General features: G+C 65.3%; 50 protein-coding genes (2 of these 50 only partly in view). 28 read left to right on the forward strand and 22 right to left on the reverse strand.

All coding sequences use genetic code 11. The annotated features are described in order from the left end of the window. The 4 genes from IPP90_06360 to IPP90_06375 all read left to right on the forward strand — a co-directional run. Positions 1-560, forward strand: the 3' portion of a protein-coding gene (locus tag IPP90_06360) for a hypothetical protein (protein ID MBL0170346.1). The gene continues 259 nt to the left of window position 1, outside the view; 560 of the gene's 819 nt are visible here — the last part of the coding sequence; the start codon falls outside the window, past its left edge; its stop codon occupies positions 558-560. Positions 561-576: 16 nt separating this feature from the next. After that, a complete protein-coding gene (locus tag IPP90_06365) occupies positions 577-1,311 on the forward strand; it encodes a DUF4159 domain-containing protein (GenBank protein ID MBL0170347.1) in 735 nt (244 codons plus the stop codon). Positions 1,312-1,446: 135 nt separating this feature from the next. Continuing rightward, entirely contained in the window at positions 1,447-3,621 is a 2,175-nt protein-coding gene (locus tag IPP90_06370; GenBank protein MBL0170348.1) for a DUF1566 domain-containing protein, read from the forward strand. Positions 3,622-3,650: 29 nt separating this feature from the next. After that, complete coding sequence (locus IPP90_06375) at positions 3,651-4,529, forward strand: hypothetical protein (protein MBL0170349.1); 879 nt, start codon at positions 3,651-3,653, stop codon at positions 4,527-4,529. A gap of 167 nt (positions 4,530-4,696) precedes the next feature. On the opposite strand, the gene IPP90_06380 is transcribed toward IPP90_06375, so the two are convergent. Next, positions 4,697-5,902, reverse strand: coding sequence for a hypothetical protein (locus tag IPP90_06380; protein ID MBL0170350.1), 1,206 nt, complete (start codon positions 5,900-5,902; stop codon positions 4,697-4,699). A gap of 181 nt (positions 5,903-6,083) precedes the next feature. Here IPP90_06380 and IPP90_06385 point away from each other — a divergent pair, with 181 nt between their 5' ends. The 8 genes from IPP90_06385 (at position 6,084) to IPP90_06420 (ending at position 12,892) form a co-directional block, all read left to right on the forward strand. Further along, entirely contained in the window at positions 6,084-6,308 is a 225-nt protein-coding gene (locus IPP90_06385; GenBank protein ID MBL0170351.1) for a hypothetical protein, read from the forward strand. A gap of 12 nt (positions 6,309-6,320) precedes the next feature. Continuing rightward, positions 6,321-6,752, forward strand: a complete 432-nt coding sequence (locus IPP90_06390; protein ID MBL0170352.1) for an SRPBCC domain-containing protein — start codon at positions 6,321-6,323, stop codon at positions 6,750-6,752. 209 nt (positions 6,753-6,961) lie between these two features. Then, on the forward strand, positions 6,962-7,735 hold the full coding sequence (locus tag IPP90_06395; GenBank protein MBL0170353.1) for a serine hydrolase: 774 nt from the start codon (positions 6,962-6,964) through the stop codon (positions 7,733-7,735). 9 nt (positions 7,736-7,744) lie between these two features. Continuing rightward, positions 7,745-8,281, forward strand: coding sequence for an NAD(P)H-dependent oxidoreductase (locus tag IPP90_06400; GenBank protein MBL0170354.1), 537 nt, complete (start codon positions 7,745-7,747; stop codon positions 8,279-8,281). Further along, positions 8,278-8,844 (forward strand): DUF1697 domain-containing protein, encoded by a 567-nt coding sequence (locus IPP90_06405; GenBank protein MBL0170355.1) that lies wholly within the window; start codon positions 8,278-8,280, stop codon positions 8,842-8,844. Before IPP90_06400 ends, IPP90_06405 begins: the two co-directional genes overlap by 4 nt. Before the next feature lie 138 nt (positions 8,845-8,982). After that, entirely contained in the window at positions 8,983-10,203 is a 1,221-nt protein-coding gene (locus IPP90_06410; protein ID MBL0170356.1) for a PQQ-dependent sugar dehydrogenase, read from the forward strand. Between the two features lie 53 nt (positions 10,204-10,256). Next, positions 10,257-10,577, forward strand: a complete 321-nt coding sequence (locus IPP90_06415; protein ID MBL0170357.1) for a hypothetical protein — start codon at positions 10,257-10,259, stop codon at positions 10,575-10,577. Then, complete coding sequence (locus IPP90_06420; protein ID MBL0170358.1) at positions 10,493-12,892, forward strand: protein kinase; 2,400 nt, start codon at positions 10,493-10,495, stop codon at positions 12,890-12,892. The genes IPP90_06415 and IPP90_06420 overlap by 85 nt, the downstream gene beginning before the upstream one ends. 50 nt (positions 12,893-12,942) lie before the next feature. On the opposite strand, the gene IPP90_06425 is transcribed toward IPP90_06420, so the two are convergent. From IPP90_06425 to IPP90_06455, 7 genes are all read right to left on the reverse strand, one after another. Next, positions 12,943-13,557 (reverse strand): Uma2 family endonuclease, encoded by a 615-nt coding sequence (locus tag IPP90_06425; protein ID MBL0170359.1) that lies wholly within the window; start codon positions 13,555-13,557, stop codon positions 12,943-12,945. Between the two features lie 60 nt (positions 13,558-13,617). After that, complete coding sequence (locus IPP90_06430) at positions 13,618-15,165, reverse strand: SGNH/GDSL hydrolase family protein (protein ID MBL0170360.1); 1,548 nt, start codon at positions 15,163-15,165, stop codon at positions 13,618-13,620. Between the two features lie 28 nt (positions 15,166-15,193). Further along, on the reverse strand, positions 15,194-17,830 hold the full coding sequence (locus IPP90_06435) for a serine/threonine-protein kinase (protein MBL0170361.1): 2,637 nt from the start codon (positions 17,828-17,830) through the stop codon (positions 15,194-15,196). 83 nt (positions 17,831-17,913) lie between these two features. Continuing rightward, complete coding sequence (locus IPP90_06440) at positions 17,914-18,714, reverse strand: hypothetical protein (GenBank protein ID MBL0170362.1); 801 nt, start codon at positions 18,712-18,714, stop codon at positions 17,914-17,916. Between the two features lie 18 nt (positions 18,715-18,732). Next, complete coding sequence (locus IPP90_06445; protein MBL0170363.1) at positions 18,733-19,014, reverse strand: hypothetical protein; 282 nt, start codon at positions 19,012-19,014, stop codon at positions 18,733-18,735. 227 nt (positions 19,015-19,241) lie between these two features. Next, positions 19,242-19,739, reverse strand: coding sequence for a PD40 domain-containing protein (locus tag IPP90_06450; protein MBL0170364.1), 498 nt, complete (start codon positions 19,737-19,739; stop codon positions 19,242-19,244). A 339-nt stretch (positions 19,740-20,078) separates the two neighbouring features. Continuing rightward, positions 20,079-22,061, reverse strand: coding sequence for a protein kinase (locus IPP90_06455; GenBank protein MBL0170365.1), 1,983 nt, complete (start codon positions 22,059-22,061; stop codon positions 20,079-20,081). 116 nt (positions 22,062-22,177) lie between these two features. Here IPP90_06455 and IPP90_06460 point away from each other — a divergent pair, with 116 nt between their 5' ends. Then, positions 22,178-24,835 carry a serine/threonine-protein kinase gene (locus tag IPP90_06460; GenBank protein MBL0170366.1) on the forward strand — a complete coding sequence of 886 codons (2,658 nt, stop codon included), beginning with the start codon at positions 22,178-22,180 and terminating at the stop codon, positions 24,833-24,835. Positions 24,836-25,083: 248 nt separating this feature from the next. Here IPP90_06460 and IPP90_06465 read toward each other — a convergent pair whose 3' ends face one another. Continuing rightward, entirely contained in the window at positions 25,084-26,691 is a 1,608-nt protein-coding gene (locus IPP90_06465) for a phospholipase D family protein (protein ID MBL0170367.1), read from the reverse strand. A 329-nt stretch (positions 26,692-27,020) separates the two neighbouring features. Between IPP90_06465 and IPP90_06470 the strand changes: the two genes are divergently transcribed. Together IPP90_06470 and IPP90_06475 are read left to right on the forward strand one after the other, a co-directional pair. After that, positions 27,021-27,338: a hypothetical protein gene (locus tag IPP90_06470; protein MBL0170368.1), complete on the forward strand. Its 318-nt coding sequence runs from the start codon at positions 27,021-27,023 to the stop codon at positions 27,336-27,338. After that, positions 27,335-29,773, forward strand: a complete 2,439-nt coding sequence (locus IPP90_06475; GenBank protein MBL0170369.1) for a protein kinase — start codon at positions 27,335-27,337, stop codon at positions 29,771-29,773. The genes IPP90_06470 and IPP90_06475 overlap by 4 nt, the downstream gene beginning before the upstream one ends. Here the strand turns inward: IPP90_06475 and IPP90_06480 are convergent. After that, positions 29,742-31,505 (reverse strand): beta-lactamase family protein, encoded by a 1,764-nt coding sequence (locus IPP90_06480; protein MBL0170370.1) that lies wholly within the window; start codon positions 31,503-31,505, stop codon positions 29,742-29,744. The genes IPP90_06475 and IPP90_06480 overlap by 32 nt on opposite strands. Beyond that, entirely contained in the window at positions 31,502-31,909 is a 408-nt protein-coding gene (locus tag IPP90_06485; GenBank protein MBL0170371.1) for a hypothetical protein, read from the reverse strand. The genes IPP90_06480 and IPP90_06485 overlap by 4 nt, the downstream gene beginning before the upstream one ends. 165 nt (positions 31,910-32,074) lie before the next feature. Between IPP90_06485 and IPP90_06490 the strand changes: the two genes are divergently transcribed. From IPP90_06490 to IPP90_06500, 3 genes are read left to right on the forward strand one after another with little or no spacing between them, the layout of a single operon-like run. Further along, positions 32,075-33,049, forward strand: coding sequence for a hypothetical protein (locus IPP90_06490; protein ID MBL0170372.1), 975 nt, complete (start codon positions 32,075-32,077; stop codon positions 33,047-33,049). Then, positions 33,046-33,681 carry a hypothetical protein gene (locus IPP90_06495; GenBank protein ID MBL0170373.1) on the forward strand — a complete coding sequence of 212 codons (636 nt, stop codon included), beginning with the start codon at positions 33,046-33,048 and terminating at the stop codon, positions 33,679-33,681. The genes IPP90_06490 and IPP90_06495 overlap by 4 nt, the downstream gene beginning before the upstream one ends. Positions 33,682-33,719: 38 nt before the next feature. Next, positions 33,720-34,232, forward strand: coding sequence for a hypothetical protein (locus IPP90_06500; protein MBL0170374.1), 513 nt, complete (start codon positions 33,720-33,722; stop codon positions 34,230-34,232). A 145-nt stretch (positions 34,233-34,377) separates the two neighbouring features. Here the strand turns inward: IPP90_06500 and IPP90_06505 are convergent, their stop codons facing one another. Together IPP90_06505 and IPP90_06510 are read right to left on the reverse strand one after the other, a co-directional pair. Next, entirely contained in the window at positions 34,378-34,857 is a 480-nt protein-coding gene (locus IPP90_06505; protein ID MBL0170375.1) for a DUF3592 domain-containing protein, read from the reverse strand. Continuing rightward, entirely contained in the window at positions 34,857-35,951 is a 1,095-nt protein-coding gene (locus IPP90_06510; protein ID MBL0170376.1) for a hypothetical protein, read from the reverse strand. The genes IPP90_06505 and IPP90_06510 overlap by 1 nt, the downstream gene beginning before the upstream one ends. Before the next feature lie 139 nt (positions 35,952-36,090). On the opposite strand from IPP90_06510, the gene IPP90_06515 reads away from it, so the two are divergent. Then, on the forward strand, positions 36,091-36,519 hold the full coding sequence (locus tag IPP90_06515) for a cupin domain-containing protein (GenBank protein ID MBL0170377.1): 429 nt from the start codon (positions 36,091-36,093) through the stop codon (positions 36,517-36,519). Between the two features lie 34 nt (positions 36,520-36,553). Here the strand turns inward: IPP90_06515 and IPP90_06520 are convergent, their stop codons facing one another. Both IPP90_06520 and IPP90_06525 read right to left on the reverse strand, forming a co-directional pair. Further along, positions 36,554-36,877: a hypothetical protein gene (locus tag IPP90_06520; protein MBL0170378.1), complete on the reverse strand. Its 324-nt coding sequence runs from the start codon at positions 36,875-36,877 to the stop codon at positions 36,554-36,556. A 34-nt stretch (positions 36,878-36,911) separates the two neighbouring features. After that, the gene (locus tag IPP90_06525; protein ID MBL0170379.1) at positions 36,912-38,114 is read right to left on the reverse strand and encodes an alpha/beta hydrolase; all 1,203 of its coding nucleotides are present in this window, start codon (positions 38,112-38,114) and stop codon (positions 36,912-36,914) included. Positions 38,115-38,250: 136 nt separating this feature from the next. Between IPP90_06525 and IPP90_06530 the strand changes: the two genes are divergently transcribed. Next, positions 38,251-39,168 (forward strand): nuclear transport factor 2 family protein, encoded by a 918-nt coding sequence (locus IPP90_06530; protein MBL0170380.1) that lies wholly within the window; start codon positions 38,251-38,253, stop codon positions 39,166-39,168. A 144-nt stretch (positions 39,169-39,312) separates the two neighbouring features. Here IPP90_06530 and IPP90_06535 read toward each other — a convergent pair whose 3' ends face one another. After that, entirely contained in the window at positions 39,313-40,092 is a 780-nt protein-coding gene (locus tag IPP90_06535; protein ID MBL0170381.1) for a carboxypeptidase regulatory-like domain-containing protein, read from the reverse strand. A 215-nt stretch (positions 40,093-40,307) separates the two neighbouring features. Here IPP90_06535 and IPP90_06540 point away from each other — a divergent pair, with 215 nt between their 5' ends. From IPP90_06540 to IPP90_06550, 3 genes are read left to right on the forward strand one after another with little or no spacing between them, the layout of a single operon-like run. After that, on the forward strand, positions 40,308-41,447 hold the full coding sequence (locus IPP90_06540) for a ketoacyl-ACP synthase III (protein ID MBL0170382.1): 1,140 nt from the start codon (positions 40,308-40,310) through the stop codon (positions 41,445-41,447). Positions 41,448-41,487: 40 nt separating this feature from the next. Further along, positions 41,488-43,914 carry a zinc-dependent metalloprotease gene (locus tag IPP90_06545; GenBank protein MBL0170383.1) on the forward strand — a complete coding sequence of 809 codons (2,427 nt, stop codon included), beginning with the start codon at positions 41,488-41,490 and terminating at the stop codon, positions 43,912-43,914. Positions 43,915-43,924: 10 nt separating this feature from the next. Beyond that, on the forward strand, positions 43,925-45,442 hold the full coding sequence (locus tag IPP90_06550) for a hypothetical protein (protein MBL0170384.1): 1,518 nt from the start codon (positions 43,925-43,927) through the stop codon (positions 45,440-45,442). 55 nt (positions 45,443-45,497) lie between these two features. Here the strand turns inward: IPP90_06550 and IPP90_06555 are convergent, their stop codons facing one another. The 3 genes from IPP90_06555 to IPP90_06565 form a co-directional block, all read right to left on the reverse strand. Then, positions 45,498-46,058 (reverse strand): hypothetical protein, encoded by a 561-nt coding sequence (locus IPP90_06555; protein MBL0170385.1) that lies wholly within the window; start codon positions 46,056-46,058, stop codon positions 45,498-45,500. 20 nt (positions 46,059-46,078) lie between these two features. Next, a complete protein-coding gene (locus IPP90_06560; GenBank protein MBL0170386.1) occupies positions 46,079-46,669 on the reverse strand; it encodes a hypothetical protein in 591 nt (196 codons plus the stop codon). 162 nt (positions 46,670-46,831) lie between these two features. Beyond that, positions 46,832-47,008, reverse strand: coding sequence for a hypothetical protein (locus IPP90_06565; GenBank protein ID MBL0170387.1), 177 nt, complete (start codon positions 47,006-47,008; stop codon positions 46,832-46,834). Positions 47,009-47,223: 215 nt separating this feature from the next. Here IPP90_06565 and IPP90_06570 point away from each other — a divergent pair, with 215 nt between their 5' ends. Further along, positions 47,224-48,321, forward strand: coding sequence for a zinc-binding dehydrogenase (locus IPP90_06570; GenBank protein ID MBL0170388.1), 1,098 nt, complete (start codon positions 47,224-47,226; stop codon positions 48,319-48,321). A gap of 18 nt (positions 48,322-48,339) precedes the next feature. Here the strand turns inward: IPP90_06570 and IPP90_06575 are convergent, their stop codons facing one another. Together IPP90_06575 and IPP90_06580 are read right to left on the reverse strand one after the other, a co-directional pair. Continuing rightward, positions 48,340-48,855, reverse strand: a complete 516-nt coding sequence (locus IPP90_06575; protein MBL0170389.1) for a DUF4334 domain-containing protein — start codon at positions 48,853-48,855, stop codon at positions 48,340-48,342. After that, positions 48,855-50,498: an alkaline phosphatase family protein gene (locus IPP90_06580; protein ID MBL0170390.1), complete on the reverse strand. Its 1,644-nt coding sequence runs from the start codon at positions 50,496-50,498 to the stop codon at positions 48,855-48,857. The genes IPP90_06575 and IPP90_06580 overlap by 1 nt, the downstream gene beginning before the upstream one ends. A gap of 176 nt (positions 50,499-50,674) precedes the next feature. On the opposite strand from IPP90_06580, the gene IPP90_06585 reads away from it, so the two are divergent. Genes IPP90_06585 through IPP90_06595 form a run of 3 tightly spaced genes read left to right on the forward strand, consistent with a single transcriptional unit; the run spans position 50,675 to position 53,447 of the window. After that, positions 50,675-51,688 (forward strand): DUF4956 domain-containing protein, encoded by a 1,014-nt coding sequence (locus IPP90_06585; GenBank protein MBL0170391.1) that lies wholly within the window; start codon positions 50,675-50,677, stop codon positions 51,686-51,688. Next, on the forward strand, positions 51,688-52,839 hold the full coding sequence (locus tag IPP90_06590) for a hypothetical protein (protein ID MBL0170392.1): 1,152 nt from the start codon (positions 51,688-51,690) through the stop codon (positions 52,837-52,839). Before IPP90_06585 ends, IPP90_06590 begins: the two co-directional genes overlap by 1 nt. After that, a complete protein-coding gene (locus IPP90_06595; GenBank protein ID MBL0170393.1) occupies positions 52,836-53,447 on the forward strand; it encodes a DUF1707 and DUF2154 domain-containing protein in 612 nt (203 codons plus the stop codon). Before IPP90_06590 ends, IPP90_06595 begins: the two co-directional genes overlap by 4 nt. A 52-nt stretch (positions 53,448-53,499) precedes the next feature. Here the strand turns inward: IPP90_06595 and IPP90_06600 are convergent, their stop codons facing one another. Beyond that, on the reverse strand, positions 53,500-54,552 hold the full coding sequence (locus IPP90_06600) for an NAD(P)-dependent alcohol dehydrogenase (protein MBL0170394.1): 1,053 nt from the start codon (positions 54,550-54,552) through the stop codon (positions 53,500-53,502). Between the two features lie 86 nt (positions 54,553-54,638). On the opposite strand from IPP90_06600, the gene IPP90_06605 reads away from it, so the two are divergent. Continuing rightward, positions 54,639-57,671, forward strand: the 5' portion of a protein-coding gene (locus IPP90_06605; GenBank protein ID MBL0170395.1) for a hypothetical protein. Its footprint extends 225 nt past the window's final position; the window shows 3,033 of its 3,258 coding nt (coding positions 1-3,033); it begins with the start codon at positions 54,639-54,641; its stop codon lies off the right edge, out of view.

Here is a 57,671-nt window from a genome sequence, read left to right on the forward strand (position 1 = left end):
CGCCGCTGGCGCGCGCGGTGGCGGCCGCCGGCTATCCCGTCATCCTGGTGTCGTTGCCGCGTCGCGGCATGTTCGGCGGTGCCGACTCACCGGAGGTGCTGGGGACTGCCCTGGGTGCCATTCACGAGGACGAGCGCGCGGTGCAGTGGCTGATTGGCGGTCATTCGCGGGGCGCGGTGGTGGCGTCGAAAATGGTGTCGGAAGTCGCGTCGCTGGGTGGCGGCAGCGTGGCGGGGTTGCTGCTGGTGGGCACGTCGCATCCGCGCGATGTGGATCTGTCCCGCTACAAGCATCCTGTCACGAAGATCTTCGCCACGCGCGACGGACTCGCGTCGATGGACAAGATCGAAGCCAACCGCCGATTGCTGCCCGCGAGCACGCGCTGGGTGAAGATCAAGGGTGGCAACCACTCGCAGTTCGGCTGGTATGGGTTCCAGCCGGGTGACCGTTTTGCCACCATTTCGCGCGACGCGCAGCACGCGCAGATGATTGCCGCCATCATCGAGTCGCTGCGCCTGGCCAGCGATCCGCGCCGCGCGGCGCTCGCCCCGCTGTACTGAGCGGCCGAATGCGCCCATGACGCGACGCTGGCTGTTGGGTGTGGCGAGTGCCGCAGCGCTCGCGGTCACGGCGGCAATCGCCGGGTCCCAGCGTCGTGTGTATATCGAGCCCAACGCGCCTTATGACGGGCGGTTCACGTTCGTGCGGCTGCGGTACACCGTGTACAACCGCAGCGGCTGGGAGTTCGACTATCCCGCGATGGAGCGCAACTTCATGACCATCGCGAACGATCTCAGCACGCTCCATCCGCACGTGCGCGAAAGCAACATTCATCGCATGGACGATCCGCTGCTGTCGCACTATCCCATCGCGTATTTGTCGGAGCCTGGCTACTGGCTACCCGACGAACGCGAGGCGGCGGGGTTGCGCGATTGGATCGCCAAAGGCGGATTCCTGATTGTCGATGACTTCTACCTGCGCCAGTGGGAGAACTTCGAACGATCCATGCGCCTGGTGATGCCGCAGGCACGCATGATCCCGCTCGACATTTCGCACCCCATCTTCAATTCGTTCTTTCATCTCAAGACCCTGGACGGGATGACGCACCCCGACAACGCCTCGGCGAAGGCCGTGTATGTCGGGATCTTCGAGGACAACGATCCCACGAAGCGTCTGCAGGTGATCATCAACTACAACAATGACATTGGCGACTATATGGAGTGGTCGGGTGGCGGCTACTATCCGGTGAACATGTCGAATGACGCCTACAAGTTCGCCACGAACTACGTGATCTACGCGCTGACGCATTGAGCCGCCGACGTAACGGCTCGGCTTGCCGGCGTATTGGCGGTTCCGCTAGTCTTGTATGATTCCCCCCTCCGCCGTCGACGGTGTTGCGCGACGCGGCCTGCCTGCCCCGAACAAATGTCGCTACCACGAGGAGTTATGAACGCTCGTTCCGCGCGCCGTATTGCCATTGCCGTGGTCCTGCTGTCCGGCTGCTCCGGTGGCGGCACGAGCGACCCCGTGCCGACCACTCGCACGGTGACGGTCACCACCAATGGCAGCGGCAGCGGAACGATCACGTCGTCGCCGGCCGGTGTGTCGTGCGGCGCGACGTGCAGCGCATCGTTGAGCACGTCGGTGGCGGTCTCACTGTCCGCCACACCGGCCGCGAATTCTCAGTTCGTAAGCTGGTCGGGCGCCTGCACGGGGACGACAGCCAGTTGCACCGTGCCGGCGGGCACCACGGCGGTGTCTGCGGCCGCGCGCTTTGACCTTTCGGTATACGCGCTCACGGTGGCGCTGGCGGGCACCGGCACCGGTTCTGTCACCTCGGCGCCAGCAGGCGTCACCTGCGGCACCGATTGCACCGAGGGCTACAACGCCGGCACGGTGGTCACGCTCACCGCCGCGCCGGCCGGTACGTCGTCATTTACGGGCTGGTCGGGCGGCGGCTGCACGGGCACGGGAACGTGCGTGGTCACCATGAATCAGCTTACGAATGTCACGGCGACGTTCACCCTGGTGACGAATACGTTGACGGTGGCTTTGGCGGGCACGGGCAGCGGCACGGTGACGTCCACGCCAGCCGGCATCACCTGCGGCACCGACTGCAACGAAGCCTACACCGCCGGCACCGTGGTCACGCTCACCGCAGCCTCGGCCGGTTCGTCCACCTTTGCGGGTTGGTCGGGCGGTGGTTGCACCGGAACGGGGACATGTGTGGTCACGATGAATGCGGCCGCAACCGTCACGGCCACTTTCACGCTCGTGAGCTTCACGATGACGGTGAATCGAACGGGTACCGGCAGTGGCACGGTGACGTCCTCGCCGGCGGGCATCAACTGCGGCAGTGATTGCACCGAACCCTACACGTCCGGCACCGTCGTCACGCTCACCGCGGCCTCGGGCGTCGGTTCGAACTTCACGGGGTGGTCGGGTGGCGGTTGCACGGGCACCGGGACCTGTGTGGTCACGATGACGGCCGCCACGACCATCACCTCCACCTTCACGCTGCAGACGAACACCATGACGGTGTCGCTGGTTGGCGCGGGCAGCGTGACGAGCGCGCCGGCCGGCATCAGTTGCCCGGCGGACTGCACGGAACCGTACGCGTTCGGGACCGTCGTCACGCTCACCGCGGCGGCGACGGATGGGTCCGCATTCACCGGGTGGTCCGGCAGCGGGTGCAGTGGAACGGGATCCTGCGTAGTCACCATGAACTCGGCCAGCAGCGTCACCGCCACGTTCAGCGTGGTTGCGCCCGGGTGGCCGGATTCGGGTACGCGGTTCTGCACCGACCTCCTGGCCAGTGTCACCTGTCCGGCCGGCGTGGTTGGTCAGGACGGATTCTATGCGATCAATGTGCCCAACTACGTGGTCGTCGGTGGTCGAGTTCAGGATCCGATCACCGGACTGGTATGGGAGCGCAGCCCGTCGATCGCCAATTTCACCCAGGCGGCCGCCATCACGTATTGCGATGATCTCGTCCTCGACGGCGCCACCGACTGGCGTGTGCCGTCCCTGCTCGAGTTGCTCAGTATTGCCGATTTCGGCAGCACCGGCCCCGCATTCACGTCGTCGGCGTTTCCCGGTATTCCGCCCAACTCATATTTCTGGACCACGACCGACCGAGCCGGAAATCCGGCGCAAGCGTACGGCATGAACACCAACTACGCGGTCACCAACTACGTCACCAAGTCCGACCCGTCCGGGCACATTGTGCGCTGCGTTCGCGGCACACCGTTCAGCGGCGTCCTCACCGTTGCCGGTGGCAGTGTCACCGACAGTCGCACAAATCTCGTATGGCAGAGCGGCACCGCACCTACGGATTTGTCGTGGCAGGATGCCCTTACCTACTGCGAAGCGTTGAGCCTGGACGGCCGCACCGATTGGCGTTTGCCCAGCGGCAAGGAACTCACCAGCATCATCGACCCGACGCAAACGAGTCCGACCATCTCACCACTCTTTGCCTCGCGACCCGCCACGCGATTCTGGTCGTCGTCGGTGTTGGCAAACTTCCCCAACAACGCGTATGCCATCGGCTTCGCGACCGGCGTGAGCGCCGACATTGGAACGGTGTTCAGTGAGCTCCGTTCCGTGCGGTGCGTGCGTTAGCACGGCAATCACAATAGGGCACCAGACGAGTGACGACGACGTTCTCGCCGCAGCATCTGGTGCCCGACGGTCGGGCCATGCTGGCGTGCACGTGCCTGATCCCCGATGGATGGACGCGGCTCCCCGTCCCAGACGAGGAGATTGACTTCGACAATCGGGCAAGCGTCAGATCGGATTTCGATCGGCTGCTTGGCGCGTTCGCACTGGATGAGGTGCACGGCATGACCGCACCGATCCTTCGTGCGATGACATCGGAATCGGCTATTGATCTGACAGCGATATCGGAAGCGTTGGCGATGTCGGGGTCGCCCCCAGACGCTCCTGACGCCGCCGACAGTCGGCCCGCGCACGCCGCCGATGTCGCGCTGGCTGATGATGCCGCAACGCTCGACCCTGAACATGTGATCAATGCGCGACTCCGGGACAGTGGCGCTGGCCTCGTGCCGCGCGTGCTTGAGGTAGTGAATCACGAGAAGTTCGCGGTCGTCGCGGCTGCGGCTCTGGAATCGACGTTCCGGGTGCCGTTCGGGTGGCATGTCATCGACGATGGCCGACGAACGCTGATCTTCGATGTCGCCGGCGGTGTGCAGATCAATCTCAGTCAGCGCACGTCGCCCGAAAACGTGTACGCGGTGCTTCAGTCTATCGGCGACGACCTCGCCGCCGAGCATCCGCAGGCGCAGTTCCTCAAGCTGGAACTGCTTGGATGTCCCTGCCTGGCTATGCGGGATCTCCGCATCGACGGGGAGTCGTTGGATCAGGCGTATCTTGCGCGCCCGTCACACCGGGAGCAGTGCGCGCTGGTGTGCCGAGTGACCGCCACGCGCGCGGAGATGACGCGGGCCATGAATGCGGCTGAGGTGATCTGGATGTCGCTGCACGGTCCGGCGTCGGACACGGACGACTAGATCGCGCAACGGGCATCTGGCGGGAGAGGATGTAAGCGATGAGGCGCCTCTGGAATCGCGAATACGGTGCGGTTGATCGAAGTACCCGCATTCCGCGGCCACGCGCGAAAGACTGTGCGGGTCTTCGCGCCAGGCGCCACAATCGATCGGCGTCCGGCCCCTCGGCGTCACGGCCGGCTGAACACGGCCCCGTGCGGGACCCCCTTGGTGGATCCCCCGTGCGGCCACGTCTTGTTGTCCATGCGGAATCCCGGCACCGTGGCCCCTTCGTCGCGAAACCGTGTATCACGCGACAACTGTCCGGTGGTGGAGGCGAAGCGCAGCATCTGCACCGTGTGCTGCATGGACGCGTATCCGGTCACCACCACGCGTCGCCGATCCGGCGAAACGGAAATCCAATGGGGTACATCGGTGGAGTCGAACGCGACACGGCTCACTTCCTTGGGCGCCCGCGGATTGGAGAGGTCGAGACTCACCACCGCGCTCCATGCAGGAACGGTGACGAGATAGTAATGGCCCACGATGGCGGGAATCGCGCAGCTCGTGCCGTCCTTGCGCGGGAACGCGCCAACCTGCACCGCAGCTGGCGCATCGCCTTCCAATCCCTCCAACAGGAAGAGCCCACAGCTGAAGGTCGACACCAACACCGTGCGTCCGTCGGCCATCAGCCTTGGCTCGGCGCTGAGCACACCATTGGGCCCGGGAAGGGTGATGTTCTTGAGCAACGCGCGATCGGACAATCGCCACAGCTGCACGGTGCGCGACGGCTCGAAGAAATCCTTGTCCATGTCGGTCGACGTGGTGACAATGCGATCGATCGAAGGCACGATGCCGGCACTGTACACGCGCAGCCCCGAATCGGCGCCGGGTGTATCGGCCGACGCGGATCGCACGCGCACGCCGGCCGGCGTGAATTCCACCAGTCCGCCGGCGCGCAGGTGGTCGCCTGTGTGCGTCATCTGAAACGTTGCGAGCACGTTGCCACCCGGCAGGCGCAGGAACGAGTGCGGGTGCATGTACCCGTCCACATCGCCGAATTCCGCCGCGATGCGCGGTGCGTCGGGCGCGGACAGGTCGAAGACAAAGGTGCGCCCGGAGCCGAAACCGTTCGCGAAGAGCTGACGGTCGGCGGGCAGCTCGTGCTCGGTGTGGTGCGGGAAATTCTGCCGTCCCGGCACCGGGAGCGTGGTGACGAGACGACCGTAGCGCCCGGTGTCTTCGGTGACATCGACGACCGCCAGGAAGTCGGGCTGCGTGGTGTCGGCCGACGCGGTCCACAGATACAGATAGTCGCGCGCCGGAGCGACGGTATCGGGGCGCGGTGCGCAGGCGACGCACAGGGCGAGCAGGGTGACCACGCGGAAACGGTTCATGTCGAAAGACGGTGGTGAATGTCAGGGGCGGACCGATTGGCAACGCGCCACGCCCAAGTTCGCGTGTGTAGAGAGCGACGTCAACGATCCATCGTCCTTCTCTCTGCCGATTGGATGGAAGAAAGACTAGGCTTCGCGACACCCTACTTCGCGAGGAACCCGATGCGATTCATTCGCATACGTGGCCCATCCATCGGGACAGGCCGAAACGGTCTTTCCGGCGACCATTGTGCACGACACGCTGTTGGTGTTCAACAATCCGGCCCACGACTTCCCCCAGCAGATCAGCTATCGCCGCGTCGGTCGTGACTCGGTGGTGGCACGCATCGAGGGCACTCGCGGAGGGCAGGTACGGGGCGTCAATTTCCCGATGAAGCGCGTGCGCTGTGGTGGTGACGCTCTCTGACCCGAGCAAGAGATGCCGGATATCCTCCTGTCGTTCCCGATTCTGCGCGATGCACCCACGGTGTTCGACGCCATGACCGCGCCGGCCGGTCTCGACGGCTGGTGGACACTGGACTCCGAAGGCCTGCCAGTATTGGGAGCGCAGTACCGTTTTGGATTCGGGCCGTCGTGTCAGTGGACGGGCGAGGTGACACGCTGCGAGGCGCCCCGGGCCTTTGAGTGGACCATGCGTGACGCGGACGCCGACTGGACCGGGACCCGTGTCGGGTTCACGTTGAAGGACATTCGAGGCGGCACGCTGGTGGAGTTCTTTCATCGCGGGTGGCCACTGGAGAACGAACACTTTCGCGGGTCGAGTTACTGTTGGGCGTCATACCTGCGTATCCTGCGTCGCCATCTGGAGCACGGGGAGCACGTGCCCTACGAGCAGCGCGACAGCGTGTAGCACACGGGCACTTTCGCGCAGCGGACCAGCGGTGCAAACTGCACGCATCCTCTGTCTTCGAGATGTCGATGCCGAACTCGTACCGCCTGCGCTGCGCCATGGTATTCGCCTCGTTGTCGCTCACGTCCGCCATTCTCGATGCCCAGTCACCGGATGCCCTGATGCGCGCACGGCTGGTGGCGCGAATCGCCGAGGTGTCCGGTGCGCAGGTGGGCATCGCGGTGCGCGACCTGGCCAGCGGGCGACGCCTGGCCATTAACGCTGATACCGTGTTCCACGCAGCCAGCACCATGAAGGTCCCGGTGCTGTTCGCGCTGTACCAGGAATTCGAAAGCGGTCGGCTGCGGCCCAACGAAACGATGCGACTGGAGAATCGCTTCCAGTCCATCGTGGACAAGTCGGACTACGCGCTCAATCCCGGCGACGACAGCGACAGCACGGTGTACGCGCTGGTGGGAACAGACGTGCCGTTGCGCGACCTGGCCACGCGCATGATCACCCACTCCAGCAACCTGGCCACGAACGCGCTGATTGGCCGGCTGGATGCCACGCGCATCACCGCCCTCACGCGCACGTTCGGCGCGACGCGCATGCAAGTGTTGCGCGGCGTTGAGGACAACCTGGCCTTTCGCGCAGGGCTCAACAATACGACCACCGCCAACGACCTGGTGGCCTTGTTTGTCGCGCTGCACCAAGGCAAGGTGGCCAACGCGGCCAGCACGCGTGACATGCTGGCCATTCTCGAGGCGCAGGCGTTCAACGACGAAATCCCGGCGGGGTTGCCGCCGCGCACGCGCATGGCGCACAAGACGGGATCGATTACGGCCACCTGGCACGACGCGGGTTTGGTGTATCCCCAGAACCGTGCGCCGTATGCCATCGCGATCCTCACGCGCAACATCCCCGACGAAAAAGTGGCGCAGCGATTGATGGCCGATTGTTCGCGCATTATCTGGGAGTGGCTTGCCACACCGTCTCGCTAGGTTGTGGTGATGAGAATTCTGGCCGTATCGGGGAGTCTCCGGCTCGGCTCGTCAAACGGTGCGATTGTGGACGCCGCCGTCCTGGCGGCGGGTGACACGGCAGCGGTGACGGTGTTCGGGTTGCTAAGCGCGTTGCCACCGTTCAATCCCGACTTGGAGCGCGAGTCCACGCCACCGGCGGTGGCGGCGTGGCGCGACGCGCTGCGTGCCAGTTCGGCCGTGCTGATCTCCAGTCCCGAATACGCGCACGGTGTACCGGGCGTGCTGAAAAACGCGCTCGACTGGGTGGTGGGCAGCGGCGAGTTCATGAGCATGCCGGTGGCGTTGGTGAACGCGTCGGCGTATTCCGCGTTTGTCACCGAGCAGCTGCGCGAAACACTCACGGTCATGATGGCGGAGGTGGTGGTGGCCACCTCGCTGCCGCTGCGCGGTCGTCCATCCAGCGCGGCGGATATCCTGGCGCAGCCACTGGCCACCGCGGAACTCCGCGCGGCGCTGCAGTCGTTGGCCGAAGCCGCGCATCGCGTGGCCGAGCGTTCGTCGTGACGCGCGGCAAACGCACGCGGTATCTCGCGTTTCTGCGGGGCATGAACGTGGGCGGTCATCGGGTGAGCATGAGCGAGCTCCGCGACCTGTTCGTGGCGCTCAAGTTCGCCAACGTGGAAACGTTCATCGCCAGCGGCAACGTCATCTTTGATACCTCGGCGAGTGCCGCCACTGACGTGCTGGAAGCGCGCATTGAATCGCAATTGCGTGGAGCGCTTGGTTATGCGGTCGCGACGTTTTTGCGCACGCCGGACGAACTGGCATCCGTCGTAAGGCAGGTACCGTTTCCGGCCACGGAGGTCGCCGCGCCCGGCCACACGGTGCACGTCGGATTCCTCCGTCGCGCGCCCAACGCCGCGCTGGCCACGCACCTCACGGGTCTTGCCACCAGCGTGGATGCGTTCGGCGTTGGTGCGTGCGAGATGTACTGGCTGAGTCGCGGCCGGACTACCGATTCGCTGGTGAAGTGGCCGCAGGTGGAGAAGGCGCTGAAACTCGATGTGACAATGCGCAACCTTACCACCGTGCGGAAACTCACTGAAAAGTACCCGGGCCACACATGACGCGCCTTCACCAGCTTTCGGTTCGGGAAGACCCTGCCATCAGGTTGCCGTACCCCGACCTGGGCGCGGGCTGGCGTGACGGCGCTCGCGCCATATCGTTCAGTATCGCTGTCAACAACCCTTGAGGAGAGAGCCCCAATGAAGGTGTTCGCGCGTACTGCACTGCTTCTGACGTTCGCTTCCACCGCCGCCCATGCGCAGGTGAATGCGGGCGCACAGGCACCCGAAGCGACCCTGCCATTCACCATGACGCAGGTAGCCACGTTCAATCTGCCGTGGCGCATCGCGTTTCTCCCCGATGGCCGCATGCTGGTCACGGAAAAGGTGGGCCCGCTGTGGCTGGTGACGCAGCAAGGTGTCAAGACGCCGGTGGCGAACGTGCCAGCGGTGCGGGCGCAGGGCCAAGGTGGCATGCTGGGTGTCTACACGTCGCCCAACTACGCCACCGATCGCAACGTCTACCTCACGTACTCCGAGCCGGGCGACAGCGGATCGAGTTTGGCACTCGCCCGCGCCAAGCTGACCATCACCAAAGACTCGGCCAGTCTTGATGGACTGCAGGTGATTTGGCGCGACGGTGCGCGTGGCCGTGGCGGCCAGTTCGGCGCAGCGGTCGCCTTCTCCCCAGACAAGAAGTTCTTGTTCCTCACGGTTGGCGATCGTCAGCGTATGACGCCGGCGCAAGATCCGAACTCGCCATTGGGCAAAATTCTGCGCCTCACGCTTGACGGCAAACCGGCGCCAGGCAATCCGCAGGCGGGCAAGACCGGCGAGGCCACGCTTGGCATTATCAATCCGCCGCGCGACACAGAGTTGGCCAAGACTGCCGCTGTGTTGTTCAGCTACACATTCCCCGGGCCCAACCTCACGCCATCCGAAACATGGGCGACCGGTTTCCGGACGCCGTATGGCCTGGCCTTCGCGCCCGATGGTCGCCTGTGGGAGTTGGAACACGGACCGCGCGGTGGCGATGAACTCAACCTGATCGAGCCCGGCAAGAACTACGGGTGGCCGCTGGTAGCGTACGCCGTGAACTACAACGGGGTAGAGATCCCCAGCCCCGATACGCGCCCCGATCTCACGAAGCCGCTGATCTACTGGACGCCGGTCATCGCCCCTGGAAGCCTCACCTTCTACAAGGGCGCGATGTTTCCGCAGTGGAACGGCTCGGCGCTCATAGGTGGGCTGGCCACGCAGACGCTCAATCGCATCACGTTCGATGGAAAAGGCGGCGCCGCGCCGGCCGAACGCTGGGCGGTGGGCCACCAGATTCGGGATGTGGCGATCGCTCCGGATGGCGCGGTGTGGGTGATCGAGAATACGCCAACGGGCGGGTTGTTTCGGGTGACGCCCAAGTGATCACTGACGCTTGACGTGAGAATCCGCCAGGCGATTCTGCAGCGGATTCCATCGTGAGCGCGGACCTGACGATCGAGCGCCTCGGCGCCGCGCTCGCTGACCGCTATCGCATCGAGCGAGAGCTCGGCGCGGGCGGCATGGCGACGGTGTATCTCGCGCTCGACCTCAAGCACCAGCGCGATGTTGCGATCAAGGTGCTGCATCCCGATTTGGGTGCGGCGCTTGGCGGCGAACGGTTTTTGAGCGAGATCCGCACCACGGCGCGGCTGCAGCACCGCACATACTGCCGTTGCTGGATTCGGGGGATACGGGGGCGGGGAGACGGGAGACGGGAGACGGAAGACCGGAGACGTCGGGGCTGCTGTACTACGTGATGCCGTTGGTGACGGGAGAGACGTTGCGGGCGCGACTGGAGCGTGAGAGACAGTTGCCGATTGCCTATGCCGTGCGCATTGCGCGTGAAGTGGCAAGCGCACTCGATTACGCGCACCGGCAGAATGTGATTCATCGCGACATCAAGCCGGAGAACATTCTCCTGCACGATGGACAGGCCATCGTGGCGGACTTCGGTATTGCGCTGGCGGTGCAGCAGGCCGGCGGTCAGCGCATGACGCAAACGGGGCTCTCGCTGGGCACGCCGCAGTACATGTCGCCCGAACAGGCGATGGGCGAACGCGCGATCGATGCGCGCAGCGACATCTACTCGCTGGCAGCGGTGACGTACGAAATGCTCACGGGCGACCCGCCGTTCACGGGCTCGAGTGTGCAGGCCGTCGTGGCGAAAGTGATGAACGCCAACGCCGAACGTCCGTCGCTTACGCGCAAGGCTGTGACGCCGGCGCTTGAGGCAGCGGTGTTGCGTGGCCTGGAGAAGTTGCCGGCCGACCGCTTTGGCACGGCGGCGGAGTTCGCGACGGCGCTGGTACAGGAGTCGATCGGCGCCGCAACCAGCGCACGTCCAGTTGCGGCCGCGCGTAGAACGCGCACAGGGTTGATGACCCTTGGCTTGTTCACGCTGGTGGCCGGTGCGTCGGCGGGCTGGTTCGCGCACGGTCGCGCCAACTCGTCGACGCAGAGTGCCGCGCCACGCCCTGTACGGCTGACGCACGCCGGACAGGTCGGGTGCGCGGCGATCGCGCCTGGCGGACAACAGTTCGCGCTGATTGTGGGGAGTTTTTCTGACGAAACGGATTGCGGCGGCACGTTGGTGGTGCGCCCGCTGCCAACCGGACCCGATCAAGTGATCGCGCGCGTGCAGGACGTAACGGAATTGCGGTGGAGTCCGGCCGGCGACGCACTGCTGATTGCCGGCCAACCAGTCGACAAGGCGCGGGGCGTCTGGCTCTTCCCCACCAAGAGTGGCGGGGCGCGACAACTCGCGTCAGGACGCATGCGCGGTGCGGGATTCGTCGACGCGGGCCATGTCTACGTTGTGCCGCTGGCTGATGGTTACGCAAACGCACCCAACGCGCTCCTACAGGTTTTCGTGCTTGATGCGCAATCAGGCGAGATCACCGATACAACGCGACTTCCGACGCGAAGCGGGGGGGCGCTGCTTTCGCCGTCTGGCCGCTGGTGGGCGGCCGCGTCCACCAGTGGGACGCAGCAGTACATTGTATCGCGAGCGGGCGCGGCGGTCGACAGTATGGCCAGCACCCGGTACACTTACGCGTGGGTCGGTGATTCTGCGATTGTCTATCAACGGCAACCCGATTGGCGCCCCGGCGATCTCATGCTGCGACGCGTCAATCCCGAGAGTGGGCACTTTGTCGGCGATCCCATAGTGCTTCTGGCGAATCTGCCCGAGGTCCGCACCATCTCCGTTGACAATGCCACGGGGAAGTTGATGTGGGTCACTCGTGTCATCACCGACGAACTGCATTTCATGTCGTTGCCCGAATCTCCCCGTTCCCGACTGCTGACACGATCGCTCAACGCGTTTCTGGGCAACCCGAAGTTTTCGCCTGACGGACAACGGGTTGTGTACACGCGACAAGACGCGCTCGGCTCAAACGCCTACATGATGGACTTGCAGGATGGCGCGGAGATCGCGGCATCCAGCGACACGGTCGCGGCTACCACGGTGTTCTGGCCGAGTGCGCAGCAGGTGCTACGGAGCGGCGCCGATGGAACGCTCATCTCCTTTGATCTGGCCACGGGGCGCGCGCGACGCTACGTCACGCCGCCCGGGGAGGCCGTGATTGGCGTCGCCGCAAACTCGTGGATGTTAAGTCGCGAGCGCGCGGCGGCGCTTATTCAACGCGATTCGTTGCTGAACAACCCGCGCACGATTCCCGATCCTCCGGGGCTCGGTCAGCTTGATGACGGCGCCGTCTCGCCGGACGGGAACCTGGTACTCCAACTCGGAACGGCCCAGGATCGGCGCAGTGCGTTTGCCGTGTACAACACGACAACGCAGGCGTGGTCGGCGATCACCCTACTCGATACCATCACGCGTCGCGCGACGAACATCGCGACCGACGGCTCAGTGTATTTCACACGCTTCAACGGACGCACCGAGATCTGGCGCACGCGTGTTGGCGGTGTACTCACGTTGTACGCCACGCTGCCCGTGCAGTGTTATGAAGGGAGCGTGACGGTGAGCGACGACGGCACGCGTGTGGTGTGTAACGTCACCACGAGCCTGCCCGACGTGTGGATGATGGAATTGCCGAAGCGGCGTCGTTGACGCCAATTGCTACGCGCGGTGTACCTGGCAAACAGCGCATGCGGATGTTGTTACGGCCGGTCGACGAGTTCCGAAACGGACGCGCGAAAACCCGGCAGCACGTCCTCGCCGTCGAGATAGTCATCCGCACTCAACACCACATCCGAGCCGTCGGCACGATACACGCGCGCTCGGCGACGCTCGGGATCGATGGTCCACACGAGCAATGTGCCGGCGGTGAGCCAGTCGGCGACCTTCGACAGCACCTCGCCCGGGCGATCTGACGGCGAGAGGACTTCCACGGCGAGATCAGGAGCGACGTCGGCGAATCCGACATGTGCTGCCGATGGGATGCGTTCGGTGCAGATGTACGCGACGTCGGGGGCTCGCACCGTGTCGGGATTCCGCTGCAGCGTGAATCCTGTTTCGGCGGCGACCACCCGTCCGCGGGCCGCGCCCGACGTTTGGGTGCCACGGTCGGCGGTCAGGTAGTTGCTGATGGCCACCAATACGCGAGCGGCAATGTCGCCGTGCCAAAACCCGGCGGGCTCTCGAACCACGAGTCGGCCTCGAACGAGTTCCATGCGTTTGTCCGGCATGCGCAGCATGAGGAGCTCGTCTGCCGTCATCACCATCGGCGCCGGAATCATCGCCGCTTTCCTCCTCGGAGCACGTGTGCGTTTCATGCAACGATAATGGCGTCGGGCTCACCTGCGGTGAGAAGAGGGCCCGGCGGCGGCCTTCGTTCACCGTTTTGCCGGCGGCCCCGACGGATGCTTCTCGCACGTGGGTGGCTGCTCGGCGCTCCACGCCATTGAGGCGATGCGCCACGCGCCACTGCTCTTGACCAGCGTGAACACATCCACACCGCAGTGCGACCAGGCGCCGTTGACGTACAGGTCGTAGGGGTACCACACCATCGCGACGCCACCGTTCACCATCGCGGTGGGTGTGAAACCGCGCTCGACCACGCCGTTCATTGTGGCGTTGCGCTGCGCCTCGCGCGTGCGCACGCGGTACGCAGTAACGCCGTCGCGCGTGGACGTCGGAAACATCACGCCTTCCGGTACCATCAAGTCGGTGAGCGCCACGACATCACCGCGCGTGATGGCGCCGAGCGCCGAGTCCGCAACCGCGATCACGGCGGCGCGTGGGTCAGGTGATGGCGCGGTGGTATTCCCCGCCAGCGCCATCCGCAGCACGGGCTCGAATCGGTCGGCTTGCCGCACCATCCCGAGGTCGCTCGGATGCGAGCCATCGGTCGCGGCCTCGGCATCGTCGCCGAGCAGGTCGTCGCCGTCGAGATAGTAGAGACCCTTGATGCCATCTTTCGTGAGCGCATCCCGGCACGCACGCAACGCGGCGTGATTGTCGGTGTGGAACTGGGTGAGCGCTGGCAGCATCCACGAGTTGGTCTGCCGCCGATCCTCCACCAGCACGATCGGTGTGGTGGGTCGCGCCGCGCGGATCTGCTTGACCAACGGCACGCATTTGAGCGTCACGGCGGCGGCGTCCATGTTCGGCAAGCAGTCGATCACGTACACCGCCGCGTCGATCTTGACCAGCAGATCGCCGACCGCGGCGTCCATGCGGCCGTTGCCGGAGAACCCGAGATTCACGACCGGTCGATCGAAGCGACGCCCGAGGATGGCCACGTGCGTCATGCCGGGGCGAGAGGCGCTGGCGCCGTGGGTGATGGAGGTGCCGTAGAACACGATCGGCTTCTCGGTACGCGGCGCAAGCCGCTCGAACGACGCCCCGACCGGGACACCGATGGACAGACTATCGATGCCATTGTACAGCGGCAGATAGATCGCATACTCGCGCGTTCCGGGCGCCAGTCGCGCGATGATGCTTTGGCGCACCACCTTCGCTGCCGGACGGGTCACGCCAACCCAACGCCATTTTCCGGCATCATCACGGGCGTAGAGATCGAGGCCGCTCGCCCCGATCGCCGTCATGTTGGGCATGGCAAGCCGGTCGCTGAACAACGTGTAGTTCGCCCAGATGGCATCGGCATTCGTCTTGAAACGGACCAGCATACCGGCGCTGTGACGACTTAAGCCCCACACCGCGGGCGTCACCGTGGCTTCCGCTTGGGAGGGGAAGCGATCATACCACCGCTTGCGTTCGAGATCCGGCCAGGCGCGCCCCTCGACTCCCCACTGCGAAACGTCATGCCATTGCAGCGGTGGCTCGGCGGGTTGTGCCGGCGCCGTCGCGGCGACAGGCGGGGTCTGCGCCTGGAGTAGCGTCCCCATCAACGATGCAGCAGCGAGCAAGCGGGCGAGCATTGCGAAAAACCTCCTGAGGTTGATGCGGCTATTTCGCGCGTGGCTTCGTTGTCGAAGACTGCCAGTTCGTGATCACCATCAGCTGACTCGCGGCACTCGGCTGCAGCATCACGAACCCGCCAGCCGGCAGCACGTCGTAGTCGAGTGTGCCGGATCGCAGGAACGAATCCGTGAAGAGCGGCGTGCGCGCGGTCACGGCAAACGTCGGTGCGAGCTGCACGGCAGCGGCCAGCATCTTGGTGTCGTCGCGGTAGAAAATCTCGCGCCCCGAGGGACTCCACGTGGGCTGCTCCCCACCGGCCACCGAGATCTGCACTTTGGCGCCCGGGCCAGGAAATGGGCGCACATACACCTCGACGCGCCCCGACTCGTTTGACGTATACGTCATCCATTGGCCATCGGGGGACATGGCTGGCAGCCGTTCGGTGAATTCGGTGGCGAGAATGGGGCGTGGTGTGCGATCGCCAGCCAGCGGCAGCAGTAGAATATCGGTGGTGCCACCCTGGGGTCTGTCGTCAAAGATGATCCCGCTGCCATCGGGCGTGGCCGCGAGAGCGTTCTGTGGACCGGGTCGCGCCAGCAGACGCTCGGCGGAACCGCTGCCGTCGGCCAGTTGCCAATAGAGGTCGAGATCGCCCAGGCTGTCAGTCCTTGAGTACACGACGCGTGCGCCATCGGCGGTCCACACGGCGTCCTTCCCGCCGCCGAAGGTCAGTCGCTGCAGCGTGCTCGCGCGGCGATCAAACATCCAGAGCTCGGTGTCGAGTGCCGTTGCCCCCAGCAATTCGACGACAATGCGTTGCCCATCCGGTGATGGTTTCGGGCGTCGGAACGGGCGAACCGCCGGCATCAGTGGTTGGGCTTCTCCCGAACGAGTCACGGCGACCAGCTGGCGATCGGTGCGTCCTCGCAGATAGACCAGTGTGCGAGTCGCTGAAAGCGCCCAGATTGGGAAAGTTCCCTGATTGTTGAGCACGTCGTCGGCGAGCGATGGGCCCAGTGTTCCAACCGATGTGTCGTCTTGGGCCACCGTGGTGAAGGACAAGCCGTGCTCCTCGTTGAACACCACCACTGTGTCGCGCGACCACGGCGCCAACGTAAGGCCCGGCAATTGCCGACGAGTCGCCTTGCCGTCCAATGTCGTGGTGGCGAAGTCATAAGCCCCGGCGATTTTCGTGCCGATGCGGTACGCGATGGTCTCACCATCGAGGAAGGTCGGCAGAAAGTGCGCACGGTCGCCCCGCGCCGTGTCGACGGTGGTGAGCCGTTGCAGCAGCCCCCCGTTTGCATCGACGCGAGAGAGCCCACCACCGCCAGCCGCCCCCAGGCTGACGACGATGGTCCCGTTGGGGCTCCACGTGCCGGAGCTCTGCGCGCTGCGTGCGCCGAGGCTCGCGATCTTCTGCGAGGCGCCGCCGGTGCTCGGGATCTTCCGCAGTTCCTTGCCCTCGGGAGCGAAGAACGCGATCCATTCGCCGTCGGGTGAAAAGAAGGGGCGCGCACCGCCGCTCGTGCCCGGGAGCTCCCGCACCTCCACGTCGTCGATGCGGCGCGACAGCAGCGTGCGTCGTCCGTTCGCCCTCGCCCCGATAACCACCTGTTGGCCGTCGGGTGACACGGCCACGTCCTCGACGGTCACGCTGTCCGGCAGGTCGATGGCGAACTGCACCGACTGCAGCGCGGTGCCTGCTGGGCCGGAGCGTCGCCACCCCCACACGGCGAGCGCGCTGGTCACGAGCGCAACGGCAGTCATGGCGACGAACCATGGCGTGACAATGCCGCGCGTGTGTCCCGATGTGCTGGTAAGCTGCGCCGTCCCGCGCGTCGTGAACGCGGGATTCGCCAGCGCCTCCGCAAACTTCGCGGCGCTTTCAAACCGATCGGCCGGCACCTTCTGCAGCGCCATGTCCAGCGCCGCGGCCACGTTCGTCGGCACCGACTTGCGCAGCTGCGTCACGAGCTGCGCCGGCTCGGCGATGATCTTCATGATGATCGCCTGCGCCGAACCGCCCAAGTGCGGCGGTTGTCCGGCGAGCATCTCGTAGAGCACACTGGCCAGTGAGTACACGTCACTGCGTGGCGTGATCTCCTTCTCCGCCGTGGCCTGCTCGGGGCTCATGTAGTGCGGCGTGCCGAGGCTCAGGCCTGTCTCGGTCATCCGCCCCCCCGCCGCCGCGCTCACCGCGAGCGCGATGCCGAAGTCCATCACCATCGCGCGTCCATCGTGCAGGAGAATGTTCTCCGGCTTGACGTCGCGGTGAATGATGCCGCGCCGGTGGGCGTAGTCGAGCGCATCGGCGATCTCGCGCGTGATGCGCACCGCTTCCTCGATACCGAACTGCGTTTCGCGCGTAAGCTTCTCGCGAATCGTTTCGCCTTCGATGTAGGGCATCACGTAGTACAAAAAGCCATCCGCTTCGCCGGAATCCAACAACGGCAGAATATGCGGATGACTCATGGCGGCGGTGGTCTTGATCTCCACCACAAAGCGCTCGGCGCCGAGCACGGCGGCGAGTTCGGGCTTCAAGACTTTGATCGCGACCTTGCGATCGTGCTTTTCGTCGAAGGCGAGATAGACTGTGGCCATGCCGCCCTGCCCAAGTTCGCGCTCGAGACGGTAGCGGCCGGCGAGGGCGGCGGCGAGGCGGTCGGCGGGTGTCGTCACAGGCGATGGCAGTGGGGCGGCGCCGCGATGCACGCGCGCCAACGAGAACGTGGAGCAAAGCTATGCCCGAAGCTGCGGCCCAGCTAGCCGAAGGGCATGTCTGCAGGTTGGGCAACAACACCGCCCAGTGCCCCGCGATGCTCGCGCGTGTGCGCCCAGTCGTTGTCCGATTGCGGTGCGAAGAACGCCCCGGTGCGACGATCCTGCAGCAGCGCACCCGGTTCTCGGCTCGTGTTGGCCGCGATAAACGCATCCGTCTCGGCGACCATGCGGCGAAAGTGCCGGGCCGCGTCTTCCACGCGATAGGCGCCGGTGAAGCGGAGATACGCGGCGTCTTCCGGCGTGAGCGTGCGTCGCCGGAACTGCTCGAGGTACATCGCCGGATTCAGCCCTGGGTTTTTCTCGACGACGGCCCACACCAATGCCGGAAAGGGCAGGATGTGCGTATCGGCGAAGATCGCATCCACGAGATCGCGCGGTTCACGACGGTTGGCGAGCGCGACGAGCTTGTTGATCGCCAAGTCGATGGGATGGAGCACCAGTCCGCCGCCCTCCACCTCGACCAGTGGCAAGAACCGCCACGCGGATTCATGCGCCCACTCGAGCATTGTGGACTCGCCCGCACGACGCACGATGGCGCTGACAAACCCACGATGCTCGGCGATCGCTTCCACGGTGTACCCTGCCGCTCGCAGCGTCGTGGCATCGGCCACGAAGCTCTGATTCGCGGCGTCGGTTGCGGCATGAAAGAAGTCGAGGTCGTTGCTGTAGCGTTCGCCGCCCGGGCCCATGTGCAGCGCGGCACCCCCAGCGAAGTACGACTGCTCCGAGCGCTGCGGCGCCAGTAACGCCAGGATGGCGGCCTGCAGTGTGGTCAGCGGCATGGTTCCGAAGCGAGGCGCTCAGTCAACATGCGGCGCGCGCAACTGGTCGAGTCGTGCGGCGGCACGCCACCCCTCGCGCCCACCATGTTTGCGCAGGCCATCCGCAACCCACGGCACGTCGGTGAGGCGAATGGTCAGATCCGGCCGCGCCCACCAGAAGCAGGTGACGCAATGCCGACGGTACAATTTGCGCGCTTCCCGTATACACACCATGGAGCGCGCGCTCGAGGCGCTCAGCTGACGCCTACTTCGCATGCCGCCCAAGCGGCCGGCCTCGGCGGTTGTCATGGGACGGGCCATGACATATCGTAAGCGCTTATGATCATAAACACAAGGGGGACAACAACGTATACGGCGTTCTACGCGCAAAGAGAACGGTGGTTTGCAATGCAGCATCACCGCCGTTTGCACAGTGTACTCATGGCTTGGGCGGAGGTAGACGGTGGCCATGCCGCCCTGGCCCAACTCACGGTCGACGCGGTACCGGTCGGCGAGGGCGGCAGTGAGGCGCTCGGTTTGTGCCGTGCTCATTTCGGGCGAATCGGAGACGGCGTGTCGCCGAACCGCACCCCGCGCAGCGCGCGCTGCATCACGTGAATCTCGCGGATCGCCGCCCGGTTGAAGTCGGCCATCGCACTGGTGTCCGCGGGGACGATCATCACCAGCGACCCGTCGGGCATCACATCCCAGGGGCGAAGGGGCGTCGACGATACTGCCGGAAAATCGGCCAAGACCACTTGAGGACGCGCCACTCGCATCGGCGCCTCGCCGCTGAGTTCCGCGACCATCAGCGTGCGTGACGATGAACCCGATGTATCCCGCGGAACCACGAAGTACAGCTGCCGGCCAGTCGGCGACCAGGCCGGCTCCGTTCCCCCAAGCCCGGACACCGCCACCGGGCTCCCGGGCCCCGGAAAGGGGCGCACGAACACCTGACGGGCCTTCACATAGGCGATCCAGCGGAAGTCCGGAGAGAACGCTTGAAACGTGACGCCGGTGGAGTCCACCGCCGGTGAGCGACGCACCGACCCATCCGGAGACCACAGGCCCAGTCCGTCCCCGCCAGGAAACCCCGTCGTGGTGCCACGCGCCCGTCGGGCAACCAGGCCACGGTCCGCTGAGTGTTATACGGGATCTTGAGGCGCCGGGACGGGGTCATGCCATCGGTACTCACGATCGCCAGGTCGCGCCCCTCGGCACCGTCGACCTCCGTCACCAACTGACGCCCATCCCGATTCCAGACGGGACGATCATTGAACAGCTCCTTCGACGTGACGGGGGTCAGCAGCTCACGCGCCAGGTCGAACAGGATGACTTTCGTCCCGAACCCGAGTACGTCGTCATTCATGTGTATCGCAAGGCGATCACCGGTGGGCGAACTCCGCACGAAGTGGTACTGTGCCGCGGGAGCGCCAACGGACGAGCGCCCCACTCGGCGCGCGTCGCACCAGCACCCGTCGTTCCCGCGGATAGAACCCGCCCCGCGCCACCACCAGATCGCCATGGGTCGAGACGGCGTACTGCCCATCGTTCGATTCGTGCGGGGAAAACGTCATCGACGTGGCGATCGCGATGTCCGGGTCCACGGTGACCGGCTCACCGGAGACGATCCCCACTGCCACGTCAAAGCGCACCACCATGAGCACGATACCCCACATGAACAACAAAAAAATATCGCCCACCAGCGTGCCGTGCGACGCCTGCTCCAGCACCGTACTGACTTTGCCCGTCGCGCGATCGAGTAGTCGCAGCACCGCGCTTCGCGGGTCGCGGGTCCGGGGTGCGTGATACAGTACGCGCGCGCCGCCTGAAATCAGGTGGGGGGCGCGCACGAGTTGCGCCGTCGTGCTCGCGCTGTCATCGGTCCCGAGGGGTAGTCGCCGAGGTTGCCCGCCCGTCGCGGGGACCTCCCAGAGGCCTATGCCGTCGCTGTAGACGATCGTGCCGTCGGCGCCCCACGATCCGGTTCTCCCAAAATAACGATACCCACGACCCCTGAAATTCGGATCCTCCGCGATCCGACGCGCGGAGTCTCCCGTCAGCGACACGCTGCGCAGGGAACCTCCCACAAAGAAGGCAATCTCCCGCCCCGACGGGGCGAAAAAGGGCGCGGAGGCGGAGTCGGTTCCGGGAATGGGTTGCAGGCGTTCGTCGGAGAGGCGGCGGCGGTAGAGACGCGAGGGCTTCTCCCCGGACGCATCCACCATTCTGGCGGCCACGACGATCGTCTGGCCGTCGGGGGAGATCGCGATCGCCGGTACGCTCGGACGCGCGGAGCCCAGTAGGGTGCCGACAAACGGTTCGACGGCACCGAGCACCAAGGGCACCGAGTCGCGCAGCGGCACCACGAACCGCGCGGGTTCGAGGGTTTCCGCGGTGCGCGTGGAGGCCTGCCACGCGGCCACACCAATCGCGAACGCGGCGACCACGAGGGAGGTGATGGTCACCCGTTGCGCGCGAACGACGGCCGCACGGTCACTCGGCGCCATCGCGCTTGTGGCGGCGTAGGTGGCGCCGCTGTTGGTCGACAATGCCGTCGCGAACTCCGCGGCGCTCGCAAAGCGGTCGGCCGGCAGCTTGGCGAGCGCAGTGAGCACCGCGGCTTCAATGTGCGGCGGAATGGTCTTGCGCAACATCGTGAGCCGTTCGGGCTCGCTGTTGATCACCTTCGCCACAATCGCTTGCACACTGCTGCCGGTAAACGGTGCGTCGCCGGCGAGCATTTCGTAGGTCACGGCACCGAGCGCGTAGATGTCGCTGCGAGCGTCGATGGCGCGCTCGCCCATCGCTTGCTCGGGACTCATATAACTCGGCGTGCCGAGCGAGAGCCCCGTTTGCGTCATGCGCGCACCACCGGCGGTTTGCACGGCCAGGGCAATGCCGAAGTCGGCGACGAGGGCGTGGCCACCCTGGAGAAGGATGTTCTCCGGCTTGATGTCGCGATGAATGACGTTCTGGCGGTGCGCGTAGTCGAGCGCACTGGCCACTTCGCGCGCGATGCGCACGGCGTCGGCGATCGGCAGCTGCCGTTCACGTTCCAAGCGTGCGCGCAACGTCTCACCGGTAACCAGCGGCATGACGTAGTACAGCAGGCCGTCCGCGTCGCCGCTGTCGAGCAGTGGGAGAATGTGCGGATGCTGCAGGCGCGCCGTGGTGCGGATTTCGCTCAAGAACCGTTCGCCGCCGAGTGCGGCGCCCAAGTCGGGGTGCAGCACCTTGATGGCGACGTCGCGATCGTGCTTGAGATCGCGCGCGAGGTACACCGTGGCCATACCGCCGGCGCCGAGCTCACGCTCGATGCGGTAGCCAGGGGCGAGGGCGGTGGTCAGACGGACGAGGGAACTCATGCGGGGAATGTCGCACCGGAGCACCGGTGAGGGAACGACGCCTCGCGACGGTAGCCCCTTCACTGGTTGCCCCGTAGCTTCTGCAACGCTGCCGTTTACTGGTCCCTCACTCCGCCATGAACCCACTCACGCACCTCACCGCCGCCCTCGCCGGCCGCTACGACCTGGCCCGCGAGATCGGCGAAGGCGGCATGGCCACCGTGCACCTCGCACGCGACCTCAAGCACGACCGCGACGTGGCCATCAAGGTGCTCAAACCGGAACTCGGCGCCGTGCTCGGCGTGGAGCGGTTCTTGAGCGAGATCAAGGTCACCGCGAATTTGCAGCATCCGAACTTGCTGCCGCTATTCGACAGCGGCGAAGCCGGTGGGCTGCTGTTTTACGTGATGCCGTTTGTTGAAGGCGAAACGCTGCGTGCCCGCATCGATCGCGAGAAGCAGTTGCCGGTAGACGAAGCGGTGCGCCTGGCCGGTGCGATTGCGCAGGCGCTCGACTACGCGCATCGGCGCGGTGTGATTCATCGTGACTTGAAGCCGGAGAACGTGCTGCTCGCCGACGGGCAGCCGCTCGTGGCCGACTTCGGGATTGCGCTCGCGGTCAGCAGGGCCGGTGGGCAGCGGGTGACACAAACCGGATTGTCGCTGGGCACGCCGCAGTACATGAGCCCCGAGCAAGCCACCGGCGACCGCGCGGTAGACGCGCGCACCGATATCTACTCGCTTGGCGCGATGACGTACGAGATGCTCACCGGCGAGCCGCCGCACAGTGGTTCAACGGCGCAGGCGATCATCGCGAAACTCATGACCGAAGAGGTGCGCCCCGTCTCGGTGTTTCGACGGAGCGTGCCAGCGCATGTGGATGCCGCCGTAGCGCAGGCGCTCGAGAAGCTGCCCGCTGATCGTTTCGCCACGGCGCAGGAGTTTGCCAAGGCGCTCACCGACACGGTGTTTCGCGCCGCGCGGTCACCCGTCATGGCATCAGCCGGTGCACCCGCAGCGTCGCGGTGGAAGGCCATCGCTGGCGTGCTCGGGGTCACGACGCTCGCCGCCGCCGTCGTCGCGGTCTGGACGGTAGCGCGCACCGACACCGCGCCGCGCGACGTCGGGCTCCCGTACACCGCACCCATGGAGCTGCGCGGGCCCACACGTAGCTTCACCGCGTCACGCGACGGATCGTTCATCGTGTATCTCGCGCATATCGGAGCGCAGTCGCAGCTGTGGACGCGCGATCTGCGCAGCACGGTGGCCGCCCCCATTCCCGGCACCGAAGGCGCGTCCGGTACGCCGTTTCTGTCTCCCGATGGGACGCGTGTCGCGTTTCAGGTGGGGACCGATTTGCGGGTGACCGCGATCGCGGGTGGCGCGGTCACGACACTCGCGCAGGTCACGGAACCGATCGGTGGGGAATGGCGCACCGACGGCACGCTCTTTCTGGGCGACAACGACGGCCGCGTGCTCCGGTTCATCGACATTGCGACCGGGGCGATGCGCACCATTGATGTGCGCTATTGTCTGCAGCCGCAACTGATGAGCACCGATCGCGTGCTCTGTGGCGGTGGCGCCGACAAGTACGCATTCGTCATTCGCCTCGATCGGCCGCGCGAGTTCACGCCACTGCGTTTGGCCACGGGCGGGCCCGACGCCGTTTCGTCCTTTCTGCGCGGCTCCCACTTCCAGCTGATCGACGAGCGCTACCTCGTCTACATGTCCATCGATGGTTCGCTGATGGGCGCGCGATTCGAAAACATCGACTCGCTCACCGTTGCACGGCCGGTGGCGTTGCTACCGCTGGTGCGACGCAGTGCGTACTCCGGCGTGGGGCAGTACGTCGTCACCGCCGATGGTGCACTTATCGTCGTGCCGGGCATCAACGCCGATGTCAGTCGTGTTGTAGAACTCGGGCGTGACGGCCGCGTGGAGCCGCTGCTGGTCGACGACGCGCCGTTCCTGCGCTATGCGGTAAGCCCCGACGGTCGCAAACTGGCGGCGGTCGTTGAGGGAACGCAGCAGCAGGAGCTCCGGGCTGTTGACCTGGGTAGTCGGACGAACGAGACACTCGAGGCGGGTTTCTTCGTGGGCGCGCCCTCGTGGAGTCCGGACGGGAGTTCGCTGGCCTACGTGGTGCGCGACTCACCAACGAATGAGCGATTATTGCTGCGACGGCTCGATTCGCCGGAGGCGCCTCGCGTACTGCTGGCATCGCCCGCGTTGCGTGTAGCACAGGTCTCCGCGTTTCTGGCGCCGGACCTGCTGATGGTGGGAAGCTCGGAGCCTGGTGCTGGCGTGCTGGTTGTCGATCCGACGCGCACACCCGTGAAAGTCGACACCATTCACATCGCGTCGTACTTCGCGTCGCTGTCTCCCGACCGACGGTGGATCGCCTATCAGGGGCTGGGGGTGTCGGGAGTGCAGCTGCAGCCTTGGCCCGCGCTCGACAAACGTTACCTCGCGAGTGCCATCGGCACGGAACCTCGATGGACGGCCGCGGGCGAGCTGGTTTATCTGTCACAATCGCGGGACAAGGGACAGACGTACCTCTCGATTCTCCGGTCGCGCATCACATCGAATGCGAGTACTCCGGTTGGGCCGGCGGAGTTACTCGTGCGCGATCCGCGGTTTAACGACACACCCGGGTGGTCGCACGCGCAAACCAGCGACGGTCGTGTGATCTACCTTCAGTCACCGACGGACAACTACGGCTACTATCTGCGCACGATCCCGAGCTGGACTGCGCAGATGAAACGGGCGGTGGATGCGGGGGCGACGGCGCGGTGATGCGATGACGCCGTGACGCCGTGACGCGGTGACGGGTGCGGGGGGGCCCCCCCCCCCCCCCCCCCCCCCCCCCCCCCCCCCCCCCCCCCCCCCCCCCCCCCCCCCCCCCCCCCCCCCCCCCCCCCCCCCCCCCCCCCCCCCTGCGGGGGGGGCGGGGGGCGGGGGGCTGGGGCCCTGCGCCGGCGGGCTGGGTGGCAATACCTTCCGGGCCGTTGGTAGTCGTCTGAGTGCCTCTGAAAGACCACGCGTTACAACACCGCCTTCGGCACCACGCGCCGTAACCAGACCGCGAGTCGCTTTCCCAACCTCACGCCGCCGTCGGGATTGAAATCTGCGGTGGTGTGCCACGCGTTCTCGGGCTGCATGTCCACACGCATGGCACGCGCCAGCGCGCCCGCGATGGTGGTATCACGGATCACGGCCAGGCATTCCGTGTTCAGGTTGGCGCTGCGCGGGTCCAGGTTGAAGGTCCCGATGACGGCGATCTGGTCATCGACCACCATCGACTTGGCGTGCAGACCAAAGACCGGTGCGAAGTTCAGTGTGGCCTGCAGTGCGCCGGTCATCACCTGGCGACGTACGGCGGCGTCAGGCTTGAACTCGTAGAGCTCCACGCCAATCCGCAACAAGGCGTCGCGCTCGCGCTGATAGCCACTGAACGCGTCGAGGTTGTCGGTGGAGGCGAGACTGTTGGTGAGGACTCGCACACGCACACCGCGCGCGATGGCCTCGCGAAAGAGACGCTGGCTGAGCGCCGTGGTCACGAGATAGGGCGACTGGATGGTGACCGACGTGTGCGCGTTCTTGATCAGCCCGATCAGGGCGTCGGTGCTGGCGCCACCGCCGCCCAGTCCATTGCCGCCGGCGTTCTTGCCCGGCATGTCGGTGACAAACGTGACGCTGTCCGACCACACCAACGCGCCCGATTCGCGGATGCGATCGAAGGCCATCGGCACCGAGGCGATGCGTTGGCGCACCTGCGGCCAGAAGTTGCGTGGATCGCAGGCATAGTCGTGCAGGTAGCGATAGGTGGTCGCCGTATCGGCGGGCGTGACGGTGGTGCGCACCAGCTTCGCAACCGGCGTGCTGAGCGCATCCTCCCAAAACACGTTGAACGAGCGTTGCACGTCTGCCGATGCGCCACCAAGCAACAGCACGTCGCGATCGCGGAAGTTGTATTCGTGGTCGTAGTCGAAATACTCGTCGGCAATATTGCGACCGCCGGTGATCACCACCTGCCCATCCACGATAAACGTCTTGTTGTGCATCCGCTGGTTGAAGCCGCGGAAATTGGTGGTCAGGTTGAAGAGCTTGGCCGGGAGGTGCTTGCCGATGTTGGTGGTGGCGTTGTAGAGCCGGATCTCGATATTCGGATGCGCATCGAGCGCCAGCAGCGCCGTGGCGTCGGCCTCAAGCATGAAATCGTCGACCAGCAATCGCACGGTGACACCGCGGTCGGCAGCACGCAACAGGTAGTCCACCGCGATCAGCCCCACGTTGTCGGCAGAAAAAATGAAGTACTGCACGTCGATCGTGTGCTCGGCGGCCTCCGTAAGCCACGCGCGGGCGACCATCGAGACGTCGCCCTCTTCAAGTGTGTAGACACCCGTGCTGGTGCGCATGCGCGCCGCTACAGGCGCGAGATGCGCCGAGAGCGTTCCGCCGGTGGACCGGATCTGCGCGCAGAACGCGGGGTCGGCGATGACGGGGCGTGATGCATGCGCGGGCTCGCGGTCGCACGCGGCGAGGAGTGGTGCGGCGAGCAGGGCGGCGACGACGAGCGGTGCGACGCGCAGCGGGACGGCACGGCGCTGTGAGTCGACGAGGGCGGCACGGGGGTCCAACGCGCAGATCATCGGGCGAATCCAGAAGGGAGCGAATGCTGCGCGTCGATCAACACGCAGTCGACGATCAGGGCCGCTTGGCAATGTATCGAACGCCCGGCAGATCAGTGAAGTGCGCGACCGGCCACAACAGTGGTTCGATCGGTAGGAGCGGCCAAGGATCGAGGGGCGGACGCGGCGGCGCCGCCGCCAAATGTGCGGGCCATGGAGTGGCCTGCCGACCACGACGGCGAGGCACATTCACGCATGGTGTGCTACTTTGCACGGGGCCAAACACGTGGGAGCCGTGGATCGCTTGCCACGGCGACAGGAACCGAGGGCCATCAGAGGGTGTGGACCATTTGACGACCGACCTGCGCGCGCAACTGCAAGCCACTCTCGGAAACGGCTACACCCTCGAGCGCGAGCTCGGCGCCTCGCCGCGCGCGGTTTCACTTTACCGACAGGTGGCAGCGGTTCGTGTCGCTGATGGAGGAGTCACCGCGAGCGCTCTTCTGGACGCCGCACTTCGCGCGAAACGCGCGGCGCGCGCCGCTGCTGCCGCGACACCCATCGCGGAAAAGCTCCGCATCCGCGAACGACTACGCGAGCGCGATCGTGCGATCAAGCGTGCCGTTGCCGGGGCTGCGCCGCTCCCAACGCGTGATACCTCGGCGTGACCGACCTCCGCGAGCAGCTGCAATCGGCGCTTGGCGCCACCTACACCCTTGAGCGCGAGCTTGGCGGTGGTGGCATGTCGCGCGTGTTCGTGGCCGACGAAGTGGCACTTGGCCGGCAGGTGGTCATCAAGGTCATTGCCGCCGAACTGCTGGAAGGGGTCAGCACCGAGCGCTTCGCGCGCGAAGTGAAACTCGCCGCGCGTTTGCAGCACGCCAACATCGTGCCGCTGCACTCGGCGGGTGTCGCGACGGGGCTGCCGTTTTACACGATGCCCTTCGTGCGTGGGGAAACGCTGCGCGCCCGCCTGTCGCGCGGACCGTTGCCGCTGAGCGAGGCGGTTGGCATTCTGCGTGACATCGCGCGGGCCTTGGCGTATGCGCATGGCCAAGGTGTGGTGCATCGTGACATCAAACCGGAGAACGTGCTGCTGTCCGGTGGTGCGGCGATGGTGGCCGACTTCGGGATTGCCAAGGCCATGAGTGACGCGCGTACGCAGGAGGGCGGTGCGGCGGTGATGCTGACGCAGGTTGGCAACTCGCTTGGCACACCGGCCTACATGGCACCCGAGCAAGCTGCCGGCGATCCGCGCACCGATCATCGCGCCGACGTATACGCGTGGGGGGTGATCGCGTACGAACTGTTGGTGGGTGCGCATCCGTTCGCCGAGGCGACATCGGTGCACGCCATGATTGCGGCGCACATGGCGCAAGCGCCCGCGTTGTTGTCCACGCGACGGACCGACGTGTCAGCGGCGCTGAGTGATGTCGTGACGCGCAGTTTAGCCAAGGATGCCGCGCAGCGTCCGCAAGCGGCAGGTGAGTTGCTGGAAGCGCTCGATGGCGTATCAACGCCTGGCGCCACGACGGCGGCGCCCGCGCCTTCGCGTCCTTCGCGTCCTTCGTGGTTCATGCTTGCTGTTCCCGCCGTTGCGGTACTGGCACTGGCTATCTGGGCCGTGACGCGCCAACGCGCGAACACCACGAATGCGCCAGCCGCAGCGACGGCGGCGGCCGACTCGACGTCCGCGATACGGTCGCTCGTCGTCCTCCCCTTCGAAAGCGTGGGCGGCGACACCGCCAACGCGTACTTCGCCGAGGGCATGGCCGATGAACTGTCGAACGCGCTCGGCAAAGTGCCCGGCCTGCAACTCGCCGGGCGCAGTTCGGCGGCGGCGTTTCGCGGCAAGCAGAAGTCGGCGCAGGAGATCGGCGCCGCGCTGAATGTGGGCGGCGTCCTCGAAGGCACCGTGCGCCGCGCGGGCGGGAAAGTGCGCGTCTCCGCGCAGCTCACCAACGCGCGGACGGGGTTGGTACTCTGGAGTGACAGCTTTGAGCGCGATGCCAAGGACGTGTTCGCGGTGCAGGACGACATCGCGCAGGCGATCGTGCGCGCGTTGCAGGTCACGCTGGCGGGCGGTGCCGCACCGGCGGCCACGGCGGCGCGCGGCACCACCGATCTCGAGGCGTACGATCTGTACCAGCGCGGCATGTATCTCTATGAGCGGCGCGGTCCAAGCCTCCTGCGGGCCCGCGACTACTTCCAGCAGGCGATCGCCCGGGATCCGCAGTTCGCGCGCGCCCATGCGGCGCTCGGTCTGTCATGGGTACAGCTGGCACTGTACTCCATTGTGCCGACGGTCGAGGCGGTCCCACCGGCCACGGCGGCGAGCGAACGCGCAGTGGTACTCGATTCGCTGTCCGCCGACGCCTGGGCGGCATTGGGATACGCCCGGACCCTCGGGCACCAATGGCGCGCGGCGGACGAGGCTACCCTGCGGGCCGTGCGCCTCGACGCCCGCAACGCGGTCGCGCAGTTAGTCCGGTCGCGGTTCCTGGCGACAGTCGGCCGGGTGGACGAGTCCGCCGAGGCTGCGTTGGTGGCGGTCGCCCTCGATCCAGGGAGTGTGGGACACCTGTACCAGGCCGCGCAGCTGCTCGCCCTCGCTGGTCGGTATCCCGAGTCGCTCCGGTTCGTCAATCGCTTCTGGGAGACGGATTCGACGCTGCCGAACGCGGGCACGATGGTGACTGTGCTCTGGGAAGGCGGACAAGTCGCCGAGGCGCGCCGGCGTGCCGAAGGGCTGCTGCGTCTGTCGCCGTACCCTAGCACCATCAACCGCGCGCTCTACGTCATCGCCAAGACCGGCGACCGCGGGCACGCCGCGACGCTGCTCAGCCAACAGCGCGCCGGCTTTGCCGGCCGAGACGATGGAGGATCCGCCTGGGCTTCCGCGTGGCTCGGACTGGGCGACACGGCGCAGGCGTTGACGGCGCTTGAGGAAAGTGCGCGGCGGGGCAACCTCGGCGTGACCATTCCCTTGGGAAGTCAGATTTACGATCCGCTGCGCGCCAGCCCGCGCTTCGCCGCCATCGTGCGGTCGCTGGGCTTGGATGTGGCGCTGTTTACGTCGGCCAACGGGGGGCGGCCGCGGTAAGGGGCTCTGCGGTCGGTGCAGCGCCCCGATGCCCGCTCGCTGCCTTCACCCATCGCGACGCTGGCTGCCGCACGGACTTCACGAATCGCACATTCCGCACGCGCCCGCTGCTCATTAGCAGGCCATCCACCATCGCGTTGCGTCCGCGTGTGAATGCGACCTGAAATTTCCCGATGAACGTATCGCCGTACGCTGGCCTCAGCTCCACACTATCGGCCCAGCGTGTCTTGAACACCAGGGTGCTGTCGGTTGCGGTGATGACATACGTGGCGCCGAGCTCCTCGCTGTAGTACGTGCCGACCATTCGATCGAAGGCCGCGCGCGACGGCGGTGCGACTTCGCGGCGGGTCAACATGACCGGCGTACGCGTGGGCCAGGACAACGTCTGGCGCATCAACCCGGTCTCCGTCAACGAGAACTCCACGGGCTGGCCCGTTACCTGGAATCGCGTATCGCTGAGCGCGACCAGCACCGGGCCATTCGTGCGTCCGAGGATCAGCGAGTCGCCGCGGCGTGTGATGAACGTCGGCGTGCCGGTCGCGGCGTCAACCCACACGGCGGCCATGCGCGCGAGTGTGGCGGCCGACGGTGTCGCCAGCGCGCGCACTGGTGGTGCCACCGGAGCGAGTTTGTCGCGCAACATGATGTCGGCCACGCCGCGCATGAGCGCTGCTGGCACCGCCGACGCGGCGTTGCACATCACGGCGATGGAGAGATTCTGCTCGGGAAACGTGGCAACATGCGCCCGATACCCCGCGTCAGCACCACCGTGCCCGACCACGGTCGCCCCGCGATAGACCTCACGCGTGATACCCAGTCCATATCCGCTGGTGTCGCCATTCGCCAGCGTAGCGCTGGTCCACATGCGCCGGGTCATCTCCGCATCGCCGACCACCGGCTTCGCCGCATTCGCCGTCCACTTCAGTAAGTCACCCACGGTGGTGTAGAGACTTGTCGCGCCGTACGTGTCGAAGTTCGGAATGCTCACATGCCACATGCCGTCGGCGCCGCGCACGTAGGCCGCCGCGCGGCCCTTCACCAGCATGGTGTAGTCGTCGTGGAAGTGCGACTGCGTCATGCCCAGCGGACCGAAGATCCGCTCCTGCGCAAAGGCGCGCAGCGACTTGCCGCTCACGCGCCGTACAATCGTGCCGGCCAGTGTGAAGCCGGTATTGCTGTACAGATACTCCGTGCCGGGCACGAAATTGAGGGCCTTCTGCCTCGGCACAATGTCCAGCACGTCCGACTCGGTGATGCGATCTTCCTCGAAACGGCCACGTGCCATGCCCAACAGATCCCACTGATCGCGCAGTCCGCTGGTGTGCGTGAGAAGATGGCGGATCGAGATGCGGTGCCCGTAGTCGGGAAGTTCGGGGAGGTACGTTCGTACGTCGTCGTCCAGCGACAGCTTGCCGTCTTTTTCAAGCAGCAGGACGGAGGCCGCGGTGAATTGCTTGGAGATGGACGCGACATGGAAGATGGTGGCCGGTGTGATCGGCGCGCCGATCTCCAGGTTCGCCATGCCGTAGCCGTTTTGAAATATCATCTTCCCGTCGCGACTGACGCCGAGCGCGCAGCCCGGGCCATCGGCATCGGTCCAGGTCGCGAAGACGCGATTGATGCCAATGCGCAGACTGTCACTGAGCGCCGCCTGCGCCGACGTCGTGCGCGCCGATGCAGACAACAGTGTGGCCACAGCCACGGCGGTACGCGCGGTCGAAAAGGGAGTCATGGAGTCATTGCCCTCGGCGGCATCTTCGGATCCTCGAGCGGCTCGCTCCGTGCGAGACGGCGAGCGCACCAGGCCATGCCTGCCGCCACGCCGCCGACCACCGCGGCACCAAACCAGATCCCCTGCTGCGCGTCGGATGTCATCGGCTCGAACCACGGTTGCGACACGAGCAGCACCATTGCTGCGGTCCCCCAGATCCCGATCGCCCACGAGGCCCATCTCGTACGCTTCCACACACCGACAGACGCTGCGACTGCCGACGAACCGATCACCAACTGCAGCGCGCCGAACAAGAGCGAGCCCGGCTCCGTGTCGCGGAGTTCGTTCAACGCCTGGCGGAAGGCATCGCCACCGAGAAGCACCATCGCCACCGACAGGATCAAGGCGCCCACTGACTTGAACACGGATTTCCTCCATTCGCGACGGTCGATAGTGTGTCTTCGCGCGGCGGCACACTCATGGATACCCTGTATTATTGCCATGGGACCGCTGGCTGACGAATCCTGGCGAGCGGCTCCGGGGTCGGGACGTGGATGCCCCTTCGTTGCCGTCGAACGCTCACACCACACATGATCAAACTCATCTACTGGGCCTTCGTGGCCCTCGACATCGTCGGGCTGCTCTTCTTCTTCGTGCTCGGCCTGGCAGCTGCCGGCAGTTCACGCACCAGTCCGTTTCTGGTGGCGCTGTACCTGTTGCTGCTGCCGGGCATACCGCTTGCGGCGTCGATGCTGCTGTTCGTTCGCGCCAGTTCGCCGGTGTGGCGCGGGATGGCGTTTCTGCTGGCGGCGGCGCCCCTGGTCATTGTGGCCTCCATGCAGCTGTTCGCGCTGGTGCAGTTCCGCGCCAACTCCAATGCGGCCGGAGACCTGACGTTCTTCCGGGCCGGGCCGATGCGCGAGCTGGTGGAGGCGATACGCCGGAATGATGCGGCGGCCGTGACGACCCTCGCTTCGCAGGTGGATGTCAACCGGGCCGGCATGGCCGGCATGACGCCATTGATCAGCGCGCTGCGGCAACTGCAGATCACCCCGGATCAGCAAGATGTCCTGAGGGCCCTGATCAAGGCCGGCGCCGATCCGAACAAGGGAACGGACTACGAGGTGCCGCTGGAAATGGCGATGCAATCGGCCGCCAAGTCCGGGCCCGAACCGGTGCGACTTCTGCTGGAGGCCGGTGCCAATCCGAACCGCACCGACTCGTTCGGCATGCCCATCTTTTTCACGGGTTCTGGTCGTGGCTCCAGCCTTGCCGTGTTGACGTTGCTCCTTGACCATGGGGCCGACATGAAGGCAACGGGACCGAAGGGCGAAACCGCGTTGATCTTCGCTGCCAGCATTCCCAACTGGCCGGCAGCGCACCTGTTGCTGGTACGTGGTGCGGATTGGAAGCTGGGCCGATCGTTCGCCGGGTTGACCTTCAAAGAGATGGTGGAGAAGTATGCGCGCGAGAAGAAGGACGGCGTGATTTTCGACGATCACGCTGGCGCGGATGACGGCCTGTCGGCGGTGGTGCAGTTCCTCGAGCAACATCAGGGCGCATGACCGGCGCCGGCGATGCCTTGCGCGGATGGCGGGTTGGTCATCAGGGCCGCGACGGGATGTACTACGAGGAACTCCATGACGGCGCGTGGCGTCGCATCGAGGTGCAGGGCGAGATGCTGATGGGGCGCGCCCACCATGTCATCTATTTCGCATCGCTCGAAGAGTGGCAGCGCTACCCCGAATGGGCGCGGCATCGGCGCGCCGAGATCATCGCGCGCATCGTCAGCGAGTTCCGCCAGCCGGACTACGAGTATCACGGGCTGGTCGCCGCGCCCGTTCCCTCTCCGTCCACCGATGTCGGGCAGGCAAGCGTCCACGCGGAAGGGGCGCAGGCGCAGGGCGCATCGCGGACACGCACGCCGCCGCAGGGCATGCGCGCGCTCGTGGTGGCGATTGCCTTGGTCTTCACCATCAGCGGCGGCATGGCGTGGCTGGTTGGCCGCGGACTCACCACGGCCGACACGTTCTGGCCGGCCCGGATGCGATCGCAACGACGCGTCGTGTCGCGTGCCGCTGAACCGGTGATGTACTGGACGGCGCTCGCGGTCTACTCCACCATTGGGCTTGGTACGCTGAGTCTCGGTGTCTGGGGTATCCGCGAAGGCCAACGACTCCGGCAGGGGCGACGGTGAGTCGCGTGATGCCGGCGAATCTCTTCTCTTCACTGTCCATGCCATTCCGCACGCTGTTCACCTCCACCGCACTGGCGGTGCTCATGGCCGCTGGCACACCACCCGCCCAGCCCACTGCGGCGCCGTGGTATCGGCGCAGCCGGTCGATGGAACTCACCGGCGGCAATCCACGCGACTCGGTGGTGCTCACGGCCACGGGCAAGCGTCCCGACAGTCTGGCCATCGCCATGACCTTCTACGTGGCCGGCGCGGTGGCGCATCGTCAGCGCTGGACCAGTGAGGACGAACTCTACGACGTGGACTCGCTGCGCGCGTCGCCGACCAAGCTTGCCGCATTCATGCGGAGTCGTCTGGATAGCGTCCTCACATCGGTCAAACGGGAGCCGATCAACGGCGAACTGGTGGCGAACATGGGCGATGAAGCGGTGTTGCGAAAAATCGTCCCTCGGCCCACGCGGCAGATCATGTTTTCGTTTGCCTTTGAGACGTCGGTGTTCCTGGTGTGGGATCCGGCGCGTCGTCGGTTGGTGGTGTTTATGGAGTGCTGCTGAGGGCGCCGCTTAGCCAGACCGCCCAAACACACACAGCGAACCGCAGAAGGCGCCGGGGACGCAGGGAATTGAATGTGTTCCCGCGCGACCACTGCGCCCTCTGCGGTTCACTTGCGTTTTGGAACGTGCAATACGAACCACCGTGTCAGATGTACTTGCCCACAAACCAAGCCAACGGCGGCAACAGCAATCCCAGGATGATGAACACGATAGGCCCACTGCCCGCTTCCTCGACCAGGAACGCCTGCTCAGGGTGCGACGGATCGACAAACGCGCGCACCCTGGCATTCATCGGAAATGGTGCCAACACCTCGGCGGCGGCAGACATGGACGCATAGCCGCGGCCAATGATCGTAGGATACAACCGGTCGCTCTCGTACTCCTGTCCCGATACGAGATACCGGAACCGCACGTTCGGCGTATGCGTCGTGTTGTTATTGCTGCTGCCCACGCGCGTGTCGGTATCCTTTGTGGTATTGACGTCCACCTGCGAGTGCACGATCGTCGCGTCCACCCGCTCGGCGTTGGTCAGGTTCCGGCGCTGTTGCACAAATTGGGAGATGCCCACGTACAGCATCATCAACCCAAGGCCGCCAAAGATGACGAACGTGACAATGCGCGCCATCAGTCCTTCTCCGGTGTGCCAGGCGTGACCAGGGTGCCGGCGCGCCAGCGTCGCTGGACCTCTGGCACTCCATCGAGAAACCACTTGAGCGAGGTCAGCCGTCGATCGTCGGATTCTTCTTCCACGCGCACGGTGGCCACGTAGTAGAAGTAGACAAACCCGCGATCCTGCTGCTGCGCGGTCAGTGCGGCGCCAATGCCGGGGAGCGGGAGATAGTCGTTCTCAAGGTTCGAGAATCGCCAGTCTCCGTCGTCCACCTCACGCCAGCCGATGGATCCCGCCATTGGCGGGCTGGTTGCATCGCCGGCGCGCGCCGGACGCGGACGATTGACGACCGACCCGTTGGCGGCCGCGCGCACACGGCCCAATGGCACGAGCAGCTGGTAACGCGGCTCGGGATCGGACATCCACTCCAGATAGACCGCGTTGCGCAGCACGGGTTTCCCGGGCTCCACCGTTGGGTATCCCTCGCGTCGCAGCATGGCCTTGGCGGTGGCCACTTTGCCAGCGCGACCCTCCGCATCCTTGCGCGGCGCGTCCCGCATTTCGGCAAACGCTGCAACGGGATCACGGACAATGCGGAATGACGCAGCAATGCGCGCGATCTGCGCGGTGCCCGTCGCCAGATCCACTTCCTTCTTCACCGCGTGCCAGGCGAGTTGCAGCCGCCGCATCTTGTCTGTGTACACATACTCATACGCCGCCACCCTATCCACACCCAGTCCGTACAGTCCCTCGGTAATGCGCAGCGTGCCCGACCCCAGCGTGGTGGACTGCACCACTTTTCGCTGTTCGTACAGGAGGTTCAGTTGGCGAGGCGTTTCGCTGTACTCCGCATCGGTGGCATCGGGAGCCATGACCGACACGAGCAGCAACTGCTTGTACCGCGTGATACTGCCCATTGAGGCCCAGAAGTACGTCGATGCAAAGCCGAACGTGCGTCGCCCCATCTGAACATCAGTGTTCAGCTTGTCCTTGATGTTGGCGGGCAATTCAATGACGGCAATATCGTCCAACGGTCTGCTGGTCCGCCGTGGTTGGAGTGTGAAGGCCATTGCGAGCACGCCAAGGGTGAGAGACAGGCGGATGTTCATCGTCCGATCGGGGTGAACATGGAGTCGGATGGCTGTGAAAGGGGCGTCCGCAGAACATACGGTCAGGTGCCTAATGGCGTACAGTCGCCAACTGGCCGTTCGAGGCGCATGTTCCAGACAACCTCTGCCACCACCGACCATGTCTACGCTCCGGCTCCCGCTTGCTATCAGCGGCCTCGCGATAGGTGCGATGCTGCTCTACCGCACCGTCACCACCGTCTTTGCCCAGCAGCCCCCGGCGCGGAACGGACTGGCCTTTGACCAGACGTTGCCCGAGATGGACGGCAAGAAGCTGGTCATGAAAGTGGTGGACATTCACGTGCCACCCGGCGCGAAATCGACACCGCACACACACGGCTGCGCGGTGGTGGTGTACGTGGTCTCCGGCGCTATGCGCATGCAGGTGCGCGGCGGTCCCGACAGTGTGTATCGCGCGGGCGGCACGTTCTACGAACGACCCACCGACGTGCATCAACTGTCGGATAACGCGAGTGCCACCGACTCGGCGCACTTCACGGCCACGTTCGTGTGCGACCATGTCGGCCCGCTGTCGTCGCCGGTGCCGTAACGAGAACGCGGCGGCCTCAAATAGCGCGCCGTATCTACACCCTTTCGGGTTTCTCGACGCGCTGCGCCCGCTCCCACGCATCGCGCTCATTGGCGGACAGAAGCCCGGGCGGCTGTATGGAACTGTCGACGGCCACATCTGTCTTGTCGGGCTCATTCCGTCTGGCGTGTCGCGTGATGATCGCGCCGGCGGCCAGCAGCGCCAACGATGCGACGAAGGTGAGCTTGTAGGCGGCCAGGTCCAGCAACGCCGCCGGCAGTCGCGACGGCTCGAATCCCATCAGGAGGCCCATGCTTGCCGCTCCGCCGACGAAGAGGCCGAGGGCGAGAAAGGCGGTACCAAGTGCTCGAAGTCGCATGTGTTTCCCCGGTAGTTGAGACCGAATGTACTCGCTACTTCGCTGTGGCCCACGCCAGAAACCGCTCGCTGACATAGCGCGCCAATTGCCCACTCGGACCGTACGGCACCGCATCGAAGGCGTGTTCGGCCCACGGAATTTCGACATGGACCACCGTGGTCCCGTCGGCGCGCAATCGGCCGGCCAACAACGCCCCGAATCGCGGCTCAACTATGTGGTCGCGGCCCCCATAGATGAGCAGCGTTGGCGGCAGACGCCGAGTAGCTAGCGAAATCGGCGACGCGGCGTGGTAGCGATCGATCATCGCACTGGGCGGCCCGCCGAGAAACTTCTCCTCGATGTCGCGCACTGCCAGCGGATCCGGCACGGGGGGTTGGCGATAGCCTTCAACGAGATCGACCGGGCCGTAGTAGTCGATCACACCGCGGATGCGCGGCGCATCGGTGGCATAGGCGGCCATCATGGCCAGATGCGCGCCCGCGGACCGTCCGATCAGCACCATGCGTGAGGTATCAGCACTCCAGGCGTCGGCGTTGCGACCAATCCAGGCCAACGCGTTGCGCACGTCGTCTACCTGCGCCGGGAATCGGAACTGCGGGGCATGACGGTAGTCGATGGCAAACACGACGTATCCCTGCGCTGCGATGTATTCGGCGAACTCGGCGTTGTTGCCCGGCACTCCATGCTGCCACGCGCCCCCATAGATCTGCACCAGCACGGGGAAGGGGCCTTTGGCACTCGGGCGATAGATGTCCACGGTGAGCGTATCGTCGGCCACCACGGCGACACGCAACCCGTGCGAAACGCGAATGGGGGCCGCGAGTGTTTGAGGAGCCCGGAACAGGTCGCGTACCACCAGAGGGTTCGGCCGCCATATGCCACCATGTGACGCGGCGAGCTTGTCCATCTGCTCGCCACCGAGCGCCATTCGCAGGGCATGGTCCGCGGCGTTTGCGACTTCCCGGAAGCGCACGAACGGGATCGCCGACAGGCCGACGGCGACCACCGCAAGGCCGAACGCAACGCGCGACAGCCAACGCCGACGGAGGTCGACTGCGGCCACGCTCATCGAGAGAACACCCAGCACAATGAACCAGGCACTCACCTCCGGCGCACCCACGCCCAGCGGCAGCAACGTCTCGTTGGGGGCCGGTATGACAATCCACGTCGCGAGAAACGCCGCCGGAATGGCGAAGAGCAGCGCGAGCCAGGGGCGAACGGATTGACGAAGTGGCATTGTTCAAGAATTGCCGCGGGAACCGAAAGCCGCCAGCAGGACCCCAGATCGCCCCACGATCACGTCCGGACGCTTTGCCGACACGCTTCGTCCCCCGGGGCGGGCGACGCCACGACAATACCATTCGATTGACCGCATGAATCCCCTGATCCTCTGCTTCGCACTGGCGTGTCCATCGGCCGTGCTGCCCCCCGTGCTACCGGTTGGGGGGCGTACCGATACGCCCGCACAGGTCGCGCAATCGCTGCTTGACGCGGATCGCGCGTTTGCCGCCGCCGGTGCCCGCACGGATATGCTGAGCGCGCTGTCAGCGATGTTTTCCGACGGTGTGATCATGCCATCGCCGCAAGGCGGCTTGGCGATTGGCAAGTCCGCGGTGCTCGCGGCCCTTCGCGCCACGCCGGATGCCACCACGGCGCGCGCGATCTGGACGCCGATACGTGTCGGCATCAGTGCCGACGGCGAACATGGATTCACCTTCGGCTACATGACGCTGCGCAAGCCGGACAGCACGCGAGTGCCGCTCAAGTACATGGCGTATTGGGTACGTGAAGCTGGCGTGTGGCATGTGCTGGCCTACAAGCGCGGACGGTCCGCCGGTCCGGCCCCTGAGGCAGCGCTCATGGCGCCCGCGTTGCCGACGGCCCTGGTCGCGGTTCGGCGCGACGCGAAGTTGGGTGAATCGCTGCGACACGAATTGATGCATCGCGAGGATGCATTCTCACAGGACGCACAGCGCATCGGGTTGGGGAATGCATTTGTCGCGTTCGGCTCCAGCGATGCGGTCAACATGGGCGGGGCGGCGTCGGCCACGTATGTGGTGGGTGCGACAGCGATCGCCACGCTGGTGGCCGGCGGCGACATGAAAGCGAGCCCGGTGACGTGGGGCGCCGATACGGCGTTTGTGGCGTCCAGCGGCGACCTGGGCATCACCTTTGGCGTGATCCGACCGAAGAACCCGCCCGCGGGGAGTGATCCCGGTGCGGGGTCGCCGTTCTTCACGATTTGGCGACGGGCGGACAGCCGGAGTCCGTGGCGGTACGTGGCGGAGTGAGGTAGCGAGGGCGCACCACATTCTCGCGAGCGATCCAACAACGGCATTCACCGCCAAGGTCGCGAAGTACGCTAAGTAGGGCACATCATTTCTGTACCTCGCGCGCTTCGCGTCCTTTGCGGTCCAATGCCCGTCCAATCGCCATCACCGATCCCGCGTCCAGATCGCGATCACCCCGCACCAGTTGTCCGTGCGTAGCCCCGCAAACTGCACCGGGAGTCGCGCCGCGCCATAGAAAATCTCCACGCCGTACACGTCGCTCGGCACGACGGCGTCGATGTTGGACAGCGCTGGCAGGACGACGCCGTCGAGCATCACGCGCAGTACGCAGTCCACCATGCCCATCGCCCCGGCCGCGCGCGTGAACTTCGCGCCACGCGTCGACACCGCGAGGATATACCCCAGTGAATCGGCAATGCGAATGCCCGCCTTTCCACGCAGCATCTGCGACAAGGCAATCGGACGGCGATGCGCGATCTCGTCGAGCGTAATGATGCTGCTGGCGTCGCCGCGCAATCGTCGCATTTCGAAGTCATCCAGGCGCGCCGCCAGTGGCTGGTCGGCCACCACGCGCACCTCGTCCAGATAGGCGCGGGCCTGATCGAGATGCACGGTGAGGGCATTCTCGCCACCGCCAAGTCGGAGTTCGACGGTGGCTGGCGCAAATCCGATGCGACGCACCGTCGCCTTGAAGAGCCCCGATGGCAGTCCCTCAAAACGCACCGCGCCGTTGTCGTCGGTGCGCGAGGCCACGGCGCGTCCCTGTCCCGCTAATCGCACATCCGCGGCAGGGACTGGCCGCAGCGAGTCAGCCACCACCCGCAAGCGCAAGGCCGCCCGGTTCTCGGCCGACGCCTGCGCACCGGCCACCGACGCCATCGCGACCGTTGTTACAAGGGCCAAGGCGAGACCGCGACGGATCATCTTCAAAACCAATGGAGTGGTGGACCGGGTCGCAAGACGGATGAACATCAAACCGCAGGGGGCGCGGGGGGCGCGGGGGAAAGCGTTTGAACAATCAAATGCTTTCCCCCGCGCCCCCCGCGCCCCCTGCGGTTCAATCCGTACTGCGTCCCCCCTCGTCAACCGCCCTCCGGTTGGCGATACTTGGCGCGCGGTTCTCTCTTAACCTTCCCGCCATGACCTACGCAGCCATCACCGGTTGGGGCGCCTGTATGCCCCCGGCGGTCCTGAGCAACGACGACCTCTCCACGTTCCTGGAGACGTCGGACGAATGGATCACGTCGCGCACCGGCATGAAGGAGCGCCGTGTGTCGCACGTGAGCGCCATCGACCTCTCCACCGTCGCCTCGGCCCGCGCCCTCGCCTGCGCCGGTCTCGATGCTGCCGATGTGGATCTCATCATTTACGGCGGCGTGAGCAATGACGAACTCGTGCCGAACAGCGCGTCCGGCGTGCAGATCGCGCTTGGCGCCAAGCACGCGGCGGCCATCGACCTGAACACCGCCTGCACCAGCTTCTGCTACGGACTGGCCACGGCCACGGCCATGATCCGCACGGGCATGGTGCGCAACGCCATCGTCATTGGCGTGGAACTCATCAGCCGCTACATGGACTGGAGCAACCGCAATGTCGCGGTGTTGTTCGGGGACGGTGCCGCCGCGGTGGTGCTGCAGGCCAGTGACCACGAAGAAGGGATGATTGGCAGCGTGTTGGGGTGCGACGCCGAAGCGCGGCAGAGTCTGCGCGTGCGCGGGTTTGGCTGCACGTATTCCGGTCGCGAGGTGACCTTCGGCGATACGCTGTGGGACTTTGACGGCCAGGTGATCTTCAAGCGCGCCGTGCATGCCATGGCTGACGCCTCGAAGCGCGTCATGGAGCAATGCCACGTGACGGCCGACCAGATCGACTTGGTGGTGCCGCATCAGGCGAATCTGCGCATCATCGAATCGGTGGCCAAGTACGCGGGCGTGCCGATGGACAAGGTGATGGTGACTGTCCAGAAGTACGGTAACATGAGTGCCGCCACGGTCCCCGTCGCGCTGGTGGAAGCGCTCGAAGCGGGCCGCATCAAACCAGGTGGATTGGTGATGATGCCGGCGTTTGGCGGTGGTCTCACGTACTGCTCGCTGCTGGTGCGATGGGGACAGCGTGTGACGCCTCTGGGTACCTCGGATCGGGAGTTGCCACCGAACACGCAGACTGCGCTGGAAATGGTGAACGAGATTCGCAAACATCAGGACCCGCACGGACGATCGCGGGTGGGGCTGATGGCGCCGGCGTTCGTGGAAACGATGCTGGCAACGGTGTCGGGTTGATTCCTTCAAACTTCAAGTACTTCCCTTTTCGAGACGCTCCATGCCTTTGAATCGCCCGCGACACTCGTTCGTCACCGTGCGCCCGTTGCTGGCCCGCGTCGCGTTTGCCACTGCGGTCGCCGCGTCCACGGCCTTGGCGCAACCGGCCGCGGCGCCGTTCCTGCGCGTCCGCGTGGACGAGGCGCGCAACCGTGCGATGCTGGATATCCCGGTCGGGCAACTCGACAAGGACTTCCTGCACCAGGTCACGCTGGCCACCGGATTCCCGGCCGGCGGTCTCGATCGTGCGCAGTCCGGCCAGAGCGTGGTGGTGCGACTCGAGAAGCGTGGCAATCGCATTTTGATGGTGCGCGACAACTGGAGTGTGCGCGCGCCGGCCGGCGACGCGGCCAACCAGCGGGCGGCCGCCGAGGCATTTCCGCGGTCGGTGGTGGCGTCGTTCGTGGCGGACAGCGCTCGCGACGGCGTGTACACGGTGGATGCGAGTTCGCTGTTCCTTTCGGACGCCTACGGTGTGACCGAGTCGTTGCGTGGTTCGCAAGCGGGCGCATATCGGGTTGACGTGAGCCGAAGCTGGCTGGACACCGCGCGCACGAAGTCGTTCGCGCGCAACGCCGAAGTGCATGCGGTGCTCACCTTTGTGAGCGATGCGCCCGGTGGATCGGTGCGCCGCGCCGCCCCCGATGCCAAGGCGATGACGTTTGAGGAACACCATTCGTTCGTCGTGTTACCGGAGCCCCAAGGCTATCGGCCGCGCGACTACGATCCACGCTACGGTTTTGGCGGCACGCAATTCGCCGATCTGTCCAAGGGGTTTGACGGCGACTATCGCGGAGGCTTCATCAACCGGTGGCGGTTGATTCCGCGTGACCCCGCGGCATACGCCCGCGGCGAGTTGGTGGAACCGGTCACGCCTATCACGTACTACCTCGATCCCGGCATCCCCGCGCCGTATCGCGAAGCGCTGCGCGAGGGCGGCAACTGGTGGGCCAAGGTGTTCGAGGCGGCCGGTTTCCGAAATGCATTCCACGTGCTGGACTTGCCCGCTGGCGCCGATCCCATGGATGCGCGCTACAACATGCTGATGTGGATTCATCGCAACGGACCGGGACCGTCGGTAGGCCCCAGCTACAGCGATCCCCGCACCGGTGAAATTGTGCGTGCGGTGGTGCGCATGGACGCATGGCGCTCGCTGATTGATTACAACATCTGGGCGGGTACGGTGCCGGCCTTCGGGGCGGCGGGTCCAAACGTCGACGCGGAGACGTTCGCGCTGATGCGCCGCCGACAGCACGCGGCGCACGAGATCGGGCACACCATTGGCTTGCAGCACAACTACATCGCGTCGTCGCAGGGACGGGCGTCGGTGATGGACTATCCGTTCCCGCTCATCACCGCCAACGCGGACGGTGCGCTGGACCTGCGCGACGCCTGGCGCAAGGGACCCGGCGCGTGGGACTCGCTGACCATTCGCCTGGGCTACACGTGGTATCCCACGGCGGCCGCCGAGAAGGCGGGATTGGCCACCATCATGAAGGATGGTCTGGCGCGCAACGTGCGATTCATCAACGACACGTATGCCGGTTCCAACGGGTCCATTCCGCAAGTCACGCGCTGGGATGAAGGCACCACGATGTTCGATGCCGTCACGCGTTCGTCGCAGGTGCGACGCATCCTGATTGACAAGTTCGACGAGCGGGCCATCCAGCCGGGCGAGCCGATGGCGATGCTCAACATGCGCTTCACGCATGTCTACCTGCATCACCGGTATTCGCTGGAAGCGCTGTGCAAGTATGTGGGTGGAATGGACTTCACGTTCACGCTGCGCGGCGACGGACAAGTACCCACGCGGGTGCTGCCCGCGGCCGATCAGCGCAAGGCGTTGAATATGGCGCTGGATGCGCTCAAGCCGTCGGAACTCACGGTACCGGAACGCGTGATTGCGATGATCCCGCCGCCGCCGCCGGGGTTCAATACCGACATGACGTGGATTGACGGCAGTGGCGGAACCGCCTTCGATCAGGTGACGCTGGCCGGCGGCCTGGCCAACGAAGTCGTCGGCTATCTGCTGGATCGGGAGCGCGCCGCACGCCTGGTGCTGTTTCAGGCGCGCGATGCGAACGCGTTGGGACTCGACGAAGTGCTGGGGACGATCGTGCGTCGCACGTGGGGAGCTGCGACACCCGCGTCGTCGGCGGAACGCGCGGTGCTGCGCGCGTCGCAGCGGGCGGCGCTCGATGTGATGCTCGACCTGGCGGGTGACAAGCGTGCCATGCCCGATGTGCGTGCGCAGGCCACCCTGCATGTGCGTGCGCTCGATCAGCGGTTGGCGGCAGCGCCCGGTGCCGATGCGGCCGCGCGTGCACATGTGGCGGCGGCACGTCGTGACATCGCGCGATTCGTCGCGGGCGAGGATACCCCGGAATCGCGTCCGCGCTACCCGGTTATCACGCTTCCGTGGCCATGAGGTAGTGGTCATGCAACGGCCGATTCGGCATCTCGTGCCGGCGTGGTTGCTGGCGGGCGCGCTGGCGCTGAGTCCCTGTGCCGTCTTGGCACAGGGGAGCGCGCCACAGATCGAACGGCCGATTGCCTTTGACGCCGCGGGTCATGTGACGGTGGTGACACCCACATTGGCGGCGCGTTGGAAACTTTCGGCGCCGGAGTGGCCGCTGGGTGTCGATTGGAAGGACGCGCGACTGTATGCAACCGACGGCGGAGCGGCCGTGCTGGTCGCGCAACGTGTGGACGGCACGGTGGCGCGCTATGCGTACGTGGCGGGTGATTTGGCGGCATTGCGCCGGGTGATTGATGCGGCGGTGCTGGCGCAGGGCTCGGCGGGCGCTGGCACGCGCGGCAGCACCGGATTCGAGTTGTCAGAACCGGCCGGGAATGTGTTTGTGCGCAATCAGACGGTATTGGGGCTCTTTGCCTATGGACCGGCCACCGCCGCGATTCTCAGTGACAACGGTGCGGCAGCCGGTGGCGGGTACCTGCTGGCCGCCGGCACGTCGTTTTTCGTGGCGGCGCGCATGGTGCGCAACCGATCGGTGTCGCGGGCCCAGACCATTCTGGCCTTTCACGGTGGTACACGGGGCAGCCTCGCGGGCGCGGCCATTGCCGCCATTGCCCGAGCCGACGGTGGTGCCGGCTATGGCGCGCCGATTCTTGCCGGAGCGCTCGGCGGCACCATCGCCGGATTTCACGGCGCGAAGGGCATGAGCGACGGGGAGGCCGCCTCGTCGGGATTTGGTGCCGACCTGAGCGCGGCCACGACAATCGGATTGGTCGGCGCGCTCGGTGCGTTTGACGAAGACACATCGTACCACGGCGACGGGCCACCGCCGCGTGCCCGACCGGCGCTTGGTGCCGCGATTGCAGCGGGAGTTGCGGGCTATTGGGTGGGACCCCGCTACGCGCGACGGTCCGCATACAATGTCACGGCGGGCGACATCGACATGGTGTTCACCAGTGCCGCACTGGGGGCGTTGGCGACGAATGCCGTGTTCTCCAACAGCACGGCTCGGCGCACAGGATTTGCCGTGAGCACCGCCGGTATGCTGGCCGGCGCGGCGATTGCCGATCGACTCATGGTACGTCGGGCCGATCGCACCTCGGCCGACGGAACACTGGCGCAGTTGGGTGCGGTGGCCGGCATGCTGATGGGTGGGGGCGTGGCCATCATGGCCGACGTCAATCGCCAACCGGGTGTCGCTCTTGTTGCCGCAGGCGGCGCGCTGGGATTGGTGGCAGCAGACCGTATCCTGGCGCCGTCGCCCGATGCGGGTCCCAAGCGCGGCGTCCTGCCCAGCGAAAGCTCCAGTGGATTGTACGGTGGATCGTCCGCGTCCTCGCGTGTCTCCCTGTCCATCATCCCCGCGGCCACCTCGATCGCTTTGGGGATGAGTGGAACGCGAACGGCTCGCCCCACCCGGCAGTCGCTGATGGCGCGCCCGACGATCACCAATGTCCCGGTGATGCGCATCGCATTCTGATCGGTTCGGACGTCGACCACAGCCTCCCAACGAGGGAGCAAACGGTCGCCGTCGACTACATGGCGATCGCTCGGTCAGCCCGTTTCTTGACGGCGTCAATGAACCGACGCGCGTCCTCTTCCTTGAACACCGCATTCCGGTTCGAGTCGCTGTTCAGCTTCACCTTGGCGTCGCTGTTCTTGAGGTCGAATCGAATGTGTCCGCTTTCGTAGCGCAGATTCTGCACGTCGGTGGCCGGCACGCGCACCATGAAACCCATGGCGCCGGTCACGACTTTGGAGACCGACTTTGCGATGAGTCCGCCAATGCCGCTCTGATCGCCGCTGCTGTCGATGTCCTTGGTGATTTCCGCGCCCACCGAGTTGCGCAGGCTGTCGGAGAGGTGCATCCGAACCGTGTCGCCAATGAGTGACAACACCAGGACGCCATCGGTGCTCACGATCCGCACGTCATTCGGCCCCAATTGCGGATTGCGTTCCGCTTCGTTGCCAAACTCGACCTTCAGGGTTCCAGTGCTGTCGACCGGTGGTGCCTTGTCCTTGATCGTGCATCCAGGAAGCAGCGATATGGCGACGAGGGTGAGGAGCACACGAGACTGGCGCAACAGCGGGTGCATGACAGTCGGGGTTGGAGTGATCAGAACGCGAGTCCGAAGGAGACCGGAATGAACTGTGCCTTGGAGTATCCGAAGGTGCCGGCGTTGTAGGACGCCGTGCCGAGTCGCGCTTCCACGAATCCTTCCGCGCGACCGAGATGGAAACGAAAACCGGCGCCGGCGTTCATGGTCAACTGCGTTTCGTTTTCGCTGGACGCGTCGAGGTTGAGCACGCCGACCCCGCCCAGGATGTACAGTCCCGCCGCCAACGGCACTTCGATATTGCCGATGGCGCCCAGGAACTGTGTGGTTTGCGTGGAGTCGGAGCCCGTGTAACCGATGGGTCGTAACAACGTGTTCACTGGCGGCAGTTTCTGTTTCAGCCGTGTGAGCGAAAGTTCGGGACGCACGGTGACGGGCAATCCGGCAAATGTGAGCAGCAGTGATGCATCGGCGTGCAATCCCGTGTCGTGGAAGTCCTTGAGGTCGCCTTGTGGCAAGGTCATCCCGCCGCTGACCACGACGCGAATGGGCTTCGTCGAACCGGACCGCTGCGCGAGGAGGGCAGGGGAGATTGTCAGCGTTGCGATCAACAGGGTCGCGAACGTGACCAAGGGCGTGAGACGGCGCATAAGTCGTCCTGGGAAGGAGGGGACTGCTCCACGACGATGCGACATCCCGGGCAATTGGGCAAGGTGAAATGTGGCGTCGCGAACTTCGTCCGCGCGGCCTCGGGCCCTCGGCCAGGCCTCCAAACAAAAAACGCCCGCCAAGTCAGGCGGGCGGACCGTGCATCAACGGCTGAACGACGCGGGCGACGAACTGGCCGACGGCGCCGAGGGGGGGCGGCCCCCGTCATGCGCCAGTGCCTCTCGCACCATCAAGACGGTGATGGCGGCAAGCATCATGGGAATGGTGGCGAGCACCACCATCGAAAATGGCGCGCGCGTCGGTCGGCGTGGTGCGTGCACAGCGGCCCCTCCGCTCGGGTGGTCGGATCTGCGTGTACGGACTTCACACAATATGATCACGGACCGGCAAGGAAAGTTGCAAATTCGGTACAGGAATGTGTCCGAGCGCACATTCGTTACTACAGTCGAGGTCGGCTTGTGACTGAGTACTCAGTACTCAGTACTCAGCTCAGTACTCTTGTGCTCATCCCCCTACAGTCCTTACGGACAGGCTCATGACCCAAGTCGTACACGCAGCCGTCATGACGGCCCCGCATCAGCCCATCGAATTGCGCGAACTGCCATGGCCGACGTTGACGCCCGGCAGCGCGATGCTGCGCACCAAGTTCTCGGAAGTGTGCGGCACCGACGTGCACCTGCATCACGGTCGGTTGTCCGGCGTGCCGTATCCCATCGTGCCCGGACACGTGTCGGTGGGTCACCTGGCGGAAATCCGCGGCACGATGACCGATATCGAAGGCGTCGCCTTTCGCGAAGGTGATCTGGTCACGTTCCTCGATGTGCACGAAACCTGCGGGTCGTGCTATGAGTGTCTGGTGACGAAGCAGACCACGCGATGTCCGCATCGCAAGGTGTATGGGATCACCTATGGCATCGCCGATGGGCCGCTGGGCGGATGGGCCGATCATATCTGGATGAAGCCCGGCGTCAAGCTGTTGCGACTCCCGCCGTCGGTCGACCCGGCGCAGTTCATCGCGGGCGGTTGCGGGCTGGTGACGGCGATGCATGCGGTGGAGCGCGGTGGTGTGCGACTGGGTTCGTCGGTGGCGGTGCTGGGGGCCGGACCCGTGGGACAGGCTGCTATTGCGCTGTCGGCACTCTCAGGCGCGCAGTCGGTGATTGCGATTGGCGCACCGGCCGCCCGACTGGCATTCGCCACGCGCATGGGGGCCACAGCCACGGTTGGGTTGGATGTGCCGCACGCCGATCGGGTTGTCGCCGTGCGAGCCGCCAACGACGGGCGCGGGGTGGACATCGTCATCGAGGCGTCGGGAGATCCCTCGGCGGTGGGACAGGCGCTTGATCTCGTGCGCGACGGCGGTGTGGTGGTCGTGGCCGGACAGTACACGGACGCTGGACCGGTCACCATCAATCCCCACACGCAACTCAATCGCAAGCACGCCGAGGTGCGTGGTTGCTGGGGGTGTGACTACTCGCACTTTCATAGAGCGGTGCAGTTGCTGGCCCATCAGGGCGGGCAGTTGCCATGGCTTGATGCGCTGTCTCAGCGCTTCACGTTGGAACAGGCCAACGAGGCCTTGGCGGCCGTGGCGGAGCGCACGGTGGTCAAGGCGTTGATCGTGCCCGGGTAAGAGGGGCGCTGACGCCCTTCACACGGCGCGTCGCAACACGAAGAAGAAGGGCCGCGCCGCGCCACGCTGATCCATCAGTCCGAGCAGCGTCGATGCATCCACGCGTCGAAACACGTCGTGAATCGGCAGGTGATCGTAGATCATGGTGGCGGTCATCACGCCGCGATATTCCATGAGTCTCAGGCGCGCCGCCGCCTTGGTGGTGCGCAGGCAGGGCAGCGCCAGCGTGAAGAGCGCGCGCGCTGCGGCGGACTGCGCCAATGCGCGATATCGCACGAGTCCCAGTGGCATCAGTCGTGGTGACACGGCAAACGGGGGGCGATTGCCCGAGGCAAACAGCAGTGGATCGACGTGATCGACGTCATGAAAATCCTTGCCGAACCATCCGTAGTGCTCAAGTAATCCGTCCATCGGATGACCGGTTGGCACGCCGCCGCCCCGCCACCGACCGATCATGGCGTCCAGCGACACCGGCGCGCCCGCATCGAAACACGCGAGCGCGTCCTCCGTGCTCGCGATTGATTCAAGCGTCATCAGGGTGAGGCGGGGCGTTCGCGCAGCGCCTTGCGAAGCGGGACCCCATCGAGCGGCTCCATCGGCTTCACCCCGGCAATCGCGGCAAGGGTCGGCGCGATATCGACGGTGCGCACGAAACCGGGATACGTGCCGTTCTGCACGCCAAAACCGGAGAAAATGAGCGGTACGTGCGAGTCGTAGTCGTACGGCGAACCGTGGGAGGCCACGTTGCCGCCCCACGTGCTCATTGGCGTGAGGGTGATAAGCATCTCGATGTTGACCGTCGACGGAAACTGGTGCGTCCAGCGCCGCGCGATGACGTCGTTGGCGGAATCCGCCAACAGGTCGCGGAACCGGTCAACGCGAGCCACGCCGATTTCCCTGCGGGCCGCCGTGGCGAAAAATGCCAGCAGCGAGTCGGGGTCCAAGGCCTTCTTGCGAAAGGCCGCGCGCTCCAGCTGGACGATGTTCTGTTCCTGAATGAACGCGAGGGTATCGATGCCGGCCGCGCGCAGCTTAGCGCGCACCACTGTCCGCAACGATTCCAACGAGGCGCGAACCGGCATCGGCGTGACGGTCTTCGCCGCCAGCTCCGGAATGCGCCCCATGCCGTGATCGGACGTGAGGATGACGGTCACGGTGGACGAGTCGCGGATGGCGTACAGGGAATCCAGGAACCGCCCAATCACGCGATCGACGCGCAGTACCTGATCGTGGATCTCGCGCGAATCCGGGCCATACCGATGTCCCACCAAATCCGTCGTCGATAGCGAGATCGTGAGCAGATCGGTGCGCGCCGTCGCGCCCAGCTCCAGGCTGCGCACCCCGGCCAGGGCAAACGTCGCGACGACATCGTCCATGTAGGGCGAGGCACGAATGAGATTCACCGCATCGAACGGGTCCTCCGGCATCAGATGCGGAAACAGGAACTGCTTGCCCGCGCCCTCCACGTCGACACTGTCCGGCTCATGATACGCGCTATCGGGCAGCAGCAGCGTCCAGTGCTTGCCCGCATACGTGGCCGGGACCTGACGGTCGTTGAACGCCTTGACCCAATCGGGCAGCGCCTTGCGATAGTAGGTGCTGGTCACGAACCGACCATCCGGCGAATACCAGTACACGTCGCTGGGCGCCTTGCCGTTGGGCAGGATGGCCGCGCGATCCTTCATGGACACGGAGAGGGTGCGCGTCTTGCTGTCGGCCGCGCGCATCCAATCCGCCAGGGTGGTTCCGAGGAATCGTTTCGGAGATGCTCCGGATCCATATCCGTTTGCCAGGAGCGGCGCGGACTCGTCCTCGACGCCGATGCTGTTCATCATGATGCCGGTTGACCGCGGAAAGCGGCCGGACAGCATCGTCGCGTGCCCTGGTGCCGTTTCCGTAATCGCATGATCGTGGTGCGCGTCCGTGAACCAGGCGCCACCACGCATGAGACGGGCCAGCCCGCCGTTCATTTGCGGCCCGAAGCGCTGCAGATAGTCGGCGCGGAACTGATCGATGGCGATGAGGACGATCAGCGAGGGGCGTGTGGCGGCCTGCGCGGAAGGCGCCGATGTGATGACGTTCGCGTACGCTGCCGACGCCGAGCACTGGACGCCACCAGCGGCCGCCATGGCCAAAACCGCCGACAGACCGGCGAAACGCAGGGTTGGACGAGTCATGAAGCGAAATTGGGGGACGGGTCAGTCGGCAGCAAGCGCCGCCCCGATGGTACCCCGATTCGGACGCCACGTGCGACGCCGGCTGATATGGCGGTATCCGCGAGTCGGCACGATACTTGTCGGGCCCGGTGCGGACGCCGCAGTGCGGGACCCTGGACTCATTCCGGAGATGGTGCGTGTCTGACTCGTCGTTCCAGAGCAATGCTGCCACGCGGTTGATCGTGCGGGCCATCGTGTACTACGTGGTCCTGGTTGGTGGTGTGGCGGCATTGTGGAAGTGGGTGCCGCGCAACAACGCGGCGATTCCCGCGTCGCTGGAAGCGTTGATGGGGAACGCTGAAGCCGTCACGGCAAAGGGGATGCCGGTGGTGCAGCTGGATGAGGGCAGCCTGGCGATCAGCGTGGGGGTGGCGATCCTGGCCGCGGTGTTGCTGTCGCTGCCGGTGGCCTGGGTCTACCAACTCACGCGGGCCAAGCGCGGCTATCAGCAGTCCATCGTGCAATTGCTGGTGGTGCTTCCGTCAATTGTGGCGGGCATCGTGCTGCTGGTGAAATACAGCGTGGCCCTGGCGTTCAGTCTGGCCGGCATCGTGGCGGCGGTCCGCTTTCGCAATACGCTCGATGACAGCAAGGACGCGGTGTACGTGTTTCTGGCAACGGCGATAGGCCTGGCATCCGCCGTGAACCTGCCAGTCGCGACGGTGATGTCGATCGGGTTCAACATGGTCTCGTTGGCGTTGTGGTTCACCGATTTCGGCAGCGCACCGGTGGAGCTGGACGGCCGGATCGCGGAGAAGCGACTCAAGCGCGCCAAGCAACTGGCGCGCACCGGCACGTTCGTGGCGCGCATCGACGACGAAGTGTTCCGCAACATGTCGCGCGAGCAACTGGAAGGGGTGGCCGAACGCGCGTGGAAACGGGCGAACGCCACCAATGAGGAGCCGGCGGCCATGCCGGAGGAGCTGCGACTTCGTATCACGACCGCTGATCAGGGCAACATGCGTCGCGCGGTCGAGGTGCGGCTGCAGGAATACACGAAGCAGTGGCGCGTGGGCGTCATCGAGCAGACCGACGGCATCACCGTCGTGGAGTATCACGTGCAGTTGCGGAAGAAGACCACCCCGGAGGAGTTGCTGACGCTTGTGCGCACCGCCGGTTCGACCTTTGTCACCAACGTGGAGTTGTCCTGATGCGCCGTCTTCCGGGTGTCTTCGTGCGATTCGTGGCGGGGGTTTCCGTCGTCGCGGCATTCATGGCACCGCCGACCGCCGGGGCGCAGGATGCGCCGCCGAAAATGAAGCTGTCCAAGGCCGACACGGCGAAGAAGAAACCCAAGGCGGCCACGGACACGACGCCCAAGGTGGAGAAGCTGCCCGACTCGCCGCTGTTCAGGAGTCAATCGCTGATGGAGGTCACCTTCACGGTGAACATCAAGGCGATCAGGAAGGACAAGGGTGACAAGGCACCGTGGCACGCCGCAACGCTCAGCTACGCCGACACCAGTTCGCAGTCCGGCAAGCGAACCGTGCCGGTGCGCGCCCGCACGCGCGGCATCTGGCGCCTGAAAAATTGCGACTTCCCGCCGGTGCGATTCAACTTCGTCAACAAGGAAGCCAAGGGGAGCGTCTTCCACGACCTCGATGAGCCGAAGCTGGTGGGCTACTGCAAGGGGATGTCCAACTACGAACAGTACATCCTGCAGGAGTTCCAGCTGTATCGCATCTATCGGCTGCTCACCCCCATCAGCCATCAGGTGCGATTGCTGCGCATGACCTATGTCGACAGCGCCACGTCCAAAGTGGAGGCCACGAAGTACGCCTTCATCGTGGAAGATCCGGCGCACGTGGCGGCGGCGGCTGGTGGCAAGATCATGAAGGTGCTGGGCGCCACATCGGAAGATCTGGACGGCGATCAGGCCACACTGGCCTATCTGTTCCAGTACATGATTGGCAATACCGACTTCTCCTTCGGCGGCTTGCACAACGCGGAACTGGTGGCGCTTCCCACCGGCACCAACGTGCCGATCGCGTACGACTTCGACTTTGCCGGGGCGATCGACGCCTCGTATGCCACTCCGGATACGTCGCTCCGCATCACGCGGGTGCGCGATCGACAGTATCGCGGGTTCTGCCAGCAGAATCCGCTGGTGCCCAAAGTGCTGCAACTGTTTCGCGACAAGAAGGCGGCCATCTACGCGCTGTATAGCGATCAGATCGGGGCGCTGATGGCGCCCAAGACGGTGAAGGAAACGTTGGAGTATTTCGACGCATTCTACGCCACCATCGCTGATCAGAAGGAAATTGAAAGGCGCATTCTCCGCGACTGTCGCAACCCACGGTGAACGAACAGCGGGATGCGGTGGCGCAACGCCTGTCGGAGCAGTTCGCGGCCGATCGGCTGAGTCTTGAAGAGCTCGAACGGCGATTGGACCTGGTGTATCAGGCGCAGTCGCCCGCCGAGTTGTCGGCACTGACGGCCGATCTGCCGGCACCCGTGGCGATGGCGTCGCCCGTGGTGCGCGGTTCGCATGGCGCAATGACGCGGAGCATTCGCACCGTGCTGGGCAATGTCGAGCGCAGCGGAGCGATGGAACTACCTCCGCTGCTGGAGGTGCGTGCCGTACTCGGCAACATCGAGCTCGATCTGCGCGAAGCGTCGTTCGGCCCCTTCACCGAAATCGCGATTCGCTCGGTGCTGGGCAACGTGGAGATCACCTTGCCGGCGGGCGTGCGGATCGAGAATGACGGCGACGGATTTCTGGGATCGTTCGAATGCCATGTGGCGCCGGGTGCCATGCCGATGGTCGGGACTGCACCCGTCGTGCGTCTCACTGGTCGGGTCGTCCTGGGCAATGTCGAAGTCCACGCCATGCCGGGGCTTGAGCCGCCGGGCGTGCATCGGGCACTGGGGCGGGGGGGCAAAGACGGGAGAATGAAGACGGGAGAATGAAGACGGCGCGTCGGCGTCTCCCGTCTGCATTCTCCCGTCTCCCGTCTGCCGTTCAACCCAGCGTCGCCATGTCAATCACAAACCGATACCGCACATCGCTGCGCAGCATCCGCTCGTAGGCCTCGTTGATCTGATCCGCCCGGATCAGCTCGATATCCGAGGCGATGCCATGCTCGGCGCAGAAATCCAGCATCTCCTGCGTTTCCGCGAGGCCGCCGATGCTGGAGCCGGCGATGGAGCGCCTCTTGGCAACGAGCAGCCCGGCCCGCATGGCCGGATTGGGTTCAGGCGACAGTCCGACGATCACCAACGCGCCATCCAGGCGTAACAGGCGCAGTTCGGCTTCCAGGTCGTGTGACGTCCCAACCGTATCGATGATCAGGTCGAGCGAACTACGAATTGCCTTCATGGCGACGCGGTCGGTGGACACCACGACCTCGTGCGCACCGAGTCGAGCGGCATCGGTCGCCTTGGCCGGTGTGGTGGTGAGCGCTACGACATGCGCACCCATGGCCCGGGCAATCTTCACGGCCATGTGGCCGAGGCCGCCAATTCCCACTACGCCGACCCGTTTACCCGGGCCCGCCTTCCAGTGGCGAAGCGGCGAGTAGGTGGTAATACCGGCGCAAAGTAGTGGCGCTGCCGCTGCGAGGTCCATTCCCGTGGGAATTCGCAGCACAAAGCGTTCGTCGACGACAATCGAACTGGAGTAACCGCCTTGCGTTGGTTTACCGGTTTCCTTTTCGACGCCGTCGTAGGTGCCCGTGTTGCCGTTCTCGCAGTACTGCTCCAGACCCGCGCTGCAAGTTCCACACTGCTGACAACTGTCCACCAGGCAGCCCACGCCAACCAGATCGCCAGCCTTGTAGCGGGTGACGTCGGCGCCGGTGGCCACGACACGGCCCACGATCTCGTGTCCGGGCACCAGCGGGTACGCCACCGGCCCCCACTCGCCGCGAACGGTATGGAGATCGGAATGACAGATCCCGCAGAACAGGATCTCGATCTGGACGTCGCGGGCGCCCGGGGCGCGCCGGTCGAAAGTCCACGGAGCGAGCGGCGCCGTGGCGCTGGGGGCGGCATAGCCGATGGCAGAGATAGTCATAGGTTAAACGTCGCGGGGGGGCCATCCGTTTGACAGTCAGGACCTCCTCTGTTCCTTCCACGCCCTGATCCATGCACCCCTCCCGAATGACCTCGCGTGCCCGATGGCTCACGTTGGCACTGGCTGTTACTGCCGTGTCGACCGTGGCCGAGGCGCAGACGCTCGACTCCGCGACCGTGGCCGGCATGCGCTGGCGCAACGTCGGTCCTGCCAACTTCATGGGACGCCTGTCCGATGTGGTGGGTATCCCCAGTCCTTCCAAGACCCTGTTCGTCGCCGCGGCGGCGGGTGGCATTTGGAAGACCACCAACAACGGCTTCACCTGGCGTCCCGTGTTCGACGACAAGCGGGTGATCTCGATGGGCATGCTGGCCATCGCGCCGTCGGACACGCAGCAGGTGTGGGCCGGCACCGGCGAGCCCAACTCGCGTAACTCCATCGAGCCGGGCGGCGGCATCTACAAGTCCACCGATGGCGGCATCACGTGGACGCTCAAGGGGCTGGAGAAGACCGAGCACATCGGCCGCATTGTGGTGCACCCCACCAATCCGAACATCGTGTTCGTGGCGGCGTTGGGCGCGGCGTGGCGCAGCAATCCTGAGCGTGGCTTGTATCGCACGACCGATGGCGGCACCACGTGGCAGCTGGTGAAGTCGGTGAGCGACAAGGCCGGGTTCATTGACGTGGCCATCAACCAGAAGGATCCGAACATTCTGTTCGCGGCCAGCTGGGAGCGGTTGCGCACGCCGTATTCGCTCAAGAGCGGCGGTCCCGGCTCGGCGCTGTTCAAGAGCACCGACGGCGGTACGACGTGGAACGAAGTGAAGGGCGGCGGGTGGCCGGATGGTGTGAAGGGTCGCATTGGCCTCGACATCAATCGCAGCAATCCCAACGTCATTTACGCGATGCTCGAAGGCACCGCGGCCGACGTGAAGGGCAACTACGAGATGCCGGGCCGCGCGCCGCGCGACAACGGACTCTGGCGCTCCACCGATGGCGGCGGGACGTGGACCAAGATGAACAGCATCAACGTCCGCCCCTTTTACTACTCGCAAGTGCGCAGCGATCCGAAGAATGCCGATCGCGTGTACTTCTCGAGCACGCAGTTGCAGGTGTCGGACGATGGCGGCAAGACGCCACGCGACGCGGCGCAGAATGTGCACGTGGACACGCACGGGCTGTGGATCGATCCCAACGATTCGGAACGCTGGGTGATTGCCAACGACGGCGGCATCGCGTTCACGTACGACAAGGGCGGCAACTTCAACCAGATGCAGAACCTGCCGCTGGGGCAGTTCTACGAAGTCGCCTTCGACATGGCGGTGCCGTACAACATCTGCTCGGGGGCGCAGGACAACGGCACCTGGTGCGGACCCAGCAAGCGTCGCGCGGGACAGACGACGCTGGGCTACTGGTACACGATTGCCGGCGGTGACGGCTTCTACGCGGCGATGGATCCGACCGATCCGAACATCGTCTACGGCGAGTCGCAGGGCGGCAACGCGTCGCGCCTCAACCTGAAGACGGGCGAGCGGATGCAGTTTACGAAGCCCAGCTGGCAGGCAACGTACAAGCGGTGGGAAGATTCGATTGCCGTGCTGCAGGGCGATCCGCTGGTGCCGGTGTCCAAGCCCACCGCGACGGCCATCGCCTCGCTGCGCGCGAAGCAGAAGCAGGATTCCATTGATCTCTCGCTGCGCTTCAACTGGAATTCGCCGTTCTTCATCTCGCCGCACAATCCGGCGGTGATCTACTTTGGTGGCAACCGTGTGCTCAAGTCGGTCAAGCGCGGTGAGGATTTCAATCTCATTTCGCCCGACCTATCCAAGAAGCTGGAAGCGAAGATCGACACCTCGTTGCGACTCACCGGTGGCATCACGGCTGATGCGACGGGTGCCGAGACGTACGGCACGGTGGTGGCGATGGAAGAAAGCCCGGTCAAGCCGGGGCTCATCTTTGCCGGCACCGACGATGGCAACGTGTGGAAGTCGGTGAACGACGGCGCGACGTGGGAGAATCTGTCAGCCAAGTTCGCGTCGTTCCTGCCGAACAACGGTGAAGTCGTGGTGGCGCGCATCGAGGCGTCGAAGTTCGACACGGCCACCTTCTACGTGGCGTTCGACAATCATCGCTGGGGCGACTTCAAGCCGTATCTGTTTGTCACCAACGACGGCGGCAAGTCGTTCAAGTCGCTGGTGAACAACCTGCCCACGGGTGGCTCCGGTGATTTCCTGCACGTCATCCGTGAAGATCCGAACAATCGCAATCTGCTGTTCGTGGGATCGTCGCTGGGCGTGTATGCGTCGATCGATCGCGGCACCAGCTGGACCAAGTTCACGACGAATTTTCCCAGTGTGCCGGTGTATGACCTGCAGATTCATCCACGCGATCACGAGCTGATTGCGGCGACACATGGCCGCAGTTTGTGGATTGTGGACATCACGCCGCTGGAGCAGATGACGAGTACGGTCGTCGCAAAGTCGGTGCACCTGTTCGAGCCCAAAACGGCCTTCCAGTGGGGCGAAGCGCCCACGCTGGGCGCGTCGGGCAACGGCAATGCGCAGGCGTTCTTCGCCACGCCGAATCCGGCCTACGGCGCGAGTCTTTCGTACCGCGTGACAGGTACCGGCGGACCGACGGCGCGCATCAGCGTGGTGGATGCGCAGGGCGACACGTTGCAGTCGTTGACAGGTCCCGGTACCCCGGGGCTGCACACGGTGACGTGGAGCTACGGCATCACCCCCAGGCCGCAGCCACGCGCGCCGCTGTCGGCCAGTGAAAAGCGAGACTCCATTCTGCGCGCGGTGCGTGGTCCGGTGGTCCTCGATTCGCTCACCAAGGCCAAGTACGACTCGGCGGCGCTGGTGCAGGCGAAGGCGCTGCTCAATCAGAGCGGTCCTCCGGCCGGTGGTTTCCCTGGCGCTGGTGGCGGTGGCGGCGGACGCGGCGCTGGCGCGGCGTGTGAGCGTCCGCTCACCCAGTGGGAGCCGTTCTGCGCGCGTCCCGCTGAAGCGGCCCCGGGTGGCGGTCGCGGTGCGGGCGGTGGTGGTGGTGGACGTGGCGGCGGTGCGCCGTCGGCCGCCGTGCTCAAGATCTTCCAACTGATCGGCATTGCCGCG

The organism is Gemmatimonadaceae bacterium (assembly GCA_016720905.1).
GTDB lineage: Bacteria > Gemmatimonadota > Gemmatimonadetes > Gemmatimonadales > Gemmatimonadaceae > Gemmatimonas.

What these genes read in the sequence shown, in the direction of transcription:
- IPP90_06550 (MBL0170384.1), top strand. Translation starts at nt 43,925, where the DNA reads ATGCAACGGCCGATTCGGCATCTCGTGCCGGCGTGGTTGCTGGCGGGC.
- IPP90_06430 (MBL0170360.1), bottom strand. Translation starts at nt 15,165, where the DNA reads ATGCTCGCCCGCTTGCTCGCTGCTGCATCGTTGATGGGGACGCTACTC.
- IPP90_06505 (MBL0170375.1), bottom strand. Translation starts at nt 34,857, where the DNA reads ATGGCGCGCATTGTCACGTTCGTCATCTTTGGCGGCCTTGGGTTGATG.
- IPP90_06525 (MBL0170379.1), bottom strand. Translation starts at nt 38,114, where the DNA reads ATGCCACTTCGTCAATCCGTTCGCCCCTGGCTCGCGCTGCTCTTCGCC.
- IPP90_06460 (MBL0170366.1), top strand. Translation starts at nt 22,178, where the DNA reads ATGAACCCACTCACGCACCTCACCGCCGCCCTCGCCGGCCGCTACGAC.
- IPP90_06545 (MBL0170383.1), top strand. Translation starts at nt 41,488, where the DNA reads ATGCCTTTGAATCGCCCGCGACACTCGTTCGTCACCGTGCGCCCGTTG.
- IPP90_06510 (MBL0170376.1), bottom strand. Translation starts at nt 35,951, where the DNA reads ATGAACATCCGCCTGTCTCTCACCCTTGGCGTGCTCGCAATGGCCTTC.
- IPP90_06580 (MBL0170390.1), bottom strand. Translation starts at nt 50,498, where the DNA reads ATGACTCGTCCAACCCTGCGTTTCGCCGGTCTGTCGGCGGTTTTGGCC.
- IPP90_06500 (MBL0170374.1), top strand. Translation starts at nt 33,720, where the DNA reads ATGCCATTCCGCACGCTGTTCACCTCCACCGCACTGGCGGTGCTCATG.
- IPP90_06455 (MBL0170365.1), bottom strand. Translation starts at nt 22,061, where the DNA reads ATGAGTTCCCTCGTCCGTCTGACCACCGCCCTCGCCCCTGGCTACCGC.
- IPP90_06575 (MBL0170389.1), bottom strand. Translation starts at nt 48,855, where the DNA reads ATGACGCTTGAATCAATCGCGAGCACGGAGGACGCGCTCGCGTGTTTC.
- IPP90_06590 (MBL0170392.1), top strand. Translation starts at nt 51,688, where the DNA reads ATGCGCCGTCTTCCGGGTGTCTTCGTGCGATTCGTGGCGGGGGTTTCC.
- IPP90_06560 (MBL0170386.1), bottom strand. Translation starts at nt 46,669, where the DNA reads ATGCGCCGTCTCACGCCCTTGGTCACGTTCGCGACCCTGTTGATCGCA.
- IPP90_06515 (MBL0170377.1), top strand. Translation starts at nt 36,091, where the DNA reads ATGTCTACGCTCCGGCTCCCGCTTGCTATCAGCGGCCTCGCGATAGGT.
- IPP90_06535 (MBL0170381.1), bottom strand. Translation starts at nt 40,092, where the DNA reads ATGATCCGTCGCGGTCTCGCCTTGGCCCTTGTAACAACGGTCGCGATG.
- IPP90_06380 (MBL0170350.1), bottom strand. Translation starts at nt 5,902, where the DNA reads ATGAACCGTTTCCGCGTGGTCACCCTGCTCGCCCTGTGCGTCGCCTGC.
- IPP90_06425 (MBL0170359.1), bottom strand. Translation starts at nt 13,557, where the DNA reads ATGAAACGCACACGTGCTCCGAGGAGGAAAGCGGCGATGATTCCGGCG.
- IPP90_06520 (MBL0170378.1), bottom strand. Translation starts at nt 36,877, where the DNA reads ATGCGACTTCGAGCACTTGGTACCGCCTTTCTCGCCCTCGGCCTCTTC.
- IPP90_06480 (MBL0170370.1), bottom strand. Translation starts at nt 31,505, where the DNA reads ATGACTCCCTTTTCGACCGCGCGTACCGCCGTGGCTGTGGCCACACTG.
- IPP90_06490 (MBL0170372.1), top strand. Translation starts at nt 32,075, where the DNA reads ATGATCAAACTCATCTACTGGGCCTTCGTGGCCCTCGACATCGTCGGG.
- IPP90_06440 (MBL0170362.1), bottom strand. Translation starts at nt 18,714, where the DNA reads ATGCCGCTGACCACACTGCAGGCCGCCATCCTGGCGTTACTGGCGCCG.
- IPP90_06555 (MBL0170385.1), bottom strand. Translation starts at nt 46,058, where the DNA reads ATGCACCCGCTGTTGCGCCAGTCTCGTGTGCTCCTCACCCTCGTCGCC.
- IPP90_06390 (MBL0170352.1), top strand. Translation starts at nt 6,321, where the DNA reads ATGCCGGATATCCTCCTGTCGTTCCCGATTCTGCGCGATGCACCCACG.
- IPP90_06540 (MBL0170382.1), top strand. Translation starts at nt 40,308, where the DNA reads ATGACCTACGCAGCCATCACCGGTTGGGGCGCCTGTATGCCCCCGGCG.
- IPP90_06400 (MBL0170354.1), top strand. Translation starts at nt 7,745, where the DNA reads ATGAGAATTCTGGCCGTATCGGGGAGTCTCCGGCTCGGCTCGTCAAAC.
- IPP90_06445 (MBL0170363.1), bottom strand. Translation starts at nt 19,014, where the DNA reads ATGGCCCGTCCCATGACAACCGCCGAGGCCGGCCGCTTGGGCGGCATG.
- IPP90_06570 (MBL0170388.1), top strand. Translation starts at nt 47,224, where the DNA reads ATGACCCAAGTCGTACACGCAGCCGTCATGACGGCCCCGCATCAGCCC.
- IPP90_06530 (MBL0170380.1), top strand. Translation starts at nt 38,251, where the DNA reads ATGAATCCCCTGATCCTCTGCTTCGCACTGGCGTGTCCATCGGCCGTG.
- IPP90_06370 (MBL0170348.1), top strand. Translation starts at nt 1,447, where the DNA reads ATGAACGCTCGTTCCGCGCGCCGTATTGCCATTGCCGTGGTCCTGCTG.
- IPP90_06600 (MBL0170394.1), bottom strand. Translation starts at nt 54,552, where the DNA reads ATGACTATCTCTGCCATCGGCTATGCCGCCCCCAGCGCCACGGCGCCG.
- IPP90_06495 (MBL0170373.1), top strand. Translation starts at nt 33,046, where the DNA reads ATGACCGGCGCCGGCGATGCCTTGCGCGGATGGCGGGTTGGTCATCAG.
- IPP90_06365 (MBL0170347.1), top strand. Translation starts at nt 577, where the DNA reads ATGACGCGACGCTGGCTGTTGGGTGTGGCGAGTGCCGCAGCGCTCGCG.
- IPP90_06410 (MBL0170356.1), top strand. Translation starts at nt 8,983, where the DNA reads ATGAAGGTGTTCGCGCGTACTGCACTGCTTCTGACGTTCGCTTCCACC.
- IPP90_06465 (MBL0170367.1), bottom strand. Translation starts at nt 26,691, where the DNA reads ATGATCTGCGCGTTGGACCCCCGTGCCGCCCTCGTCGACTCACAGCGC.